The organism is Bacillus cihuensis, assembly GCF_000504145.1.
In the GTDB taxonomy this organism is placed as follows: Bacteria; Bacillota; Bacilli; order Bacillales; family DSM-1321; genus Peribacillus; species Peribacillus huizhouensis.
On sequence record NZ_AYSD01000017.1, the window covers coordinates 1 to 57,671 of the forward strand.

Annotated in this window: 44 protein-coding genes and 1 riboswitch (1 of these 45 running past the window's edge); of the genes, 29 read left to right on the plus strand and 15 right to left on the minus strand. The window is 36.4% G+C overall.

The window, feature by feature from the left end; genetic code table 11:
• The 5 genes from V179_RS0103595 to V179_RS0103615 form a co-directional block, all read right to left on the minus strand.
• The coding region (locus tag V179_RS0103595; RefSeq protein ID WP_028390317.1) for a Na+ dependent nucleoside transporter N-terminal domain-containing protein at window positions 1-647 on the minus strand (647 nt) is incomplete at its 3' end.
• Window positions 648-770: 123 nt separating this feature from the next.
• Window positions 771-1,700: a pseudouridine-5'-phosphate glycosidase gene (locus V179_RS0103600; RefSeq protein WP_028390318.1), complete on the minus strand. Its 930-nt coding sequence runs from the start codon at window positions 1,698-1,700 to the stop codon at window positions 771-773.
• Entirely contained in the window at window positions 1,701-2,657 is a 957-nt protein-coding gene (locus V179_RS26980; RefSeq protein WP_051404822.1) for a carbohydrate kinase family protein, read from the minus strand.
• A gap of 91 nt (window positions 2,658-2,748) precedes the next feature.
• Window positions 2,749-3,663: an EamA family transporter gene (locus V179_RS0103610; protein ID WP_028390319.1), complete on the minus strand. Its 915-nt coding sequence runs from the start codon at window positions 3,661-3,663 to the stop codon at window positions 2,749-2,751.
• Between the two features lie 242 nt (window positions 3,664-3,905).
• Window positions 3,906-5,015 carry a carbohydrate kinase gene (locus V179_RS0103615; RefSeq protein ID WP_028390320.1) on the minus strand — a complete coding sequence of 370 codons (1,110 nt, stop codon included), beginning with the start codon at window positions 5,013-5,015 and terminating at the stop codon, window positions 3,906-3,908.
• Between the two features lie 1,269 nt (window positions 5,016-6,284).
• Window positions 6,285-6,375: riboswitch (cyclic di-GMP riboswitch) on the minus strand.
• A 707-nt stretch (window positions 6,376-7,082) separates the two neighbouring features.
• On the opposite strand from V179_RS0103615, the gene V179_RS0103630 reads away from it, so the two are divergent.
• Window positions 7,083-7,553 carry a hypothetical protein gene (locus V179_RS0103630; RefSeq protein WP_028390322.1) on the plus strand — a complete coding sequence of 157 codons (471 nt, stop codon included), beginning with the start codon at window positions 7,083-7,085 and terminating at the stop codon, window positions 7,551-7,553.
• On the plus strand, window positions 7,537-8,166 hold the full coding sequence (locus V179_RS0103635; protein ID WP_028390323.1) for a hypothetical protein: 630 nt from the start codon (window positions 7,537-7,539) through the stop codon (window positions 8,164-8,166). Before V179_RS0103630 ends, V179_RS0103635 begins: the two co-directional genes overlap by 17 nt.
• 731 nt (window positions 8,167-8,897) lie before the next feature.
• Here the strand turns inward: V179_RS0103635 and V179_RS0103640 are convergent.
• Window positions 8,898-10,553: a helix-turn-helix domain-containing protein gene (locus V179_RS0103640; protein ID WP_028390324.1), complete on the minus strand. Its 1,656-nt coding sequence runs from the start codon at window positions 10,551-10,553 to the stop codon at window positions 8,898-8,900.
• Window positions 10,553-11,038 carry a hypothetical protein gene (locus V179_RS0103645; RefSeq protein ID WP_028390325.1) on the minus strand — a complete coding sequence of 162 codons (486 nt, stop codon included), beginning with the start codon at window positions 11,036-11,038 and terminating at the stop codon, window positions 10,553-10,555. The genes V179_RS0103640 and V179_RS0103645 overlap by 1 nt, the downstream gene beginning before the upstream one ends.
• A gap of 1,028 nt (window positions 11,039-12,066) precedes the next feature.
• On the opposite strand from V179_RS0103645, the gene V179_RS0103655 reads away from it, so the two are divergent.
• Entirely contained in the window at window positions 12,067-13,188 is a 1,122-nt protein-coding gene (locus tag V179_RS0103655; protein ID WP_034300491.1) for a hypothetical protein, read from the plus strand.
• 899 nt (window positions 13,189-14,087) lie between these two features.
• Here the strand turns inward: V179_RS0103655 and V179_RS0103660 are convergent.
• Window positions 14,088-14,990 (minus strand): hypothetical protein, encoded by a 903-nt coding sequence (locus V179_RS0103660; protein ID WP_028390327.1) that lies wholly within the window; start codon window positions 14,988-14,990, stop codon window positions 14,088-14,090.
• A gap of 509 nt (window positions 14,991-15,499) precedes the next feature.
• Between V179_RS0103660 and V179_RS0103665 the strand changes: the two genes are divergently transcribed.
• From V179_RS0103665 to V179_RS0103690, 5 genes are all read left to right on the plus strand, one after another.
• Entirely contained in the window at window positions 15,500-16,750 is a 1,251-nt protein-coding gene (locus V179_RS0103665) for a ParM/StbA family protein (RefSeq protein WP_028390328.1), read from the plus strand.
• A 45-nt stretch (window positions 16,751-16,795) separates the two neighbouring features.
• On the plus strand, window positions 16,796-17,251 hold the full coding sequence (locus V179_RS0103670; protein WP_028390329.1) for a hypothetical protein: 456 nt from the start codon (window positions 16,796-16,798) through the stop codon (window positions 17,249-17,251).
• Window positions 17,252-17,830: 579 nt separating this feature from the next.
• A complete protein-coding gene (locus V179_RS0103680; RefSeq protein WP_028390330.1) occupies window positions 17,831-18,685 on the plus strand; it encodes a carbon-nitrogen hydrolase family protein in 855 nt (284 codons plus the stop codon).
• Between the two features lie 39 nt (window positions 18,686-18,724).
• Window positions 18,725-19,390: a GNAT family N-acetyltransferase gene (locus tag V179_RS0103685; protein WP_028390331.1), complete on the plus strand. Its 666-nt coding sequence runs from the start codon at window positions 18,725-18,727 to the stop codon at window positions 19,388-19,390.
• A 23-nt stretch (window positions 19,391-19,413) separates the two neighbouring features.
• The gene (locus V179_RS0103690; protein WP_028390332.1) at window positions 19,414-20,085 is read left to right on the plus strand and encodes a GNAT family N-acetyltransferase; all 672 of its coding nucleotides are present in this window, start codon (window positions 19,414-19,416) and stop codon (window positions 20,083-20,085) included.
• 346 nt (window positions 20,086-20,431) lie between these two features.
• Here the strand turns inward: V179_RS0103690 and V179_RS0103695 are convergent, their stop codons facing one another.
• Both V179_RS0103695 and gnd read right to left on the minus strand, forming a co-directional pair.
• Window positions 20,432-20,638, minus strand: coding sequence for a hypothetical protein (locus V179_RS0103695; protein ID WP_028390333.1), 207 nt, complete (start codon window positions 20,636-20,638; stop codon window positions 20,432-20,434).
• A gap of 15 nt (window positions 20,639-20,653) precedes the next feature.
• A complete protein-coding gene (gnd, locus tag V179_RS0103700; protein ID WP_028390334.1) occupies window positions 20,654-21,562 on the minus strand; it encodes a phosphogluconate dehydrogenase (NAD(+)-dependent, decarboxylating) in 909 nt (302 codons plus the stop codon).
• Window positions 21,563-22,345: 783 nt separating this feature from the next.
• Here gnd and V179_RS0103705 point away from each other — a divergent pair.
• The 3 genes from V179_RS0103705 (at window position 22,346) to V179_RS0103715 (ending at window position 28,059) form a co-directional block, all read left to right on the plus strand.
• Complete coding sequence (locus V179_RS0103705) at window positions 22,346-25,102, plus strand: hybrid sensor histidine kinase/response regulator (protein WP_028390335.1); 2,757 nt, start codon at window positions 22,346-22,348, stop codon at window positions 25,100-25,102.
• Between the two features lie 37 nt (window positions 25,103-25,139).
• Entirely contained in the window at window positions 25,140-25,982 is an 843-nt protein-coding gene (locus V179_RS0103710) for a CheR family methyltransferase (RefSeq protein ID WP_028390336.1), read from the plus strand.
• An 88-nt stretch (window positions 25,983-26,070) separates the two neighbouring features.
• Entirely contained in the window at window positions 26,071-28,059 is a 1,989-nt protein-coding gene (locus tag V179_RS0103715) for a PAS domain S-box protein (protein ID WP_034300511.1), read from the plus strand.
• A gap of 227 nt (window positions 28,060-28,286) precedes the next feature.
• Here V179_RS0103715 and V179_RS0103725 read toward each other — a convergent pair whose 3' ends face one another.
• On the minus strand, window positions 28,287-28,652 hold the full coding sequence (locus tag V179_RS0103725) for a winged helix-turn-helix transcriptional regulator (protein ID WP_028390338.1): 366 nt from the start codon (window positions 28,650-28,652) through the stop codon (window positions 28,287-28,289).
• Window positions 28,653-28,924: 272 nt separating this feature from the next.
• On the opposite strand from V179_RS0103725, the gene zwf reads away from it, so the two are divergent.
• The 14 genes from zwf (at window position 28,925) to V179_RS26990 (ending at window position 49,099) form a co-directional block, all read left to right on the plus strand.
• A complete protein-coding gene (gene zwf, locus V179_RS0103730) occupies window positions 28,925-30,385 on the plus strand; it encodes a glucose-6-phosphate dehydrogenase (protein ID WP_028390339.1) in 1,461 nt (486 codons plus the stop codon).
• Window positions 30,386-30,620: 235 nt separating this feature from the next.
• Window positions 30,621-31,652: a glyceraldehyde-3-phosphate dehydrogenase gene (locus V179_RS0103735; protein WP_028390340.1), complete on the plus strand. Its 1,032-nt coding sequence runs from the start codon at window positions 30,621-30,623 to the stop codon at window positions 31,650-31,652.
• A gap of 359 nt (window positions 31,653-32,011) precedes the next feature.
• A complete protein-coding gene (locus V179_RS31940; RefSeq protein ID WP_268745170.1) occupies window positions 32,012-32,146 on the plus strand; it encodes a hypothetical protein in 135 nt (44 codons plus the stop codon).
• Between the two features lie 249 nt (window positions 32,147-32,395).
• A complete protein-coding gene (locus V179_RS29585; protein WP_084552192.1) occupies window positions 32,396-32,512 on the plus strand; it encodes a GapA-binding peptide SR1P in 117 nt (38 codons plus the stop codon).
• 433 nt (window positions 32,513-32,945) lie between these two features.
• Complete coding sequence (locus tag V179_RS0103750; protein ID WP_028390341.1) at window positions 32,946-33,524, plus strand: hypothetical protein; 579 nt, start codon at window positions 32,946-32,948, stop codon at window positions 33,522-33,524.
• Window positions 33,525-34,000: 476 nt separating this feature from the next.
• A complete protein-coding gene (gene eat / locus V179_RS26985) occupies window positions 34,001-35,410 on the plus strand; it encodes an ethanolamine permease (RefSeq protein ID WP_051404823.1) in 1,410 nt (469 codons plus the stop codon).
• Between the two features lie 1,034 nt (window positions 35,411-36,444).
• Entirely contained in the window at window positions 36,445-36,624 is a 180-nt protein-coding gene (locus V179_RS0103760; RefSeq protein WP_028390342.1) for an IDEAL domain-containing protein, read from the plus strand.
• Window positions 36,625-37,287: 663 nt separating this feature from the next.
• Window positions 37,288-38,814 (plus strand): glycine betaine uptake BCCT transporter, encoded by a 1,527-nt coding sequence (locus V179_RS0103765; protein WP_028390343.1) that lies wholly within the window; start codon window positions 37,288-37,290, stop codon window positions 38,812-38,814.
• Window positions 38,815-39,090: 276 nt separating this feature from the next.
• Window positions 39,091-39,759, plus strand: a complete 669-nt coding sequence (locus V179_RS0103770; RefSeq protein ID WP_028390344.1) for a TetR/AcrR family transcriptional regulator — start codon at window positions 39,091-39,093, stop codon at window positions 39,757-39,759.
• An 820-nt stretch (window positions 39,760-40,579) separates the two neighbouring features.
• Window positions 40,580-43,009 carry a GcvT family protein gene (locus V179_RS0103775; RefSeq protein ID WP_028390345.1) on the plus strand — a complete coding sequence of 810 codons (2,430 nt, stop codon included), beginning with the start codon at window positions 40,580-40,582 and terminating at the stop codon, window positions 43,007-43,009.
• A gap of 236 nt (window positions 43,010-43,245) precedes the next feature.
• Window positions 43,246-44,397 (plus strand): aromatic ring-hydroxylating oxygenase subunit alpha, encoded by a 1,152-nt coding sequence (locus V179_RS0103780; protein ID WP_028390346.1) that lies wholly within the window; start codon window positions 43,246-43,248, stop codon window positions 44,395-44,397.
• Between the two features lie 276 nt (window positions 44,398-44,673).
• The gene (locus V179_RS0103785; RefSeq protein ID WP_028390347.1) at window positions 44,674-45,693 is read left to right on the plus strand and encodes an NAD(P)/FAD-dependent oxidoreductase; all 1,020 of its coding nucleotides are present in this window, start codon (window positions 44,674-44,676) and stop codon (window positions 45,691-45,693) included.
• Window positions 45,694-45,718: 25 nt separating this feature from the next.
• On the plus strand, window positions 45,719-45,967 hold the full coding sequence (locus tag V179_RS0103790; protein WP_028390348.1) for a ferredoxin: 249 nt from the start codon (window positions 45,719-45,721) through the stop codon (window positions 45,965-45,967).
• A 171-nt stretch (window positions 45,968-46,138) separates the two neighbouring features.
• A complete protein-coding gene (locus tag V179_RS26990) occupies window positions 46,139-49,099 on the plus strand; it encodes a response regulator (protein ID WP_051404824.1) in 2,961 nt (986 codons plus the stop codon).
• Window positions 49,100-49,198: 99 nt separating this feature from the next.
• Here the strand turns inward: V179_RS26990 and hxlB are convergent, their stop codons facing one another.
• The 4 genes from hxlB to rpe form a co-directional block, all read right to left on the minus strand.
• A complete protein-coding gene (gene hxlB, locus V179_RS0103800; protein WP_028390350.1) occupies window positions 49,199-49,756 on the minus strand; it encodes a 6-phospho-3-hexuloisomerase in 558 nt (185 codons plus the stop codon).
• Between the two features lie 2 nt (window positions 49,757-49,758).
• Window positions 49,759-50,400 carry a 3-hexulose-6-phosphate synthase gene (gene hxlA / locus V179_RS0103805; RefSeq protein ID WP_028390351.1) on the minus strand — a complete coding sequence of 214 codons (642 nt, stop codon included), beginning with the start codon at window positions 50,398-50,400 and terminating at the stop codon, window positions 49,759-49,761.
• A gap of 334 nt (window positions 50,401-50,734) precedes the next feature.
• Window positions 50,735-51,082 (minus strand): winged helix-turn-helix transcriptional regulator, encoded by a 348-nt coding sequence (locus V179_RS0103810; protein ID WP_028390352.1) that lies wholly within the window; start codon window positions 51,080-51,082, stop codon window positions 50,735-50,737.
• A 485-nt stretch (window positions 51,083-51,567) separates the two neighbouring features.
• The gene (gene rpe / locus V179_RS0103815) at window positions 51,568-52,233 is read right to left on the minus strand and encodes a ribulose-phosphate 3-epimerase (protein WP_028390353.1); all 666 of its coding nucleotides are present in this window, start codon (window positions 52,231-52,233) and stop codon (window positions 51,568-51,570) included.
• Window positions 52,234-52,767: 534 nt separating this feature from the next.
• On the opposite strand from rpe, the gene glpX reads away from it, so the two are divergent.
• The 4 genes from glpX to pfkA form a co-directional block, all read left to right on the plus strand.
• Window positions 52,768-53,742, plus strand: a complete 975-nt coding sequence (gene glpX / locus V179_RS0103820) for a class II fructose-bisphosphatase (RefSeq protein WP_028390354.1) — start codon at window positions 52,768-52,770, stop codon at window positions 53,740-53,742.
• Between the two features lie 32 nt (window positions 53,743-53,774).
• Window positions 53,775-54,638, plus strand: coding sequence for a class II fructose-1,6-bisphosphate aldolase (fba, locus tag V179_RS0103825; RefSeq protein ID WP_028390355.1), 864 nt, complete (start codon window positions 53,775-53,777; stop codon window positions 54,636-54,638).
• Between the two features lie 33 nt (window positions 54,639-54,671).
• Complete coding sequence (gene tkt / locus V179_RS0103830) at window positions 54,672-56,675, plus strand: transketolase (protein ID WP_028390356.1); 2,004 nt, start codon at window positions 54,672-54,674, stop codon at window positions 56,673-56,675.
• Between the two features lie 486 nt (window positions 56,676-57,161).
• Window positions 57,162-57,671: the 5' portion of a 6-phosphofructokinase gene (gene pfkA, locus V179_RS0103835; protein WP_028390357.1), read on the plus strand. The gene runs 450 nt beyond the window's last position; 510 of the gene's 960 nt are visible here — the first part of the coding sequence; it begins with the start codon at window positions 57,162-57,164; the stop codon falls past the right edge of the window.

Consider the following 57,671-nt stretch of genomic DNA (forward strand, 5'->3'; position numbering starts at 1 on the left):
AAATCATATGGATTAATAATATTCGCCACGATTAGTGCACTAAAAATATTCAATACAACAGCGGTTACCACATATTTTGGCTCTAACATCGTCATATAAGACCCAACCATCGCCATACTGATTGCACTCATTGCTGACGTACAAATCGTATAAAGTCTTTTTGGAGATAGAAGCGGAATTTGTTTAATAATCGTTAAGAACACTTCTGGTTGTCCAAGAGCAGCTGTAGATATAGCAAAATAACTTTCCAGTTTCCCCATTCCCGTTATTTTGCTTAAAATTAGGCCCAAATATTTGATAATAAATGGTAATATTTTGATATAATTTAATATCCCTATTAAAACGGATATGAAAACAAGCGGTAATAACACGGCAAGGAAAAACGAAAATGCACCATCATTCAGCATACCACCAAATACAAATTCAATACCTGATTGAGCAATCTTCATTAATTTTTCAAAAAATACGCCTACTTTAGTAATAGCAATTAACCCTATACTCGTATTCATCATGAAGTAAACGGCCATGATTTGCACTGCAAGCATAATTAGAATACGTTTATATTTTATTTGTTTTCTATTATTGCTGACTAAAAAACCAATACCAAAAACAAGTAAAATTCCTGTGATTAAGAAAATAAAATTCATACGTAGCCTCCCCTTTAAAATGGAAACGTTTTCAATATCGTCCAAAAAACAACTTCTATAAAGACTAGTGTTTATAATAAACTACGTCATTGAACTTTATAGAAGTTGAGTTTAGTTACGAACTTAGTTTAGTACTAAATTCGTTTTGTTGTTGAAGCTAACTGCAATTTGGCTTCCTACTTTAGCATTGTGTTTTACTAATTCAATATTGGCCACAAGGCTTGTACCGTTCGTTAAATCTTTTATTTTTCCAAGCAAGAATGGTGTACTATCTTTACCAATAATGTTGTTTTCTTCTGCTTCTTTGATTGCTTGAGCAATTATTCCATTGATATAGTCTTCATCCATAGCATGTTCTTTAGGAATTGGGTTAGCGATTACTGCTCCACCATTAAGGTTTAATTCCCATTTCGTTTTTAATGTTTCTGCAATTACGTCGATTGAATCCGTAGAGATATTTAATTTATGTTCACTACTTCTTGTGTAGAATGCTGGTAAAACTTCTGTTTCATATCCAATTACAGGAACCCCTTTTGTTTCAAGGTATTCAAGAGTAAGTCCTAAATCTAGGATTGATTTAGCTCCAGCACAAATGACAGCTACATCCGTTTGAGCTAATTCATCAAGGTCAGCAGAGATGTCCATCGTCGTTTCTGCACCTTTATGAACTCCACCAATACCACCAGTTACAAAGATTTTGATGTCTGCTAAATCTGCGCAAATCATTGTTGTTGCAACAGTCGTAGCACCAAGTTGTTTTGTAGCAACAATATGAGCTAAGTCACGTCTTGATACTTTAGCAACACCTGAACTTTTTCCGAATAATTCTAATTCCTCATCTGTTAAACCAATTTTAATTTTTCCATCAATGATGGCAATAGTTGCTGGAACAGCACCGTTATCACGAACAATTTGTTCAACTTCACGAGCCATTTTTACGTTTTGTGGATACGGCATACCGTGAGAAATAATAGTAGACTCTAATGCAACGATTGCTTTTCCTTCTGCTTTTGCTTGTTGTACCTCTTGTGATAATTCAATATAGTTTTTCATTTAAATTGCCTCCATATCTAAGATAAATTGTTTTTTTGATAATTCTTGTCTAACTGTATACTTTGACATAATCGTTTTATGGGCATTAACCAAACCGGAGTTGATAATGTAATCTAATTCTTTCTTTTGTAACCAGGAATAAATGACCCCTGAACAGAAGGAATCTCCTGCACCTGTAACATCCGTAACCATAGGTGTTTCGACCGCTGGGTAGTAATGAAGTTCTCCATTTTCACCCCCTGCCATGACACCTTCTGATCCGTTCGTTACAATCACATTTTTTACCCCTAACTCCAACCAACTCATTACCGAGTTTTCCCAATCTTTCTTATCGTTGATTTTGATATTCATATACGTTTCTGTTTCATCTTTGTTTACAATGAGCCAATTCACTGCACTCAAGGATTTTGGAAGCCTATTCATTTTTGGCGATGAAACAGGGATAATAACTAATGGAATATTGTGTATAGTTGTGAAGTCACAAAGAAATTCAATGGTTTCTCCGGGACAATTCAAATCCACTAAAATACATTTTGCTTCAATCAGAATATCTGTGTTTTGTAAAAGTAGCTCAGGTGTAAGATGATCAAAAATGTCCATATCTGCTAAAGCAATGGATAAATCTCCACGCTTATCTAAAACGGCTGTGTAGGAACCGGTTGACGAATTTGCCAACTTCACGACATGATTTAAATTCATAAAAGGGGAAGATAATGTGTAAATATCTTGCCAATCTGGGTCATCGCCTCTTACTGATAACAAAACCACTTCTTCGCCTAAACGTCCTAAATTCTCAGCAATATTTCTTGCTACCCCACCAACTGTCCTTGAGGATTGTACTGGATTAGACGTTTGGTTAACCTTTTCATTTTTGATATATAATTTCTTATCAACATTCGCTCCCCCTATACAGATGATTGGGGATTTTTGTTTTTCTTCATGAAAAGCATTCGTCAAGCTCAACACCTCCCTCTAAAAACAATTGTTTATTTTATAAACATATGTTTAGTATACGTTTACAAAATGAATTGTCAATATCTTTTTAAAATTAGTTTAAAATAGTTTTCTTTTCACTTTTAGTTTTTTCCAACCGGACATTTTCACTTAAAGTAGGTGCACATATCCCAACAAGAATGATGACTACTCCGACTATTTGCATGAATGTAACCGTCTCATTTAGTAAAAGAACGGATACGATCATAGCGATTGGCAATTCTACAGCGCTTAATATCGATGAAACTCCTAATCCGACTTTAGGAATAGCAATACTAAATAAGAAGACTGGAACAACCATTCCAAATAGACCCAAAGCCAACCCAAACAGCCAAAGCCCTTCACTAAACAACGTCCCATCCCAAATGATTTGTGGAGATTGAAAGACGGATGTTGTGATCAAGGCAAAGAATGAAACTAATACTAAACGATTAGAAGTCGTCATCTTTGCATTGGATTTTCCATTAAAAAATAAGAATAGTGAATAACAAAGGGCTGCTCCTAACCCCCACAACCAACCTTGGATTGGAATCTTAGATAAATCGACATCCACTAATCCAGCTGCTGGTATCGTTCCGACAAATAATAAAATGAGAGAAAAAGCCTCCATCCGACTAGGAAATTTCCGGCTTGCAATACACGAGATGAACATACCTATCCATGTAAATTGAAACAGAAGAACAACTGCCAATGAAGCAGGTAAATAGTTCAAGGACGTACCGTATAAAATATTAGTTAGCCCTGTTAAAATACCCGCGGGAATAATACTTTTCATCCCTTTTAGATTTACTTTTTTCCCTTGACTAATAAATATACAAACAGCGATAGCAAAACCAATCACAAATTGACTCGTAACTGCTTCCGAGGCTGAAAACCCCTCACGCATTGCCAGCTTTATGATGGTTGAAACGATGCCATAACTACAAGCCCCCGTAACTACCAACAAAGGATACAAATAGCTCTTTTTCATTGATTTTCTCCCCTTTCATTTCTTAAGTAAATCTATCTAAGTAATACCTCAATTCTTAGAAAACAAAAGTTTATCATACGGACATTTGTTAGTAAACGCTATCTTTCCATTTTTTTTATGTACAAAAAAGCCGACACTTCCCTTGACATAAGGAAATATCGGCTTATTTTTGATTCTTTCACTTCACTTTTTTCTAATCTTCTACAAAAAATCAAACAATAAAATCACCTTGATATAGTGAATCAAGGGGTTTGATCATTATGAAAGCTATTTTCAACAAGCGAATATAGTTGATCTGCTGTCAAATCCGCATTTGTGTCCCAAGTTTGCAATGTGATAGCTGAAGCTGCCATACCTAAACGGACTGCTTGTTCAAAGGATTCATCATGACTCATGCCAAATAGAACACCGCCTATTAACGATTCCTCTACTCCAGCACGATCCAAAATACTAGTTTGTATTGGTAATAGATGCTCTTGTTTTCCATCATAAGCTGACCAAAATACACCCTGCCTGTCCAACGTGACAAGAACTTGCTTAACGCCCCTTTGTAGTATTTTCTCACTTGCTTTTTTACAGTCTTCAATCGTGACAATCTCCACTTGGGACAATGCAGCTGCTTCTTCACGATTCGCAATCAGTAAATCGATGCCGCGTAAATTAAAGGGCAGTCGCAACGCCTTTGGTGCTGAAACGGGATTCACCCATAAAGTCAGTTGCTCTTTTTCGCATCTTTTAATAAGATAGGTCAACGTTTCTTCTGGAAGATTGGAGTCCGCAAATATGATATGAGAGGATGCCAGATGCGACCACCGCGCTTCAATAAATTCAATGCTGAACTGGTCATAGATCTGCATATCAGCTACAGCAAGAATCTTTTCACCCGTATCAGTAAGAATCGAGGTATAACTCCCTGTTTTCTCCATACTTATTGCCAAACATTGGCTAACATCTACTCCATAACGCTTTGTTTCTTCCAAAAGCCATTTTCCTTCTTGATCATCTCCAATTAAGGTGATCAATGACACTCGGCAGCCTAGCCTGCCTAAGTTCTCTGCCACATTTCGAGAAATCCCCCCACAAGACTGTCTAATCGTTGCAGGGTTGGAGGTACCATACTGAATTGGCTTCAAAGTTTGTGACTTCCGATCTATGTTGGCTCCACCGATACAAGTAATTCGTGACTCTTCCCGTACGATGTAAGCACGTCCAAGTATTTCTCCTTTTTTTGTTAAAGTGGAGATGTATCCAGCCACCGCTGATCTCGAAAGTCCTAGTTTTGCTGAAAGTTCTTGTTGAGAAATAAATGGGTTTTCTTTAATTAAAGACAAAATGTGCTGATCCTTGACCATGTATTCCCCTTCCTTATCTTCCACATCTATTGATACAATTGAGTATAATACGTATCATTCTTCGTTTGCAACAAGATTTAAAAGCGGGAAAATGAGTCTTGACATTATTCTCGGAGTTGATTTTAACAGTTCTTCACATATAACCTTTAAGTGCGCATGGAAAACATGACGAACAAATTAGCTTGTTAAATGAAGAAAATATAAGTATTCAATATTTGTAATTTTTCCACTGAAAACAACTGCAGCTCAATGCTCAATTATTTAAAAACGTATAAATATCGAAGTCTATTCATAACAAACACACCATTCAATTTATATGGACAGTGGGTTTATGTTAGATTCCACTCATAATTTACTATCCACAATGATGCAAATTGACTAAAAGCTGTTGCAAGATAACCCAGCCATTCATTTCTCATTTCAACCAGTGTACCCTTTTCTCCTTTTTTGATAATATCCGTCCATCACTTCTTTATGGACCATATTTCCATCAGTTCCCCAGACAATATGTGAACCATTTTCCATTTTATTCTGAAGCTTATATTTTTCGAGATAATTTTGACCCCCATGACTGCTAAAAAGCTGGATGGTTCCTTGAACTACCTACTACTTACTTTTCTAACGAAAATTTGAAATGGGGGACTCTTAAGAACACCCACCAATCTATTGATCAGTTATCGGTTAGGCGATCTCCTTCACACGATTGAAGAAGGAGTCTTCTTTCGGATAATAATAAATACCCCGTATTGGTTTCTAAAAGTTGGCTTTTCCTATTTCTATTATGTTTGCTGAATCTTCTTAGTGTTCAATAAACTACGTAAAAAAATCGTCAAACATTTTCATAGGGTCCATAGAAAATACAGTTGTGACTGTAGGATAGATATCAGTAAATCTGTAAAATCAAGGGAGGGCGGACTATTGAAGAGATTTATGTCACTATAAATCGAACAAATAAGAGATAATGGCTAACGAAGAGAAGCTCAATCAACTGCGTTAGGAGAACGGATATTGATTGAGCATTGCTTTACATTTCAAACAAGTGATTTCTTCATAATGTTTGAATTTAATTTTCTTGAGATCGTTTTTGGTGAAAGTAGAAAAAACATTATACTTTTCTCCACATTCACAAATATGTTCGTCTTTAACAAGGTGCCGATCATTTGTTTCATTTGAAAAAACAGTAGGAAAAAACATCTTACTCCCTCTTTCAACTAATTTTCAGGCAAATTAGTAAGGGATTGAAAAATAAAATGATTATCAAGAATCTTTCTTGGCAACCCGGCTACCATGACAACCGACTGATTGTTTTAGGCCCGTGGCTTTGCGTCTTCTACTTTCATAAAATTTGCCCAATAGGTATATTATCACTGTATTGCATATTGGTAAATAGTTCTTATTACCCATCATTTATTTAATTATATCAAGTAGAACCAATTGATTCCTCACTAAGATTGGATGAAATGAAAGGCCCTACCCTTTTTAGATCTCAATATAAATGGAAAAGTGGAAAAGGGACCATAGGATAAGTCTAAAAATAGGAAAAGCAGGTGGAAGAAGAGGAAAAATTCTAGTCATCACTGACAAATAAATGACTTCAAAATATTTGAAGATCCACTTTTAGCATGTCTACTTATCTTCATACTAAGATAAAAATTTATAGAAAAATCGTAAACTAATCTAGTCTAATCTAATTTAAACTAGATTAGACTATTTATGTACACTAGCTGATGATCACATGACTATAGGTCTATGTTCAAAACGACTTTCCTTAACATTTTTTTATATTAAATTTTTACCGCACTGCTACTTTAATCAATTTCACACCTGCTTTTTTTGCTTCTTTTACTGCTTTTTTCAACTGTTTGGTAACATCCTCATTCTTCTTTTTCGCCATCTTCTTCCCTTCCTTTCTTCTGCCAATTCGTATTAGCCATCATGCCCTTATTCTAGGAAAATATACAAAAGAGGTCTAAAATCTCCCCTTCTTCTCTATATATCTTATAAAGTATGGAAAAGTGGAAAAGTGACCATGAGCTAGATTCGAAAAGTACGAGAGGGAGGATGGAAGTGGAAAGCATAAATCCAATGTTTCAAGACAAGCCGTTAAAAAAAGGGATTTCAACTAAAGAAGAATCGGAACGTCCACTTAAGAGAAAGCGGCAAACACGTTCAGATAAAGGCCATAACATCAAATTTCCAGTGACAACCGTCATGCAGATGAAACTGCGTACCTACTGTAAGCAAATGAATAGAATTTATCATACTCAAGATGGACAAGCCTTAAGTCAAACTGTTTTTAATACATCACTTTTGCAGTTTGGGTTGCATCACACTGAAATAGTGGATTGGACCCTACACTATCAAGATACTAAAACGTATATGCATACGATGCTGAAGGAACAGGAATACCAGAGAATCGGCGGTCCATATGGTCTAGCCATTCAAAAACAAGTATCTGAACGAAAGGTCGTATTTTTTATTATGGCAAGCGTCTTACTCTGGATTGAAAAGGGTGGTTCTCTTGAAAAAATCTTATAGTAGCCTAAATCTTCTGCAGCAAAAATTAACAGGAACGTCTTCTCCAAAAGGTTTCTTTGAATATATCTTTCACAATCGAAAATACCTAACCCTCGTTATCGGATATTATGATTATTTAAGAGGGAAAGTGTTCATCGAAGACATGCTCGATATGTACGAAGATGTTCCACTAGGTTTCGATTTGTCTGTCTTGATTCACCTACTCTATCGGGACTTCATAACCCAAATCAAGAAAGGAACGGAATTTAAGCAAGTTGCAGGGTTCCTCCTCTCAGGAAAAGCAGAATATTTAGGAAAGAAAAGAACAGAAAAACGAGTCATGAAGGCCTTGACGGAGCATGTGTTTTCTTTTGAATCCATTGAAGAAGAGATCATTGAGGCAAAACCTGAAAAAGAAAAAGAAGCCCATCTCACGATTCGAATCAAAGAATCTGAAATATTAAGAGGTGAAATCTTCTTACATGACCTCTCCCCTCACCTCAAAGAGGAACATATAACGATTGAGAATTTATTGACGATCCTTTATTTAGACTTTATTAAACAAATTAAAAAACATGGAAACTCAGATATAGTTCAAAAAAACATCCTGTTTCATCTAAAATCTCACAAGTGAATGACTACCAAAAAGTTCGCTCCAGATATCGATACGGTATCAATAGACTAGGGGGTAGAATAATAAAAAGAAAGAGAAAAGAATTATGCTGTAGCTGTTACGCCATTTTAATGATAGGTACTCATACAAAGGGGCAGATCCTTTTGGGACATACCGCTCAACAGGTAAGCACTGTAAAAAAAATTTATTTGCGTGCTACTTTTTGATTAAAAAGACTTATAAAAGAGTCGAAAAGCTTATTTCTTGTTGAATGCAAGGTGCGACCGTGAACAAAACTTGTGGAAAAGAGAGAGTAAGCATAGCGAAATATAGACAAATACATAGTCCATTTTGGCTGGTCGGTTTCGTACTGAGGCTCTTGCCAGAGGAATAATACCTTTATCTCGTGACCAACAGCCAAAGCTCACAATATGGAATCTATGAACTGCCAAAACTCATCATCGAATTATAAACGGAGCGAGTAACTAGACTGCCCCCAAAATGCATGGTCTCTGAAGATGATAAATATTTCAGCCCAAACGATATGCATGTATAGAACGGAAAGAAAGCCGCAAATCATTGTGGAGTACAAATGTTTAAGGAACTCTAACCAGGGGCTAATAGCACTTCCTTCCTCGGGTAGCCAAGATAATCCATCCTTGCCCAATGGTGATTCATCCCCTCCCTTCACATTCCTTTAGGAAGGGGTATTATCGCCTAAAAATGATAAAAAAATAAGCACCGTTACATGCTTATTTTTCATGTAGCCATTCCCTCATTTTCTCTAAACTACCTGTATAAGGACGTTTAATCAAGTTTCGTTCGTATCGAGACAAGGTACTATGGGAAATACCTATTTCCTTCGCTGCCTCTAAAATACTTAACCCTCGGTCTAATCTTTCCTTATTGACGGTTTCAGGAGTCACCTGCTTTTTTTCATTCATTTCTATGGTTACTGCAGTCTCTCTTTCTGTCATGCCCTTCAACATTGTCGATAAATTCACGCTGTCATGGTCTTCGCTTTCCATCAACAATAAATCCCTGTCGTCTCCGATTCCTGTAATATCGGTGGGAGGAATGATTTGAACACGAGCTTTCAACCAAGTAGTAGCAAACCAGTTACGTTCTCTCTCTATCTGGTGCTCAAGCCTTTTATCTTTATAATTCCATCCCTTAATAATGCCATCTCGTTGCAAGGTGTCTAGAATTTCTTCAAATTGCTCTTTGATTCTTGAACCATACCGGGGATTTACGTCTAAATCCATAACTTTTAACAAACCTTTATCTCCACCGATATAATAAGCTCTTAAATAGTCTGCACTCTTTTGGCGAATTCTCCATTGCCAGGATAGATAACGTGATAATCGTTTATGATACCTTTGCTTTGTAGGATGGTATTCGAGTGTCTTTAATGCCAGTAACCCACTACTCTTTTGAGAACCGTACAGAAAATTGGCAAGCAATTCACCTGGTCGGATGCTACATTCATAAATGCCTATCGGGCTGTCTCCTCGGTAAGCCACCGTTACGCTATCCACCAAAAACAACGGATTAAACTGCACTTGGCCGATTTCCTCAAAATTCCCTTGATCTTCATTGATGAATCGTAAATTCTCTCTCTCAATCCTAATCCATATCGTACTGAGAGCTGCTAACCTTTTCATAATGTCATCACGCTCTTTTTTTCGATAGGAGGTTTGGTAGCCGTCAGGGTCTTCGCTCCGCCCTTGCAACCTTCTTAAATTCAAAGCATCATCCGTGTGAAAATGAATCATTTGGTCTTTATGAGTGGCCTGCTGCATCCATAGGATCGAGACGATATCAAAAATATCTGCCGTTAAATCATCCATCGAAGTGATGGCTTGAGAAGTTAGATTTTTCCACTGTTCAATCGCGGCATTGGATTTAATTTTCAAAGAGTCATTCTCAGCCCTAACTTGAGCCGTCGCTTCTAGCGCTCTTTCTGAAATCCTAGCAGTAGGAATGGCTGTAGCAATGTCAAATTCATTTTTGCTAATGGTCTCCCTCAACTTATGAAACAATAAAGCAGAACCTGACTCGGCAAAACTTTGATTTAACATGGAATTGATCACTTCTCTATTGCTGGATTTTAGTGAATAAGAAGGATTTTCTTCATCGTTAATTCGTATGTATGGAAGAACAAAGTTTCTAATTTCCTCTAAATAATCATAAGCCCATTGTTCCATGCCTTCGAATTCCAAGTCATGTTCTCTTACTAACCGTTCCATAATGACAAAAAACGCCTTTAAAGATTGAGATGGCTGAGAATTCTCTTCACTTGCCATTAGGTTCTTTATATCACTATTCCACTCAACAAACAGTTGAGGATAATCTGGGAAAATGATGTTCGTCACATTCAAAATTCTCTTTTGCAATATATTAACCATTATTCTTCATCCCACCCTTCTTTAATCGGCTCTATATATTCATATAAGTATTGCTGAATATAGTCATGAAAAACATCTGTTTCTAGCATGCCGTAATCATACAGAAAACTAATAGTTTCAAACGATAGAAACTGAGCAATCGGATTTTTTTCCAAAATGGCCTGTTTCAGTTGTTGGACGTCTTTTTCCTTATACACGATACACTTTCCCTTACGCTCCTGAAAGTCTTCAGGTGAATAGTGAGTTTCTATAAATGTATGATCATGCTTACATTCGTAGATTACTCGGTTATCCATATAATAAATCTTTACACCAGACTCTTTTCCAGTTTTATAAGATTCAATCTGTTTTCTAAGCCATATAGGTCCACTCGATAAACTTACTAGTGGTTTAGGCAATACGCCACGGAAATGATATGTAGAAACCTTTCTTCGATCCCAACCTAAAATTTCTCCCGCTTCTTTAACGCCCACTAAAAACCCCATAACGATTCCCCTTCAAATCTAGCATTAAAATAATTATGAGTGAGGATTGTTGCGTTTGTCAACATGATTAAATATAGCGTTCTATTCCATATACAACTCTTTCGAACTAAACATTGGCAATATTAGCTAGTGCAACTTTTCGTAGATTGACGTTTCCTTTCACAATATGCACATTCAATTTCTGAATATAATCCTCACCATTCGAACTTATTCACACATACAACTATTAACAGTTTGTTAGATGTGCAACTTTTCGTAGATTGACGTTTCCTCTCACAATGTGCACATCATGTTATCGCTGCATTTATGGGAATTATCATATCGATCCTCTTTTGACGCTTCCTATCACATTAAGCACAATAACTGACCCTTGATGATAAAATAAGCTCTCTTCTACATGTGCAACTTTTCTCATTCATGACGTTTCCTTTCACATTGTGCACAACAAGGTGCGTAGAAATAATGTTTGAACTACTATTCATAGCGCCATCTTTCACTTGAAGCTTCACCGATCCTCATATGTGCAACTTTTCTCATACTTGACGTTTCCTCTCACAATGTGCACCAAACGTTAATAGGGAGATCAGCATCCTTTATGAGTATCCTTTCGAGAATCCCCAGTTTTCATTTATAGAAACAAAAAATCGGGCACTAATACTCGCCTTTTGTTTAAAAACGAAAAATAATGACGTTTCCTCTCACAGTAACTTGCACATAATTCCGTGTAAATTTCATCCGTTTGTTTTATTTATACATCCAGATTTTTATAGAAACGTTGATATACCAACGTTTCTATTCATTTATTTAAAATCTCATTCATGACGTTTCCTTTCACATTGTGCACAAACCGCTAAAAAAAATGACGTTTCCTTTCACACAAAAAAATTCCAACTTTTTTCAACCCCTTGTGGCGCAAGGGATTGGCTCCTATTGTGCAACTTTAAAATCCCCTAATAAAGGGCTTCGTTTTCTCATTTTCCAATTTGCTATAATTCAATTTAAGATCATAGTTGAAAGGAGGGCCAAAAATGACAGAGTCCAAAGTAAGAATCGAAGGTTTTAGAATGCACCAAGCAATCTTAGAAGAATTCCGTTTTATTCGTGATCAATCATTTGAACGCCCTCCTGCTTCTGCCTATGTTGTGTATATAACCATGTTAAAGCAGATGCATGTGGAACAAAATCAACGTGGCATGCTGAAAGAATACAACCTTTCTTCCTGGTCTAAGAAACTAGGAATCTCTTACTCCACACTTTGGGGAGGAAAACGCTATTTGGAAGATCATCATTTTGTCAAAGAGGAAATCTGCGAAGGTTTGCCTGTTTTGGTCCTAAAAGATGTTGAAAAATATAATACACCTGAACATAATGGCGGTGTTCTCAATTACCTGATCATCCCTCATGCTCTTTTTGACACAAATATATTAGCCGAATTTGTACGTACGTCCAACCCTGAAGGCATCGAGCTTCTTTTATCCTTGCTGAATCAGTTCCGTACTGGCATGTCCTTTAGCAAAACAACTGAGATTGAAAAAATAAAACAAGAACGGACAATGAAAACGCTCAAACTACAACTAAACAAAAATGCAAAAGGGGTTCGTAAAACATTAAGTGTTTTAGAGGCTCTGTTTTCTATTGAATTTACAGGAATTGAGTTCCGTAAACAACAAATATGGATTAAAAAAGTATCCTTTTCCTTGAAATCAGAATGCGTCGAAGAAAGTACGGATGAATTCAATGTGAACCCACTTATGGCAAAATTATCGAAAGAACTTACATATTTCTTCGATGGGCATCAAATTAAATATAAACCAAGAGACCAAATAGATGTCATGATTTCCTTTAAACAGGAAGTGATCAACAAATTAAATTATCTTAAGGATGAAGATGAGGTGCAATTCACCGTCAGAGATCAATTCATAAAAAATTTCTTTTTAGAAACAATAGATCAGATCGGCGTTCATATTCATTCGGAAAAAGATCGAAAAGGGTCCTTCCATTTTTACTCAATCGGCGCCTTTTTCAGAATGGCCTTTAGAAAATATCTTCCTGGTGCATTAAACAATATTCCATATGGCTTGATATCAAATGCTAAAATCAGGGAGCATACCTTAACCGGCCAAATTCCAGAGCTGAATGGTGTAATTTAATAGAATAGCTTAGCCTTGTGAAAAAATGGATATTCACAGGGCTATTCGAATTAACTAAAAATAAAATATAGAAATATTCCCTTTTATAAAAGTCTTCTCCTCTGTTTTCTCTTACAAAATTTAACATAATTTGTAAGAGGGATCTTTTTTTATGCCCAAATCATTCCGAATATATACTTGTGAATTAGTGGATATAGCAAATATTATCTTGTGGATTTGTAATTTATCTAAATAGAAACTTGTGTATTTGTGAATCTTTTAATAATTTATTTGTGGAAACGTGGAAACTCTCTTATTCTCATTCATCTTAAATGACTTAAACCTTTCTCTAACAAAGGATTGGCACTACATCATTGAAAATGCTTATTAATACTGTATCTTTTACTATAAATGTACTTTTTATTAAATATGACTTTTTTTACTAAAGTTAATTTTTACGATATAAACCATTCTATATAGTGATTCAATATATTAATGTTTTTTAAGTAGAAAATCAGAATTTATAGTTTTAAAAAATGATTTTATTCATTCCTTTCAGTAAATTTTCCTATTCCTCATACAATATTGAAAATCCTAACTTTGATAATATTAACTATCAAACGCTAAAGTTTCTAAATTTTATATACTTTACTATATATCAATCCAAAAAGAGTAAAGTCTTTTGTATACTTTACTCTTCACACTATCTTTATTCACAATGTACAAAAGATACCTATTCCTATTTTTAACAATAGTTCAGCAAAGCACCAGCCCATTTTAAAGAATTAAACATCTATTTCTAAATGGATTCTAAATTAAGTTTCATGGCACAGGTAATTTCCACACAATAACTGCTTAAAGGGTAAAATTTAGTTAGTGATCTCTCCTAACTGCACAAAATTAGGTATAGGAAATGTCAATCAATCCTCAATGGTATGTAGAAGTAATTCCCTTTCATTTGTTAAACGAGCGGTCTCTACTTCTAACCTCTTTTCCAAAGCAATTACAACAGATTGAATTTCGCTAATTTCCTGCTTTAATAAATCAATTTCCTTAGTGAGTTCCACTTCTAAATTATCAGCTTTAATGAGCTTTTCATCTACTAGTATCTCTGTTTCGATTTGTTGTGGATCATAGGCTGATTTTTTTGAAAAAAGCGAGAAAAGACCCGTTTTTTTATTAAGCTCAAAACTTTTTCGTAAAACATTACCTGCTTGTTGATCCATTTTTCGATATAACCGATGATTTTTGATCTTTTCTTCTATGATTTCAATTTGTCTTTCTCGATCGGCTTTTGATGTAATCCCTTTCAATAGCTCCACTTCGATTTGACTAATCGTATTTTGAAGTGCATGGGTTTTCATCATCACTTTCTGTCTTCTTTCAAATTCAGAAAATAATTGATCCAGAATCTCATCATTATATTTATTTCCTTTTGCATTCCCACTATTGTGTTGTGGGATCGATTTTAGCGCTAACTTAACTTGTATATCAGAAATCGTTTCGCCCCTTTCAATGGCCAATAACACCATATGGATTTTAAAAACACTAAGAAATGTTAATCGTTTCTTTCTGCCTTCTACATAGATTTCCAAATAGCCTTCCAGCATTCTGACATAATATCTTAGCGTTGAATTAGCGATGTGAAAAAATTTATCAGAACAATCTGTCGTTGAATACATCGAATTAGGATCCAACGTTAAAATCTCTTCATTGAATAGCTGCGAATTATACTCTTTGTCCAAAAGCAATGAAGTAAATAAAGCATCGGATTGAAGTGCTTCATTAACATAAATTTTATTACTATCGAATCTATCTGACATGAAATCCCTCCTTTTAACGCTAGATTAACCTTATCTTATTTTTATCTATAAAGCATTCTCTATTGGTAAGCGCTAAATTATCGTTAAATACAGTTTACCTATTATAGAAGGGTTAAGCAACTGTAACTGTAATCGTGTGAAACAAAATATCAATGAACTAGATTAGACTAGTTTATTGATATAACGAAAAACTGGACTAGTCTAATCTAGTTTATTTGAATAGAGGCTTTATCTAGCAAGTTAGATAAAGCGAAATCTAGCTAACGTTAAATAAACGCTAGCTAGATTTCGTGAAATGAGCTTAGCGATGAACTAACTTTAAAAATGCGTTGTAAATAAACCGCAGATTAACGCTAACGATAATTTATCGTTAATTTAAATCAGTGTAATGATTGTTAAAATAGCGATAACGTCAATTTATCGCTATAAAATCATTGACTTTACGAACAGGTATAGATATATTGGGTAATAAAGTAGACTAGACTAGATTAGTCCAGAGGAGGAAGACTGTGACAAAACTTGATTTTTTATTTAAGAAGGATTATTTAATAGCAGGAGTAGATAGTGGGAATATTTCTAATAAAATTACGTATATCGATCAAAAAGGAAATGTTGTTTCTCTAAATATAGCGAGCATCATAGGGGAGAATGCGGAAACAACAGCGGAAGATATGCCAGATGAAAGTCGGGATAAATTGTTTCCTGATGATATGATTCTTCATTTACATATCAAAAGTAATGCCTTGCCTAAGAATCGAACAAATGCCTATTACACAGTAGGAGAGTACGCTCAAATCGCTACGAATAATAAAGATAATTTAAGAGAAACAAACAGTGAGGCTAGAGATAAACTTGGAAATGAAATTCACGTTGTGACAACGTTAGCTGGATTAGCTTTAGCTGCATGGAAATCTGGTAAAGGAGATATAGTTGAAGTTCCTTTAAGCTTTGGGCTTCCGATCGAAGAAGCGAAACAAGCGTCTGCAGAAAAAATCAACCTATATAAAGGGACGCATGAAATTACAGCTGTAAAAGGGCCGTATAAAGGGAAGACCATAACGATCAATATATCTGATGTCCAGCTTAACGTTGAAGGGGTAACAAGCTACTTGGCATTGGCTTTCGACCTTGTAGACGGCGAAGTGGTGGAAACTGAATTTTCATCGCAAATTCATCATGAGTTTGCGATAGCGGATTTAGGAGCTGGAACATTGGATTTAGCCTTGTATGATGAAAACGGTCTAAACTCAACCAAATCCACAAATTATTCAATCGGTACTAATAAATATATCGATGCTATCATGAAAGAGGCGGCGGACCTTAAAGAGTTTGACAGCATACGAGCGCGTTTTGAAAGAGTGGGCAAAACACCTAAAATTTCATTTACACGTGAAGAATTCATGAGAAAATTTATAAAGCCTGAAATTGAAAAGATGATTATGAAGCCTAAATATACTCCAGTATATAAAGCAACTTGGCAATCTAAAACGGGCGACATCACGAAAATAGTTGAAAAATATACACAGGAGTATGCAGAAGAAGTAAAAGATAAAATCATCCGTTATTTCGTCGACACAAATGTGGGGCAGATGATCATTGTTGGTGGGGGTCTTCTTTTCGCGAATCAATATCTAGCAGAACTGAAAGATGAAGATTGTCTTTTCCCTCCTAATATTGAGGAAGCTAGTTTCTTTACTAGTAAGGCCTATCTCTTAAAGAACATTATTGCAGAAATTGAAAAGCAGACATTAGAGGTGTGAAATGGATGATACATTCTTTGGTATTCCTACAAGGTGGTGGTAACATTGTCCAAAGGAAAAATGGTTCCAGGCAAAGGTTTTCAATATACCCCTAAAACTACAATTGGTTGGGCTGATGAATTTAATGAATTATTAAACAGGTTTAGCAGTCGAAATGAACTTATGAGTACACTTTTAGAAGAAGGGTTAAGGGTGCGAAATGGATCTTATAAAGAAAAGGGCATATTTATTCCCTTGGAGTCCTTTACGAGTGATCAATTAGCCCTACTGAAAACAGAAGAAGGGAAACGAATTCTATATAATGTTGTTTCTTTAATACTAGGGAATCCTGAAAGCACGACTTTTGCAAATCAAATGGTGCAGCAGTCACCCCATCAAATCAAGTCAACGGACATGAACACGGATGGTGATGTAACTGTAAAGGCAAATGAAGGTGTCGAATCAAATGAAGCACTTTCTAAATTGTTGAAAATGGGCAAAATGACGAATCTAAAGGGTTAAAATAAGGCTCTTTTCGTAAAGTTTGTTGTTTTAAGTAAGTAACAAGTTCGAGGAGATGTTGATTGTAGTGGAAGATGCGAGACTCCTGCTTAGAGAAGCGTGTTTGAGGGGGACCACACCCCGCAAAGTGCGAAGTACTAAGGAGGCTCCTGAGACCGCCCACGGAAAGCGAGTAGCTGTAACGGAAATTAGCCCAGGATTGTAGTGTAGAAATCATTTAAAAGCAACAAAGGATAGAAAAACAGCCTAAAACAATCATTAATTTATTTATAAATCTTTACCATAATGAGGACCAACAATCTGTTGGTCTTTTATTGATGATTCATTGTAAAAAATTGTTCTGCTAAATTCGAAAATAGAAACCTAACGAGATTCAAATAAAAAGATTTGCTGACTAATATAATGTGAAAGGATATTCGTAGTAGGGAATATGATTAAAGTATACTTTTTATCACTATATAACATTAAAGTGTGTACTTGTTTAAAATCATAATGTGTCTAATAATAACAATAGCAACAATCAATGTAGCATCATAGGTAGAGAGAGCCTCTATAGTGATGATAAGTTAGGAGGATACTATGGAACTAAGAGTTTCAGCAGTGCAATATCATTTACATACAATAACTTCATTTGAAGAATTTTCTAAACAAGTGGAACATTATATTAAAACAGCTGAAGAATTTGATACTGACTTTATTTTGTTCCCGGAATTCTTCACTACTCAATTAATGTCTATTGGAAATAAACAAGGACAATCTTTGACGATACAAGATCTTCCAGACTTTACGGAACAGTACCTATCATTATTTAAAAAGTTAGCGATGCAAACAAATATGCATATTATTGGGGGAACCCATGTCATCCGTAAAGGGGACAAATTATACAATGTTGCTCATTTATTCTATCCGGATGGAAGAGTGGCAGAACAGGCAAAGCTACACCTTACACCAACGGAAATTAAAGAATGGAATATGGCTCCTGGCGAAAAATTAGAAGTATTTGAGACGGATAAAGGTACCATAGCCATGTTGACTTGCTATGACATTGAATTTCCAGAAATCGTTCGAATGGCGAAGGCAAAAGGCGCAGACATTATTTTCAGTCCTTCTTGTACCGATGACCGTCACGGATTCCATCGTGTTCGTTACACCAGCCATGCAAGGACAATCGAAAATCAAGTCTATGTCGTAACTACAGGCACTGTAGGGGCGCTTCCTACGGTTGACTTTATGCGAGCGAATTTTGGTCAAGCGGCAGTGCTTACGCCAAATGATATTCCTTTTCCACCACGTGGCATTCTAGTAGAAGGGGAAATCAATCAAGATATGATTGTAACTGCGGATATAAATCTGGAATTATTATATCGCGTTCGTGAAAGTGGCTCGGTTACTACGTGGCGCGATCGCCGAACCGATTTATATCCAGATTGGTAAACTAAAAATCTCACTTCACAAATAGTAGGGGTGAATCGTGTGTATCGTAAAGAATTTTTTGTCTTCAATCAGAATCAGCCGATCCGAGCTGTGATCCGAAATTATCAAGAAAAAGATTTTTCAGATTTAATTGCTGTTCAACAAGCATGTTTTCCACCACCCTTTCCCTCTGACCTATGGTGGAATAGGGAACAATTGCAAAATCATGTGACATTATTCCCTGAAGGTGCCTTATGTATTGAGATTGAGGGCAAGGTCGTTGGGTCTATGACAGGTTTATTGGTTGACTTCGACCCTAATCATCCAGAACATACTTGGGAAATGATCACTGATAATGGGTATATTCGGAACCATAAGGACGAAGGAAATACACTCTATGTCGTAGATATTAGTGTCAGCCCCTCCTATCGAAAACTAGGACTAGGAAAATGGTTGATGTTGTCGATGTATGAAGTCGTCGTTTATAAAGGACTAGAGCGATTACTTGGAGGAGGAAGAATGCCTGGCTATCATCAAAAAGTAACTGAAATGACGCCAGAGGAATACTTAGAAGCTGTTGTAAAAGGGGAGCTAAAAGATCCGGTTATCACTTTCCTACTCCAGTGCGGTCGAACCCCTGTACAAGTCGTCGCAAATTATTTAGAAGATGAAGAATCGTGTAATTTTGCGGCATTAATGGAATGGAAAAACCCATTCTTTAACTAATGTATGAAAAGGAGAACGCGAAAATGGAATATTGCAGAATTACCAATATACAAGATCCTTTCTTTAAACAATTACACCAATTAATGCAGAATGTGTTCCCTTCAGATGAAGTATTAGAATTCGATTTATGGAAAGAACCATTGGAAGATCCAGATATTCGTGTGTTTGTTGCTGTTGATGACAATAAAGTTGTAGGAGCAACGGAGTACAGGTATTATAAAGATTTTAATGTTGCGATGACAGATTTTACGATTATCGGTCAGGATGGTCGAGGAATCGGTCCATTTTTAGCGAATAGGAGATTAGAGGATCTGCATGCTTTAGCAACTGCTAATGGCAAGAAGCTATTTGGGATGTTTGCTGAAATCTATGACCCTTATCAAGTGGAGCATTATGAGTTTGGAATGATGAAGTCTATGAACCCTTATGTACGTCGTGAGGTTTTAGCTCATCTTGGATATAAGCGCCTTGATTTCTCTTATGTTCATCCATCTTGGAGCAATGATGGGGAAGCTGTAACAGGACTCGATCTTTGTTTTCTGCCCATGGATGAAAGCACGAATGAACTTCAAACAGATCTTATCGTGACGTTTTTGAGACAATATTATTCTATTTTATCAAATAAACCACAATCATGGCATGCAATGGTTGATAACCTAGAAACGAAGCAAATGGTGCAATTATTACCAATTTAGGAAATAATAATCATCGGTTTTGATCTAGCAATATATGATGAGGGTGTCCCAAATGGGTCTGACCTCGCACTCTATCTACAGAATATAGTAGTAAAATCCTACCTATAATCTGTAGATAGTCGATGCGGGGTCAGACCCTTTTTGTTATGGGACAGCTTCATCAGCATAACGATAAAACCGCAGTACAAGTACTGCGGTATAGTGATACTTAATCCATGAATCCAAAACCTTTCCAGATTGAGCTATTCAAAGAAGGAAGGCGATTAATAGTAGGGATTTTTAAAATAAGAGAAAAGTTTAACCCAAAACTTAGTATCTTAATGAATTGAAGGAGTGACCTTCGATGTTATTTGATTATTTCTACAAAAAATACTTTTCCTTTTATTTGTTCGACTAACTCCTCAAGCTCAGAATCATCCAAATCAAACACTTTTTCACTTAATTCTGGCAAGACATGAAGCACATCATTTTCATAACTTGTGCGTTCTACTTCGTTTAGAAAATATTGTTGGAACAGTATTGCCGTGTTTGCCACCTTTCTTTGAGGGAACATTCCAGATACATCCTTTTATACAGAAGTTTGCTTCTCTTTTTCTACAGCGTGCCCGCCGAATTCGTTTCGCAGTGCGGCAACTACTTTTCCTGTAAATGTATCATGATCTAATGAGCGATATCTCATCAATAAGGACATAGCAATAACAGGCGTAGCGGTTTGTAAATCGAGAGCCGTTTCAACCGTCCATTTCCCTTCGCCAGAAGAATGCATCGTCCCTTTGATTTCTTCAAGTCTTGAATCTTTAGAAAATGCATGTTCGGTTAATTCCATAAGCCATGAACGAATTACGGAACCGTTATTCCATACTTTTGCTACTTTTTCAAAATCATAATCGAATTCGCTTTTTTCTAGTACCTCGAAACCTTCTCCAATGGCAGCCATCATTCCGTATTCAATCCCATTATGGATCATTTTTAAAAAGTGGCCACTACCTGCTTCTCCTGCATATAAATAGCCGTTATCTACAGCTGTATCCCGAAAGATAGGTTCAACTATATGCCAGGCATCTGGATCTCCACCGACCATGTAACACGCTCCATTCCGAGCGCCTTCCATCCCACCAGAGGTTCCGACATCTAAAAATCTTACCCCGAATTTCTTTAAGTTATTGTACCGACGAATGGAATCTTTATAGTGGGAATTCCCTGCTTCGATGACAATATCACCATCATATAAAAATGGTGTTATTTCACTAAGTACGGAATCAACAACCGAATGGGGAACCATTATCCAAAGAACTCTTGGTGGTTCTAATGATTTAACGAGCTCGATAATGCTAGATACTCCTGTAGAACCGTATTTCTCCATTTCTCTAACTGAGTTTTCATTTAAATCGAAAGCCACTACTTCGTGATTGTGGTCCAAAAGATTTTGACCGATATTTAATCCCATTTTCCCTAAACCAATTAAGCCTACTTTCATGTTAATTCCCTCCGAAACCCTATTATATTTGCGGAAATAATTCCTTACTATTGCTAAGCTATCACATGATATTAAAGTGCACTCAACCCTTCTTCACATCCAAAAGCATTTTAAGAAAAAGCTAAGAGGTTCTTTTCAGTTATGTAGTTCTAATTTTTTTAACAATCTAGACAATATTTTGTCAATAATCCCATTTGCTACTCAAATATCGTAAAGGCAATAGGAAGTAAACTTACTGCGATTCAAAAAAACAAGGCAGCTAAATTTAGCTCCAACCGTTATAAGTCTAAAAACTCCCTTCGTTAAAATTCATTCCTCATAGAACGGTCACACGACTCATGGTAACTAGTTAGGTGATATAGGTGTATGGACCTATATCGTTAGAAATCCCTTATATTATTTCGAATTGTCTCACTATTAGTATAATAGTGGTAAATTTAAATTGTAAGTACGCACTTTTTTATTATATAGTATAGAAAAATATACCTGAGTTCAGATTATTCAGACTGATGAAAGAATAATACAAATTATATAATACTGTTTTGTGATGTCGGGAGACTTTTTGAGTTGACAATTTATATTGCAAAATAGAATTGAATACGTTTTCTAATCATGACTGAAATGCCTAAGAGATGGATGATTATTTGCTGTATCCAAAATAATAGTTTGAATATTATTATAATTCGCATTATTATATTGATTACTAGGCGAGGATAAAACAGTCTTCTATTTGTAAATGGTATTGTAGAGAAATATAAAAAAAATGATAGGAACGAGGGTACTATGAAATTCAAAACACAGGTCATTACATGTTTTGGTATTATTTATGGTATATATGCGATATTTAGTGTTTACCACTGGACAGGTATAAATAACTATGAACAGGCTATTAAAAATTATATCAAAAGTTATACGCTACTTAATTTAAGTTATTCTATACAGGAGGGCTTGAATGAGTACAGTAAAGAATCAAGAGAATTATTTGAAAATCCATCTAGTGAATTGAAAGAGCAATTTACCAAAAAACGGGATCTTGCCCTCCAAAATGTAAATAAAGCAATTGATGCCCATTTAGAGTTGGATGGAAGCAAAAAATCAAAAGATCTTGTAAATGCATTAAAAAACAACATTGAAACTTATTCTGATATAGAGAAAAAAAAGGATGAGCTATTAAAAGAAGGAAAAACAGAGGAAGTAAATCAACTATACTGGAATCAGGGGCGAGAAGTTAGCGATACGATGATTGAACTGTCTAGTCAACTATATGCTATACAAGATGAAATGACGAAAAATAAGTTAATCCAATCTTCTGGAGATTATACAAAAGCTTCTAATGTATCGAAAATATATATTATTTCAGATTATTTTATGGGTAGCACATTATTAAGTTGGATATTATGGAATGTCACTAGAAGATTAAACAAAGTCAGTTCTGTTATGGAGCAAGTGAATTTTAATAATTTAGAAAAATTGCCGCGTATCAATATGAAAACCAAAGATGAAATTGGAAAAATTGCAGTGTCATTTAATGAAATGGCTGAAGCTCTTGAAGTGCATACACGTCATGAAAAAGAGTTGAAAACTACTGCTGAAGAGCAGAGCTGGTTAAAAACAAAAGTGGCTGAATTTGCGACTATGTACTCTGGAATAGACGACTTAGAAACTTTAGGACATCTATTTATTACAAAACTCACGCCGACTATAGGAGCAAATTACGGTCTTTTCTATATCAAACAGAGAGTAGGAGATGATGAGATTTTACAAAAAATTGCTACTTATGCTTACAATCATCAGAAACTAGGGGCAGATCACTTTCGTTTAGGAGAGGGACTGGTTGGGCAGTGTGCATTAGAAAACCGAATGATCGTGCTCAACCAAGTTCCTAATAATTATATTAAGATTACTTCTGGTACAGGGATGGCATCACCATCAGATGTACTCATTATCCCCGTGGAATATCAAGGAGAGGTATTATCCGTTATTGAATTAGCATCTTTTAAATCTTTCAGTCATTTAGAACAACTATTGCTAAAAGAGGTCATAAGAAACCTCGGTATCAATATTCAGAGTATTTTACGGCATATGCAGGTAGAAAGTCTTCTAAAAGAATCACAGGCATTAACAGAAGAATTACAGAGTCAATCTGAAGAGCTTCAATCACAGCAGGAGGAGTTAAGAATTGTTAATGAACAAATCGAAACTCAGTATGAAAATGCTGAAAAGAAAACAAGAGAATTAGAGAATGTGCAGAGTATTCTAGAAGAGAAAGCGAAGCAGCTCACGCTTAGCTCACAATATAAATCAGAATTTCTTGCCAATATGTCCCATGAGTTACGAACGCCACTCAATAGTTTGCTTATCCTTGCACAAATGCTGGCTGAAAATGCGAATGGGAATCTTACACCCAAACAGGTGAATTATGCAGATACGATCTTTTCGTCAGGAAATGATTTACTACATTTAATTAATGATATTTTAGATCTTTCAAAAGTGGAAGCAGGAAAAATGGAAATAACGATGAATGAAGTAAAACTTTCGGACGTGAAAAAATTTGTTGAATCACAATTTACACCTGTCGCTCGTAAGAAAAATATTCAATTCAACATTCAGCTTGATCCTACTTTGCCAACATTTATTCATACGGATACACATCGTTTACAGCAAATTTTAAAGAATTTATTATCAAATGCATTCAAATTTACCAATCAGGGAACTGTTTCATTAGCCATTCGAAAAGTTGAAAAAGGCATGTTTTCAAAACAAAGTTCTTTCACGCATTCAGATATAGAACTTGCATTTTCTGTCAAGGATACTGGAATTGGGATTCCGTCAGAAAATCATGATATTATTTTTGATGCTTTTAAACAAGCAGACGGAACAATCAACCGCAAATATGGAGGGACTGGGCTAGGGCTTTCCATTAGCCAAGAAATTTCACGTTTATTAGGTGGTTTCATTGAAGTTGAAAGTATAGAAGGCGATGGCAGCACATTTACGTTATATTTGCCGAATAATCAAAACTTGAAAAGATCGGGAATATCTCTTTCAGAAGCAGAAATAGCCACAGGTCTTTTGGAGGATTCAAGTGTTGTACGTACCACTTCAGTTGTGTCTCCTTTACATGGTGAAGGAGCACGTAAACAGGTACATGACGGTAAAGCACTGTTAGAAGGGAAGAAAGTATTAGTCGTCGATGATGATATGCGTAATATATTTGCCTTAACAACAGCCTTGGAAAGTTATCATGTGGAAGTGGTGTTTGCAGAAAACGGAAGAGAGGGGATTGCAACTTTACAAAATAATTCAGACATTGATTTGATTCTTATGTATATTATGATGCCTGAGATGGATGGATTTGAAGCCATTCAATTTATTCGTCAAATCCCTGAATTTCAAAGTATTCCTATTATTGCCTTAACAGCTAAGGCTATGAAATATGATCGAAATCAATGCATTGAGGCTGGGGCTTCTGATTATATTAGTAAACCGGTAAATTTAGAACAACTTATTTCAATCATGCGAGTATGGCTATACAGATAGGTGGGGCTTAATATGACGTACGGAGTAATGACAAAAAATGAATAACAATAAATATAAGGTTTATGATGAATTGGAAGAAATAGAGATTGAGTTATTGCTGGAAGGGATTTATCGATACTATGGATTTGATTTTAGAAACTATACATTTCCTTTTTTAAATCGTAGAATTTGGAATCGGATTCGTGAAGAGAAAGTCGCCAGCATTTCAGGTTTACAGGAGAGAATTTTTCACGATCCATTCGTAATGAATCGATTACTTGAAGACTTTTCTATTAATGTCACAGAGATGTTTCGAGACCCAAGCTTTTTTTTAACTTTTCGAAAAAAAATAGTCCCTTTTCTAAGGGACTATCCTTATATTCGTATTTGGCACGCAGGTTGTTCGACAGGAGAAGAAGTTTATTCGATGGCCATTCTGTTACACGAGGAAGGATTATATGAAAAAACGAGGATTTATGCTACGGATATGAGTGAAAGCGTTTTAAGGATAGGGAAGGAAGGGAAATTTCCGTTAAATAAAATGCAATTATATACGAAAAATTATCTTGCGTCAGGAGGGACGAAAGCTTTTTCAGAATATTATAAAGTCCAACAGGAAAATGCCACATTTCATTCGTTCCTAACGAAAAACGTTGTCTTTGCCCAACATAATTTGGTGACCGATCGATCATTTAATGAATTTCATGTGATTATTTGTAGGAATGTCATGATTTATTTTGACAAAATACTCCAAAATCGTGTATACAATCTCCTTCATGAGAGTCTAGGACTATCGGGAATTCTCGGTTTAGGCAGTAAAGAAGGGATTAAATTTACAAGCATTGCAAACTTTTATGAGGAGGTTGATACGTTTGAAAAACTTTACCGAAGGATCCAATAGATTGTTCTCAAATCAAGTCCAGACACTAGATCTTCCCGAACACGAAACGACAAGAAATGAGACAACGAGTCAAAAGGTAAATATTTTAATGGTTGATGACTATCCAAAAAATTTATTAGCCTTGGAAGCTGTGCTTAACTCCTCTGAATATAATTTAGTCAGTGCAAGATCGGGTGAGGAAGCATTAAAATGTGTGCTTAAACAAGACTTCGCTGTTATTTTATTAGATGTCCAGATGCCTGGATTAGATGGATTTGAAACCGCGAAGCTGATTAAAGAAAGGGAAAAATCAAAGTATATTTCGATTATTTTTATAACGGCAATTAGTCAAACAACGGAGCATGTCCTGCGCGGTTATAGCCTTGGTGCGGTTGATTATATATTTAAACCATTTCATCCTGAAACGTTAAAAATGAAAGTGCAAGAGTTTGTAAAGATTTATCAAAATCATGACAAAATGAAACTTCAAAGTGATTTACGTCGTCAGTCTGAACTTCAGGTCGTGAATGAACAGCTAGAACGCACAACTTTCGATTTGCGAAAAAATGAAGCACTAGCTAGAGTGATTGGTGAAACATTACTAGATACGATTATTACGTTTGATGTACATGGCTATATTCTATCAGTCAATCCTGCTGTAAAGGGGATGTTTGGTTATTCTATGGAGGAATTACTAGGGGAACATGTCATCAAGCTTCTACCTGAAGTGAAGTATCATGAAGAATTTACCCCCGTGCAAATGGAAGCTCTTAGGAAGAGTAAGGGGCAACTCGTTGAAGCAATGGGGTTACATAAAGAAGAAGGGGAGTTTCCTGTTGATATTCAAATTGGTGAAGCGACAATAGATGACGAACATATTTATGTTCTTTCCGTTCGTGATATCACGGCAAGGAAAAAAGCGGATAGTGAAAAAAAACACCAATATACGATTCTTGAAAAACTGGTAGAAAAACGAACGAAGAAACTAATGATTGCTAATGAACAACTCCGAAAAGAAATTGAAGAGCGAAAAAAAATTGAAGAAGACCTCCGGCTCTCAAAAGATCATTTTTATAAAATTTTTGAATCAAGTCCTTGCTTGATTGAGATTCGATCATTAAAAGATGGAAGATACATAAATGTAAATCCAATTTGGCTAAACACAACCGGCTATAGTTATCAAGAAGTAATGCATCAAAACAGCCCGATCTTACATCTTACAGCAAACTCCATTAATGAAGAGATTCATAGTTTGGAAACTCAAAAGAGTATTAAAAACGCTAAGATTCAATATCAAACAAAGTCCGGTGAAGTTCGTGAAGGATTGTTATCTACGGAGATTATTGAAATTCAGGGAGAAACTTGTGTTCTTAGAGTAATTACAGATATTACGGAGCGTGTCCGGCTTGAAAATGAGATGTCTCGCTTAGATCGTTTGAATTTAATTGGCGTGATGGCTGCCGGTATTGCTCATGAAATTAGAAATCCTATGACTACAGTCCGAGGATTTTTAGAATTATCTAAAAGTGATCCTGAACATTTAAGCATAAAATATATTGATCTAATGCTGGGAGAATTGAATCGAGCCAACTCGATTATTACTGAATACCTTAATTTAGCTAAAAATAAGGTCAGTTATAAAACGCCGCAACTTCTTAACCCGATTATTGAAGCGCTATATCCCTTGATACAGGCTGAGGCATTGCGAACGGGTAAAACAATCCAGCTCCAGTTAAGCGAATGTCCTGAATTATTTTTAGATGAAAAGGAAATAAGCCAGTTGATTTTAAATTTATCTTTAAATGGTCTAGATGCGATGGATTCAGGAGGAAGATTAATCATTAAAACATATACGGAAGATCAAACGATTGTCTTGGAAGTGCACGATGAAGGATGTGGCATAAAGACAGAATTACTTCAAGAAATTGGTACGCCTTTTTTTACAACGAAGGATACAGGCACAGGATTGGGCTTAGCCATCTGTTATAGTGTTGCTAATCGGCATAATGCGGTCATTGATTTACAAACAAGTGAGCAAGGAACTGTCTTTTTTATCCGATTTAACTTACCGGAAGAACATGGACCAACATTGTGTTGATGGCGATTCTTTCGGAAAATAATAAAGTGAAACTTCAATCAGTGGTGGACTGCCCGTTAATGCGGGATAAAATTTTAATGAAAATGGGCAGGCCAATAGATGGGCTGCCCATTTTATTTGGTTATTGTGGTCTAATTGTAAAAGAGAGTGTATTTATTGAACAGAACATATGACATATCCGGCTTCCGTCACAGTAGTATTGAAAGCACTTACAATAATTGCCGTTTCTAAATGGAATTCGTTTTTTCCGGTTGGTTTGCTAAAATGGTCTCTTTATAGTCTTTTCCCCATTCATACATAGAATCAAGGATGGGCAAGAGACTTTTTCCTCTTTCTGTTAGTGAATATTCTACTTTCGGTGGGACAACGGGAAATACTTCACGGTACACGATGAGATCATTTTCAAGATCCCGTAGTTGACTTACGAGCATTCGTTGTGTAATGCCTGGCATCATCGATTTTAATTCACCAAATCGCTTTGTTCCCTCTTTCCCTAGATGCCACATAATTAGCATTTTCCATTTACCACTTATGATGGAAAGTGTTAGTTCCTTCTCGCAGCTAAACGTCTTCTTGTCAATAAGTTGTTTCAATTGTTTTCCCTCCACTCAATTAGAATGAATAGTCTGAACAATGGTGTGTTTTTCTATACTATATAATAAAAAAGTGCGTACTTACAAATAAAATATTCGAATATTATAATAATTTTAGGAGGGTTCATAATCTTTATAGGTGGAGAACTCAATAATATGTGGAAATATAACTGTTTTACTAAAAATCAGGAGGGGATAGCATGAATGGTGTAGCCGTTCCGCGTGATATCCATGTAGATGAAACTGCTTTAAAAATATCAAATCCATTGGAATTGGATTCGTTAACATTTGTTTTATTTGGAGCAACAGGGGATTTAGCGAAAAGGAAAATTTTCCCTTCGTTATTTCACTTATTTTTAGATGGAAAAATGCCCAAATCCTTTACGATTATAGGATTAGGTAGAAGAGAATGGTCTGATCAAACATTTCAAACGCATGTAGAAAAATCATTACAGACATTTTCAAAGCGGTTGAAAAATGGATACGCTTCCAAAGTAAAAGAGTTTCTAAGTGTTTTTCGTTACAGTTCTTTAGATGTCACGGATCAGGACGGGTATAATCAAGTTCTAGGGATGATTCAGAAACGAGAAGCAGAATTGGGGATACCTGAAAATCGTCTGTTTTATTTATCTGTCGCTCCAGAGTTTTTTGATGTGATTTCTACGAACATCAAAGAAAGTGGATTAGGGTCGATTAATGGATGGAAACGTCTTGTCATTGAGAAACCATTTGGACACGATTTAAAATCAGCCCAAGAACTAATTGCTAAATTAAGCCAAGCATTTGAAGTAGATGAAATTTATCTAATTGATCATTATCTTGGAAAGCCAATGGTTCAAAATATGGAGTCGATAAAATTTGCAAATCCGATCTTTCAATCGTTATGGAACAATAAGCATATTGCGAATATACAAATCACGGCAAGTGAAACTGTTGGCGTAGAAGAGCGAGCTGGTTACTATGACCAAGTAGGAGCCATTCGAGATATGGTCCAAAATCATATGTTGCAACTCGTCATGATGACGGCCATGCATCAACCAACACGGATCAGTGCAAACGACATTCGTAATAAGAAGAGAAAAGTGATGGAATACTTAAGGCCATTACAGAAGGACAAAGTAGGGAAAGATGTGGTCCGAGGCCAATACCTGAAAGGGAATATTGACGGAGAACCGGTTCCATCATACACAGATGAACCTGGAATTGAAGGATCCTCCATGAATGATACATTTGTTGCTGCTCGTTTGTGGATTGACGATCCTTTTTGGAGTGGAGTTCCATTTTATATACGTACAGGAAAAAGGATGAAGGAGAAGTCTACAAGGATTGTGATTGAATTTAAAAATCCACTCCATGATTTATATCAGGAAAAAAATGAAGAAACAGCGCCTAATCTATTAATTATTGAAATCGGTCCGAATGAAGGAATCTCGATTCAATTCAATAGTAAAAATCCATTAAATCATGGGAAAAACGAACCTGTTATGGGGAGTTTTTTGGCTAACAAAAAAACGATGCCAGAAGCTTACGAACTCCTATTATCCGACGCTTTGCAAGGGGATTCTACTTTTTTTGTTCAATGGAAAGAGGTTGAGTTATCTTGGCAATGGGCGGAACCTATTTTAGAGGCTTTCGAGCAAAATGATCTTCCCCTTCATTTGTACCCAGCAGGTTCCATGGGTCCAGAGGCATCAGAACAACTATTACAAGAGGACGGATTCAAATGGTGGTAGGAAACGAATACCTTTAAAAATGCAAGGAGAAAATCTCCCGGTAGAAGAATCAAGTTCGATACAGAGGGGATACCGTTTTTTTACAGAAGATGCAAAACATCTTAGATGAATGAGGTTCATGAATGTTCATTCTTCTAAAATGATTCAAGTGGATATTCGTATCGCGTCCTATATGTCAACGATGAAAAGATGTGGTATATACTCAAAATATAGTGATGTCGGGAGGGATCGAGACATGAAGGCAAGAATAGCCATCAATGGCTTTGGGAGAATCGGGAGACTCGTTTTCCGTAAAGCCATATTGGAGAAAACTCTTGATGTAGTGGCAATCAATGCAAATTATCCTGCCGAAACCTTAGCGCACTTAATCAAATATGATACTAGCCATGGAAAATTCGAGGGAGATGTAGTTCCGGCCGATCAAGCCTTAATTGTGAATGGGCACCGCATCCAGTTATTAAGTAGTATGGATCCTAGAGACCTTCCATGGGAACAGCTTAATATAGATATCGTAGTTGAAGCTACAGGGAAATTTAATGCTAGGGAAAAAGCAGCTTTTCATCTAGATGCAGGGGCTAAGAAAGTTATTTTAACGGCTCCTGGAGGAAATGCAGATGTGACCATCGTGATGGGTGTGAACGAACATGATTTAGAAATAGATAAACATTTTATCATCTCTAATGCTTCATGTACCACAAATTGCCTTGCACCTGTAGTAAAGGTACTGGATGACCAGTTTGGCATTGAAAATGGGTTAATGACGACCGTTCATTCGTATACAAATGATCAAAAAAATCTTGATAACCCTCATAAAGATTTACGACGTGCCCGTGCCTGTGGTCAGAGCATTATTCCAACTACTACCGGTGCTGCAAAAGCACTTTCTCTTGTGTTGCCACAATTAAAAGGTAAAATGCATGGTATCGCCCTTCGAGTCCCTACTCCTAATGTCTCACTTGTGGATATCGTAGTTGACTTGAAACGAGATGTAACCATTAATGAGATCAATGAGTCCTTTCGTACAGCTGCGATTGGCTCTTTACATGGGATTTTGGAGTTCACGACAGAACCGTTAGTCTCTATTGATTTTAATTCAAATCCCCACTCAGCTATTATTGATGGGCTATCTACCATGGTTATAGGTGAAAGAAAAGTGAAGGTATTAGCATGGTATGATAATGAATGGGGGTATTCAAACAGAGTCGTAGAGCTTGTCAAATTTGTTGCAAAGGAATCAGGAACTTTATCAAAAACCGAGGCTGGATAGGTTGAAAGAAGATATTGATCGTATAGTCAGTTCTTACAGTAGTAAGGACTGACTCATAATTTTCTTATGTTTGTAAAATTCGAGGAATAGAAATAAGAAGAATAACCCATTGTTGACTGGGCCTAATCATTTATTTCATCTTATGAACCAGTGACTCATCAACATTCCCTCGAACACTATATTTTTAGATACTAATTGATTATAAAGTGCGTACTTACTTATATAAATGATAGGTGTTATAATATAACGCATACAACCATCTGGAATATTCAAAATATTAAGAAAATAATGGTGTATTTAGTGATAAATGCTTTCCTTCGTGTTTTTATAATTAAAATTTAGAACAGGAGAATGCTATCATGGAGAAGAAATATTGTATTCACTGCAAAACACTTTATACAAAAGTAACGATTTGTTATGTGTGTGGAAAAAGTGATTTCCAGGAAATAAAAATTGATGTTCAACGTCAATCGCAATCAGAAATAAAAGGATAACTCCATTCATAGTAATCTCGCAGGGATTGGGTGAAGTTTGCAAGATTATCAAAGTTTTTTTAAAATAGAAATGATGGAGTGATTGTGGGAATATGTAGTTTACCCGAATGATCATTTATATGAAACAAAGGATTCATTGACTGGCTGTCAAGAATTCGGAAAGCTATAAAAAGTAATGGAGTAGAGCTGTTTAGAAAATAAAAAAGAAAGCGTTTTCTTTTGAGCTTATTATGGAAAGGAGATCGGTATATGGGAACAATTATTTGTAGAAACTGCAATGAAATCATTGAAAACTATGAGGATGAAAAGGTGAGTGTTCTTTATTCACAATGTGGGAAATGTCTAGAAGATTCCACTGAAGAGTAGAAGATTGGATACTAGCAAACACAGGAACATTTTATAGACCGTTGTAATTGGTTAATAGTCATTTATATGTTGTTTTTCTTTAAAGTATATTTATTATACTATGTGATAAAAAAGTGCATACTTTATTTTCAGAAAATTAAAAACTATAATAAAATATAGATCAAACGAACCACAAAAAATAATAAGGGGTGAAACATCACAGATCTTCAATTAGCAAAGACATTGTCTACTGTGTTGATATGAATGAGCTAAACTGAAAGGCTGGAAAAGAGGTGAAAAAACTAGTAGAGCGGAACCTTGGATCTCAAGAAGAAGTCCGGAAATAAGAGTCTTTTCATGAAATGTATGCGTTATCAAATACTGAAATACAGACATCTTCATCTAGTTTTTTTACGAAAAGTTAGCAGTTTTGTTCATTTTAGGAGGGATGCATATGTTACTAGTGATAAGCACATTACTAGTAATCATCTATACAATTATCTGTATTATAAATATTTATAAGTATAAAGACCAGTTAAAAAATATGACAGGTATGACGGTTGTCATGGTATTAGTGATGGCTAGTGGTTTAGTAATCGGCTTAATTGCGGGAATCGCATTACAAGGGGATTTAACACTTTCTACAATTATAGCGATGAGTTTAAGTATTGTAGTGGGAATTATAGCAGGAAGAGCCATTAACCTTCTTACCCTTGTGGAAGGAACCGCGGCTGGACTAATGGGTGGAATGATGGGAGCGATGCTAGGAGAAATGTTGCCTTCCGATCGTTATACTCTCATGCTGGCATTCACAGATGTTCTTTTTATGATCGGTGTTCTATTCATAATTCTCTTAATCAATTCTGAATTAAAACGTGTTAAACAATCCATTTCTTTTTATCCCCGTACTGTTTCATGGATCGTAACATTAGTCATTTCTACCGTCATTATACTTACTTTTGCGCAATTCGAAACAAAGCCTGTACTTAGCGATTCTGATGTGAATGAAGGGCATCTTCACCATCATAAATAGATAAAGTTCATAGATATGGTACCTATAGAGGGAAATAGAATGTATGAACGATGATTTAGTACAAATGTAAATTAAACGATCATGATGAGGCGGAAATTATCAATATTTAATAGTTTCCTATTAAGGCCTCATTGAAAGTATTGAATTCAGAATAATCTAATAATTCGGTAAAAATGAGCTCATTTCTTTTCTAGAATCGGTGATAATGGCATCTCATTCCAAGTAACATTGTTCAACCCATTTCAATTATGTGTAATTTTTAGGGATTCTTTACTTATTCCAATTCTACAAAACTTTATAAAAATCTTCAGATAATTGTGAGATGTAGAGGCTGATGATGTGATCAAATTTTTTGGTAGGCTGTTTTCAGATACTTACTATAAGTAGCCAGTTGAATGAAACATATTTAAGGCTTAAGTGAAAAAATCATTCTTGGAATTGCTTATTTTGGACAATAATTTATTGGGGGTTTTTTTATGAGTGATAATTTGGAGTTGAAAAAAGTTTTGGGGCCGATACAAATATGGGGATTAGGAGTAGGGATCGTTATTTCAGGTTCGTATTTTGGCTGGAATTATGGCTTAGCTGAATCTGGCTATATCGGCATGTTAATTGCTACAGCCATAATCGGTGTGATGTATGTGACGTTGTGCTTGTCGCTTTCTGAGTTATCTACAACGATGCCGCACGCTGGAGGAGCCTATGCTTTTACTCGGAGAGCGATGGGCCCATTAGCCGGGTTTATAACAGGTGTAGGTGTTACTTTGGAGTTTGCAGTAGGTACAGCCGTGTTTACCTCGGGTGCTGGTTATTACGTGAATTTTCTAATTCCTGAAATCCATCCTATTCTTGCAGCAGCTGTATTATATGTATTTTTCTTTATTGTACATATATTGGGTGTAAATGAATATGCCACCATTGAGATGATCCTTGTTACGATATCCGTTGGTGTTGTCCTCCTTTTCTCTTTTTATGGGATGCCGCATATAAGTGCTGAGAGGCTATTTGGGGGAGACCTTATTCCGGGAGGCATTTCTGGTATTTGGGCAGCTCTTCCTTATGCAATGTGGTTGTACATCTGTATGGAGATGTTACCGATGCTATCAGAAGAATGTCGTGATCCCGTTAAAGATATGCCGAAAGGGATTATGAGAGCTATTTTTACACTAGTTATCCTTGCCATCCTTGTAGTCACAGTTACTGTAGGTCTCGGAGGAGCTACGGGCACGTCTGTTGAAGAAAATCCTCTTTCTTACGCGATTGCAACCGGTGTTAATGAAAATTCGTGGTTAATTAGTGTTCTTTCAGTTGTTGGTCTTTTCGGGATGTTGTCAAGCTTAGCAGGCGCAATCTTGGCTTATTCAAGACAAACATTCGCTTTGGCAAGAGCTGGTTACTTCCCTAAATTTTTATCTAAATTAAGCGAAAAACGCCGTACTCCTTATATGGCGATTCTTGTTCCAGGGGTAATAGGTTTTGTTTTTGTACTTATGTTTAATCCAGATCGATTAATTTTAATTGCCACGTTTGGGGCATTAGTTTCATACGTCATGATGAATTTATCACTCATGATTCTACGTAAAAAAGAACCGAATCTTGCACGCCCATATAAAGCTCCATTTTATCCAGTCGTACCGATCGTATCTATTATCATCAGTATCATAGCTTTGTTTTCAAGTATTTTTAAAGATCCTACCTTCTTCTTTATTAACGTATCCATTTTTGCTGCAGCCGTAATTTATTACTTTGTTTGGGCAAAGCATCGTATTAACAAGGATGCTCCTGAAGAACGATTCGCTATGGAAGAAATAAAAGCAAAAGAAGAAGTTGCGGTAGATGTAGAAGTAGAGGCAAAGGAAAAAGCGAAAGAAGAAGTTACAGTATAAATTAGAGTAAGATAACGTAATTTGAGCTTATAGGCCAACCACCTCTCTGAAATAATTGTGGCAGTGATTTTTCTACTAGTATCAAGGAACAATCGGATAGTCAGACCTATTCTATCCATTTTACTAAAGCATCTATCCTAAGTATGGATAGATGCTATTTTGTATGCAAAAAGCATATAACTACCTGATAAGACTATGATTACTTTGAACAAATTAAATTTAAACATGTTAAAAATAGAAAATCGTATATTGATAAATTTTAGGTATAAAAGAATGATAACTTGGAGAATATGAGGATAGAAGAAAATATCAATAAGAGGGGAAATAAACATGATTATAACAAAACTTGTATTTTATGGATGTGAATGGAGGGAACCTTGATTTAACCTCTCCCAAATTATATATTCTAACTTTTTTAATCATACTTATTTTAGATCAGTTTGAATATATGATTACACAGTAGAACTGTGGCTATTTAAAGTAATCATAAAGGCAAGTGAATTTATGTCAGCCAACCTTAAACAATTAAAAAATTAATATTCTGTGAGTTACTCAATTATAATGGAAACAAGGGGAAGGAGTTGGTTGTATATCGAGATGCAATGGGCTGTGATACCACTTAAGCTTGACGCGATGTCCGGAGAAGACCATAGATAGGGCAATCGCCAGCGTTGATGACGATTCAGCTTCTAACAGAAATAGAAACGAATAGGCGTTCGATATAAAGTACATGTGATTAGGTAGCTTATTAGTTGTAAAATTCAATTGTAAGCGTTATCATAATAATAATAGGAGTTATATTACAGGTGAACTAGTAGGGGAAATGTCCAGTGTAACAGGTTGAAGTTTTAAGATTTGTGCATCACAGTTTGTCATCAAACCTTAAGTTTGAACTATTCTTCACTTAATTGTCTATGGGAAATTTGAAGTGAGGGTCCTACGAACACCACTAGTTTCGATAAAAAACTAATAATCTATGCTATGCCTTGCTAAAATGTAGAATAGAATAGAAAAAGGTGAAGGAGCTGTTGCATATGGAAAAGCAATTGCCTAGAACTTTGTTAGAACCCGAAGTGACTGCTGAGATGATTTTAGAAAGAGCCATTCTTGATTTCCGAAAAAAGACAATAGAAAAGGCAATCGATCACTCATTGAAAACCCGAAATAAGGAAGAGTTTATACGTTTAACGGAAGAATTAAAAAATATTAATTAATACGGTTGGTACAACTCAGATTCTAACTGTACCTTATAAAATGAACAGTCTAAAACAACAAATCCATTCCTATGTAGAAACCGATTAGTCGCGTATGCAATAGTAAATAATGCTTTTATAAAACTTTATTTCAATTTAACAGTTGAATCCATTCTAGAGGTAAGATATATGGAAAATGCAGTGAGGGAGCCAATTCTCACTGCATTTTTTTAGTTAATTTTTGCTGTTCTTAGCATCAGGTTGTGACACGCTAAAATAATCACTACCAACGTCGCTTCGGTTTGCTATGCAATAATTTCACAAATTGATAAACAATATTATAAAAATTCAGAATTTTCATTATAATTAGTAATTTTGTATTTACATTCTTCAAAAATGCTAATATAATTAATCACAATAATTAAATAATCATGATTATAAAAATGGAGAGTACAGTGAGTTGGAAGGAAATGTGAAGAGACAGGTTTAAAAGGAACTTTTATTGTAATTAGACATTCCAAAGTTTCATTCAAAATGCCCCTTAATCAAAAGGATGCATCTTGATTACTAGCAATAAAAATTTTGGAAACGCTTTCGCGGGAGGGGGTAAGTCCATTTTCAAACCGGGACAGCGTACAACCATTACTCAGCAACGACTTTAATCAATGAAAAGGAGGAGTTAAAGTGAGTAAAAAGGGAGCAAGCGTAAATAGTGTATTTTATGTTTCAGTCCTACTAACGGGTGCTTTTATTATTTGGGGTATTTTTTTTACAGAGAATCTCTCAGCTGTTACCAATACTATTTTCAATGGGACTATTGAGTACTTAGGGTGGATATATCTTGCTGCGGCTCTGTTTTTTGTACTATTTTCTGTATATTTATTGCTCTCTAAATATGGTCATATTAGGCTGGGAAAGGAAACGGACAAGCCTGAATTCAAGACAATATCTTGGTTAGCGATGTTATTTGCTGCGGGAACGGGAGTAGGTATTCTCTTTTGGAGTGTTGCAGAGCCTGTATTTCATTATACGAATCCTCCTTCTGGAGAAGGTTATACAGAAGCAGCAGCTAATTTAGGGTTGAAGTATTCATTTTTTCATTGGGGGATCCACCCCTGGGCGATCTACACTGTTATTGGTTTGTCTCTTGCTTTTTTTCAATTCAACAAAAAATTACCTGCATTAGTTAGTTCTGCTTTTTACCCTCTTTTAAAAGAAAAAATTCATGGTCCGATTGGAAAAACCATTGATATCCTTGCTGTTTTTGCCACTGTTTTTGGCATAGCAACTTCACTTGGTTTAGGAGCGATGCAAGTTTCAGGTGGGCTTCATTCCTTATTTGGAATTCCAAATACAATTATCGTTCAAATCACCGTTATTGCCGTTGCAACGATATTGTACTTAATTTCTGTAACCACTGGAATAGAAAGAGGGCTTCAATACTTATCGAATACTGCCGCGGTCCTATCGTTCTTGATTGTGTTATTAGTTTTAGTCATGGGCCCCACTTTTACCATTTTTAAAGTATTTTTTAATACGATGGGTGAATATGTGGATGATTTCATCAAAATGAGTTTAAACTCCAAACCTTTTGGAGATAGCAAATGGAATGGGAGTTGGACCTTATTCTATTGGGCATGGTGGATTGCATGGGCCCCTTTTGTAGGCCTATTTATTGCTAGAATATCGAAGGGAAGAACGATCAGGGAGTTTGTTATAGGGGTTTTATTCGTCCCTGCACTTGGAACATTTGCTTGGCTCTCAATTTTTGGAGGGGCAGCTCTCCATATTATCCATAACTTAGGTCAAAAGGAATTAGCACAACAAGTTATTTCAAATGTGGAATTATCAATGTTTAGTTTCTTTGATTACCTTCCAGCAAGTTCTGTTTTATACATCGTAGGCTTTGCAGTGGTGATTATTTATTATATAACGGTAGCTGATTCATCCACTTTTGTGTTGGGGATGCTTAGTGAAAGTGGCAATTTAAATCCCTCTACCAGAATTAAAATAACATGGGGATTTATCCAGTCAATGGTTGCAGCTGTTTTACTTTTAGCAGGGGGCTTGGAGGTACTTCAAACGGCCTCCATTGCAGCAGCATTCCCTTTTGCGATTATTATGGTTTTCATGAGTTGGTCTTTATATAAAGCATTAAAGGATGAGATAAAAGAAGAAAAAATCCCAGAATCTAAGGAAAAAATTTCTTAAGAAGCAACTTCTTTGAAGATTCAATATGTGCGAAATGGAAGTACCACGTCACTTTATGTTCTTTGGTGTTCCATCCATTTAAATATAAACCGTTTCAAGGAAGCTGTCCGTTAGAACAAAAAAACTCCTTATAATAAAGTCTAGTAGCCTTGTTTACCTCTCCAATAATAAGGAGCTAGCCTATGACTAGAAGAAAATCTCGTTTTGTGAAAATTGGCGCAGGGCGGCTTTGTTTAAAAAACTAAAAATTCGGTTTTTTAGAAGGTGGGTGAAAATTTGAAAGTCCAAACAGAAAAAAACAAAGAAACGCAAATGGTCCGCATGATGTCTTATTTTATTAACGCAACTGCTGAGATTATCGATAAAGAAGGGTTTGATCAAATTACGATAAGGAAGATCGCTGATTTAGCTGGATATAATAGTGCAACGATTTATAACTATTTTGAAGACTTATCTCACCTCATTTTCTTTGCTTCTATGAGCTATGTAAAAAAATATACCGATGCTTTATCACAATATATGGAGAAAGCGAGAACGCCTTTAGAAAGATATTTTTTGATTTGGGAATGTTTTTGTAAATATTCTTTTGAATCACCAAAAATCTACTATGCGGTTTTCTCGGCTAATTTAGGTACCCATCCGATCAACATGACCAAGTATTATCAATATTCGCCAACCGATTTGGTAGCATTTCCAGAGGATATAAAGCCCATGCTTTTAGAAGCTAATTTATCGAAGAGAACACTAATTGCCTTTAACCAGTGTATCAAAGAAGGGTACATTCAAGAAACCGATGCTGAACAAATCGCAGAACGTCATTATTTAATCTGGCAAGGTATGCTTACGCTGTTCATCAATAACAGATCTACCTATTCAATCGATGAAGCAACAGAAATCACTGTCAATCATATTCGTCATACCACGCATTTAAAAGCTAATCTATAGCTCTATGACTTCTTGTTTCAATGAATGTGAAAAGAATGTTCTCTTCCCTTTGTATTTTCAAAAAATGAAGAGAGTAAGCGAAGGTTCTAGACAGATGCAATGAAAGCACGTAATACAAACTGTTTGATTGTTTCTCCTTTTGAGATCTTGGCAATGAAGTTTACTATACACAATGATCAATCAAATACTGTCCAGTTGAAAAATCGTGTTGTTATTGCTTATAAAAACTTCGTTGAAATTCAGCGAGGTTTCCTCTTTTATTAATCTTTTCTGTAATGTGTTATGTGATAAATCATAGCTCAGCTCTCTGCATCTGAAAAAGTCATTTTTCAGCACTCTTTTGATTGATCTCTATTTGTTAGTCCGACATTTTTGGGGTGAAAGCCTTGGTTATAAGGAATGCGGAAAGTAATAAAACCAATCTAATTTCTTCTCGAAAAAGGTTTATAAATCTTTGAAAAGGATTTACCAATAGTTAATTAAAGCTTAAATATACTAAATATTATTAATTTTTTAAAAATTGTAAAAATTAGTATTTACATTATTAATGGAGATTGATATCATAATTATAAATTAATCATGATTACGAAATGAGGTTGATGAAGAAAATTTTTTTAGAAATGGTGCATTAATAATAATTGAATATGGTGTGAATTAAGATCTTTAATTTTGATTATTGTAAACGATTTCAAAGTGTAAGGGTGGGAGTCCGTCAAGCTACTTTTCACGGGAGTATTGGTAGATAGGGAAATTGATCACCTAAAAAATGATAAGGACAGCGACAATATTGATGATAAGTGAACTAGAGGGAGTGGAATGCATGGAGAAAAAGAAAATTGTCATCATAGGTGCAGGAATTGTTGGTTGTAGCACTGCCTATTTTTTAAACAAAATGGGACAACGAAATATTACAGTCATTGAACAAGGTCCATTATTTGAAACAGGGGGATCAACTTCACATGCTCCAGGACTTGTATTTCAGCTAAGTACTTCAAAATTGCTTACAACATTGGCTAACCAAACAGTGGAAACTTTTAAAGAGCTAAGCGATGAAAAACTACCTTCATTCTATTCAGTAGGTGGTCTTGAAGTGGCTACTACACTGGAACGATTAGAGGAATTGAAACGAAAAGCAGGGTTTGCAAAATCCTGGGGGATGGAAGCGTTTGTTATTTCTCCAGAGGAATGTGTTCAAAAATCCCCGCTGCTAAACAAAGAAAAGATTTACGGTGGTCTGTTTATACCGACAGATGGAATTGCCAAACCACTTCGTGCAATTGATAAGATGACTAGCTTTTCTAGATCTTGCGGTACTGAGTTTTACGGCAATACAGAAGTAACAGATATTGAGGTTGTGGCTGGTGAAGTAAAAGCAGTTGAAACAAGTGCTGGAAGATTTGAAGCTGACTTGATCATCTGCTGTGCCGGATTCTGGGGACCTAAGATAGGGGAAATGGTCGGAGTCACGATCCCTCTTCAACCAATCGCTCATCAATATATCTATTCGAATGATTTAGAAGAACTAGCTGGCGCAACAGAAGAAGTTGCTACGCCGATTCTCCGCGACCAAGATAGTGCGATGTATTTTCGTCAATTGTTCAATGGAATCGGAATTGGCTCTTATCAACATGAAGCATTGCCTGTTGAGGTAAGTGAAATCGCAAAATATGGTGAAACGAAAGAAATGCCATCCGTTAAACCGTTTACACCAGAACATTTTGAAAAGCCATGGCAGGATGCTAAAGAACTCCTTCCTGGTTTAAAACAAGCTGGCTGGAATAGAGGAATAAACGGAATCTTCTCATTTACACCTGACGGGATGCCGTTACTTGGTGAATCACAAAAAGTCCGCGGTTTTTGGGTGGCGGAAGCAATTTGGGTAACTCATTCTGCAGGTGTTGGTAAACAAATGGCTGAATGGATTGTCAATGGTGCGCCAACCCTTGATTTGGAGCTGGGTGATATTAATCGCTTTGACAAATACGCACAAAGTCCGGCTTATTATAAACCGCGTTCGATAGAAAATTATGAAAAAGTATACGATATACATCATCCATTTATGCCGCCGGAATCATCGCGCAATATGCGAGTGAGTCCATATTATATGCGACAGCAAACTTTAGGGGCTTATTTTAACGAAAAATCTGGCTGGGAGCAACCGCAATGGTATGAAGCGAATGATTCGCTTGTTGCAGATTATGAAACAAACATTTTGCAGCGAGAAGGATGGGCAGCTAAATATTGGTCGCCAATTATTGAAGCTGAACAACTTCATACACGTCAATATGCTGGACTTTATGATGGAACAGCAGCGAAGAAACGGTTGGAAATAAGTGGTGAAGGATCGCTTGAGTTTTTACAACAATTGACAACAAGTAACATCGATATTGCAATTGGGCATGTAACGAGTACATTGATGTTGCATGAACTAGCAGGTATAAAAGATGAAATAAAAGTGATTCGTACAAGCCCCTCAACGTTCTTTGTTATTTGTACAGGAGCAGTTGAAGCAAGCTGGATTAAAAAACATGTACCCGTATCCAGCAAGGTTGTAGTCCAAGATCTAACAGCCGGAATGTGTGCACTAGGTATCATAGGTGTTAAAGCGAGTGAAATTATGCAAACCCTTAACCCACAGATTTTCTCAAGCAGTAATTGGGAGGTTGGGCAATCAAAAGAAGTATATATTAGAAATGCCCCCGTCCTCGCTGTGTACGATTCCTTTGCCGGTACGGAAAGCTGGGAGTTTTTCACGACATTTGATCAAGGATTACAGCTATGGGATGCATTATTTGAAGCAGGACGCGAACATCATCTAATTCCTGTAGGTGACCGGGCCCTTGAAAATATGCGAATTGAATCACTTACATTAAGAAGCGGCAAAGACTTTTGGAGTGAACATGACCCATATGAAGTGGGACTCGATCAGATGGTCGAACTTAATAAACCAACATTCATTGGGAAAGATGCATTGCTTGACCGTAAAGAAAAGGGTCCTAACCTATTATTAACGACTTTATTGCTGGAAGATCCGTCGATGGTTGTAATGGGGTATGAACCCGTAATTACTAAAGGAAAAGTAGCTGGTTTTGTAACAAGTGCTGGATATGAATACAGCATAGGCAAGGGAATTGTGTATGCGCTGTTATCCCCGGAAGCGGTAAATGGGGAGAGTGAATTAAGTATTGAATATTTTGGAAAACGCTACACAGCCCAGATTATGACCAAATCGACAGCGATTACTAGCTAATAAAGGTAATAGAGCTAGAAGAACTGACATCTCGAAAATGGTGTCATTGTCATAGATTTAGAAGATAAGGTATGTAGAGGCTAGTAGAGACTTAAGCTTGCTAGTGTTGTAGGAGAAATTTTAACAGTCTAAGTGAAAACACCATCCTCTGATTTCTTAAGCTAGAAGCGTTGTGCATAACAAGACAGCTTATACATGTTTTATAAATTTTTAAAAATATGAAGGAGGAATTATAGATGGTAATGGATCAAAGTGTTGTAACAGAAAAAGGTGGAATCAAATCTACATTAAAGGGAGAATTATATACATCTCCTGAGATTTTTGAACTAGAGAAAAAGAATATTTTTGGAGAATCATGGCTTTTTGTCGGCCACTATGAATATGAGGTAGCAGAGCCAGGACATTATATCACAACTAGACTTAATGGTGAAAACATTCTAATTACTAGAGGTAAAGACCGTATATTGCGTGCATTCATCAATGCATGCCGCCACCGCGGGGCAACGCTCTGCCAGGAGCATTCCGGGAAGGCAGGGGTATTCCGCTGTCCTTACCACTCTTGGAGCTATGGGCTTGATGGTTCTTTAGCCGGAGTTCCTAAATCAAGTGGATGCCGTGAAGAGTTAGTAAATAATGATAATTACGGCTTAGAAAAAGTACATCTTGCAACATGGCATGGTATGATTTGGCTGAATTTTTCAGAAAATCCAAAGGCTGTTGAGGAACAATTAGATACACAGATTATGGAGCGTTTTGGTGAGCTTGAGACATTGGCTAGATACGAAATTCAAGACTTAAAAGTCGCTCATCGTAAAGAGTATGTTGTGAAGGCAAACTGGAAGCTCATTGTAGAAAACTTCCAGGAATGTTACCATTGTTCGGCGATTCATCCTGAATTAACAGCGGCTTTTCCTGAATTCAAATCAGGTGTCGGTACGCAAAATCAAGTGGGTCTAGGGGCAAATTTAAATGAAAGTCTAGATTCTTTCTCCATAAGTGGGAAAGGCGTTCGTCCGATGTTAAAAGGATTGCTTCCAGAAGATGACCGTATCTATTACGGCATGACGATTACTCCTCATGTATTCATTAACTTAACACCGGATCATATCATTATTCACCATATCATTCCGATTGGTACAGACAGATCCATTGTCATTTGTGATTGGCTGTTTGATCCAGAAGAAATGGCAAAACCAGATTTTGAACCAATGGATGCGGTTGAACTATTCCATCGCGTAAATGAACAGGACTTCGAAGCATGTCAATGGTGTCAAGATAACATGGGATCAAAAGCATATAGAAACGGTGGAATCTTAGTTCCAATTGAAAATCATGTTTCTAAATTTTATAACTATGTTTTAGAAGCTGTTGGTATGAAAACCATATAACTGATTTCGGCACCTGCTAGATGGAAGAATCACTTCAGATGAGGGGACAACTAATTCATACTCATCATTAAAAAAATACAAATAACGTACTTGATTGATATAGCCAAGCCCCTTGGGATATAAGGCTTGGCTAATTTGCTTATGCCTAAAAAGCTGCATACTATGCGGGTTTGCGATCCGCAGTATTTTTCCTTTGGTAAATACAATTGTTTTGATGTAGACTCGTAGTTTCATATTAAAAATAAGGATTAGAGTACCTTACGGGGAGTGAATGGAATGTCCCAAAATGATCAAATATTTGACCTTACCATCATTGGCGGGGGACCGATTGGATTATTTACCGCCTTTTATGGAGGGATGCGTCAATGTAAAGTAAAAATAATTGAGAGCCTTCCACAATTAGGCGGGCAACTTTCAGCTTTATACCCAGAAAAGTACATTTATGATGTGGCTGGATTTCCTAAAATTCTTGCACAAGATTTAGTTAATAATTTAAAAGAACAAATGGGGAAATTTGAGCAAACTATTGCGCATGAACAATCTGTCGAAGAAGTTGAAAAGCAGGAAGACGGGACGTTTAAATTAACAACAAATAGCGAAGTTCACTATACAAAAGCCATTATTATTACGGCGGGAAACGGCGCATTCCAACCTCGTAGGCTTGAACTTGATGAAGCTATTAAATATGAAAAAGCGAATCTTCATTATTTTATAGATGATTTAAATAAATTTGCTGGCAAACGAGTTGCGATCACAGGTGGCGGAGATTCAGCAGTCGATTGGGCATTAATGTTAGAACCTATTGCTGAAAAAGTAACACTTATCCATCGCCGCGATAAATTCCGTGCACATGAACATAGTGTTGAGCTACTAAGGAATTCAAGGGTAGAGGTTCTGACCCCTTTTGTCCCTGTTGAACTTATTGGCGATGAAAAAATTAATCAAATAGTTTTAGAAGAAGTAAAAGGTGAGCGGATGGAAATAATTGATATTGATGATTTAATTGTCAATTTTGGCTTCGTTTCTTCTCTTGGTCCAATAAAAAATTGGGGCCTTGAAATTGAGAAAAACTCTATTGTTGTTAATTCGAAAATGGAAACGAATATTGAAGGGATATATGCTGCTGGTGATATATGCACATATAGTGGAAAAGTAAAACTCATTGCGAGCGGATTTGGTGAAGCACCAACTGCAGTCAATAATGCGAAAGCCTATATTGATCCTAAAGCTAAATTACAACCAGGCCACAGTACCTCAATGAATTTGGAGAAAACGGATGTAGTGGTAACTAGTTAATTTTCTTTGCAGGAGGGGTATATGAATGGCCAAATACACAATGGTTGATCAGGAAACATGCATCGCCTGTGGAACCTGTGGAGCATGTGCTCCTGACATCTATGATTATGATGAAGAAGGGATTGCTTATGTAACATTGGATGATAATGGAGGGGTGGTTGAAATTCCTGATGATCTTCATGAAGATATACAAGATGCATTGGAAAGCTGCCCATCAGGATCTATCAAAGTTGCTGAAGAACCGTTTAACGGTGACGCGAATAAATTTGAATAAACTATTGAACATAGGAATCCCCCACTTAGCTAATCTTTGCTGTGGGGGATTCCTATGTAAGTTTGCCATTGCTTATATGTTAAAAGAGTAGATGCAGCCACTCTTATTTAGCAAATTTAGCAAATTACTGCTAATGGTTCATGATTAAGCTAGTATAGAAGGGTGTTGGCTATGATTCGATTACGAAAACATTCAATTCTAATCACTGTCATTTATGTGTTCATTTACTACATATGGATGTTGCTGTGGCCGGAGATGAAATTAATTGGCGGAATTATAGCAATTACAGGTCCTTTGCTTGCCATTTTATTTATAGGAAGCTCTTTACGAAGAATACAAGAAAAAGAGGAGAAAAACTTCTGGGTTATTATATGCATCGGGTGTATTAATTATTTTATTGCGGAGTTAATATGGCGCTACCGTGTATCTTATTTAGAAATGGCTGATCCATTTCCCGGATGGGCAAATTTATTTTATAACTTATTTGTTTTTATATATAGTATCGCTGTTTTTTATAAAGTATTTGCCAAAAGGAAAAAATACCGAACGATTCAAGTGTTTTTTGACTCATTTATCATTATGACTGTCTTAACAACAATAAGTTGGGTTTATTTTTTAAGTCCGCTATTACCTGATACAACTACCTCAACTTTTGAACTAGTCATTGCATTAAGTTATCCAGTCGCTGTTTTAGGCGTATTATTCGGTATTGTTTTGCTTTTTCTTACTTCTATGCCATTGTTTCCACCGGTTTTTTTAACTTTAAATACTATAGGAATTACTGTTTATACAATTGTAGAATCCTATTATGTATATCAAGCGATCTATCATACGTATAATGGATACTTTACATTCTTAACCCCCATATGGAACATTTGTATTTTGTTAATAGGTCTTTCCAGTTTTTTTAGTAAAGAAGTCAACGATGTTCCTCGAAAAGAAACTAATCTATCAAAATTATTTTATATAAGTCGAACGATACTGCCATTCTTGAGTTTAATTGTCTTGCTTTTTCTTACAATCATTAAAAAGGAAGCAATCTTAAGTTATTTTATCGGTGGAGCAGTTCTTCTACTATTAATTGTTATTCGGCAGATCATTACCATTTTCGAAAATGAAACATTGGTTCGTAAACTCAAAGAACGAACAGCAGAACTGGAGATTACACAGCATGAATTACTTGAATTAAAAGAAGTCGCAGAGGAACAGAGCTGGCTAAAAACGAAAATTGCTGATATCGCTACTATGTATCCTGGAATAGGTGATTTAGAGACTTTAGCACATCTTTTTATTACAAAGGTCACTCCTATGGTAGGGGCAAATTATGGTGTCTTCTATATTAAGCAAGGCAATGGGGATGAAGAGAGGTTTCAGAAGCTTGCTTCTTATGCCTATAATCAAGCAGGAATTGGTGCTGAGAGCTTTCGTTTAGGGGAAGGGTTGGTTGGACAGTGTGCAGTAGAGAATCGCATGATATCGCTCAATCAAGTTCCTGAAAATTATATAAAAATTACTTCTGGTCTTGGTTCGACACCACCATCAAATGTGCTCATCATTCCAGCGGAATTTCAAGGAGAAGTATTGGCTGTTATTGAGTTGGCATCATTTGAATTGTTTACTGACCCAGAACGAATGTTGTTAAAAGAGGTAATGAGTAATCTCGGCATCAACATAGAAAGTATAATAAGAAATATGGAGGTAGAAAAGCTTCTTCAAGAATCACAGGCTTTAACAGAAGAACTGCAGACCCAATCTGAAGAACTTCAATCACAACAAGAGGAGTTACGAACAGTTAATGAACAACTCCAAGTGCAAAATGAAAACTCTGAACAGAAGACAAGGGAATTAGAGAAAGTAAAAGGAATACTTGAAGAAAAAGCACAGCAATTAATTATAAGTTCACAATATAAATCAGAGTTTTTAGCCAATATGTCCCATGAGCTCAGAACCCCTCTTAATAGCTTATTAATTCTAGCTCAACTGCTGGCTGATAATGATGATGGTAATTTTACGTCAAAACAGGTGGAATATGCGAGAACCATTTTCTCATCAGGCAATGATTTACTATATTTAATCAATGATATATTAGACATTGCAAAAGTTGAAGCAGGAAAAACGGAAGTTATTTTTAAAGATGTAAAACTTAGTGATGTGAAGGAATTTGTAAATGCACAGTTTATCCCTGTTGCCCGCAAGAAGAAAATTAAATTCAACGTTCAAGTTGATGCTGATGTACCGGAGATGATTAAAACTGATAGCAAGCGCTTACAGCAAATTTTGAAGAATTTATTATCCAATGCATTTAAATTTACTGAGTATGGTGCTATATCTCTAGCAATTCAAAAAGTTGAAAAAGGAAGTATTTATACAAATGCAAATATAGAATTTGCATTTTCCGTTAAGGATACAGGAATTGGTATTGCAGCGGAAAATCAGAATATTATCTTTGATGCATTTAAACAAGCGGATGGAATAATCAGCCGAAAATATGGCGGAACAGGATTAGGGCTTTCAATTAGCCGGGAACTCGCTCAATTATTAGGCGGTTTCATTGAAATTGATAGCGTCGAAGGAAAAGGTAGCACGTTTACCTTATATTTGCCAAATTATAAAAACTTGGAAAGTGCGGAGTTATCCATCTCAGAAGCAGAAGTTGCATCAGGGATTTTTGAAGAATCAGTTCTTGAATCTGCTGCAACTGTTGAGTTTCCATTACAAACTGATGATCCGAAACAGATGCTTGGTAAGAAGGAATTGCTAGAAGGGAAGAAATTATTAGTAGTAGACGACGATATGCGAAATATATTTGTGTTAACGACAGCACTGGAGAGTTTTCAAGTGGAGGTGTTGTTTGCAGAAAACGGAAATGAAGGGATTGCAGTTTTACAAGAAAACGCCGATATTGATCTCGTTCTGATGGATATTATGATGCCTGAGATGGATGGGTTTGAAGCGATACAATATATCCGCCAAATCCCTAAGTTTCAAAACATCCCCATTATTGCCCTTACAGCAAAGGCAATGAAATATGATCGACAACAGTGTATAGAGGCAGGCGCTTCAGATTATATTAGTAAACCAGTAAACTTAGAACAGCTATTCTCAATTATGAGGGTGTGGCTATATAGATAAGCAAATGTTGATTATAGCTTTATAATATCAATTTAAACGGAAAAACGGATGCAAAATTATCTTTTGCATCCGTTTCGCCGTTTGGAAAATGAATAGATTCTACTCTAAATTCGCATGGCGTCCGTACATTTTGTCAGAATCCATACCCTTTTTCTCCATAAAGCGAAGAATGATAGAATCATAGAATAATAGTAAGCTTTGTTCGAACAGAGAGCCCATTGGCTGAATCGATTTATTACCTGTATCGACACCAGATTTCGCTTGAGCCGGGATTTCAATCACGATATCCGCTAAATCCCCAATCGAAGAATTAGGGAAGATCGTCACTGCTGCGACAGTCGCTCCAATGCTCTTCGCTTTTTCTGCCATGGCAACCAGGCTTTTCGTTTCACCAGATCCGGAGCCGATGATAAAGATATCGCCTTCTTCCAGATTAGGTGTCACCGTTTCGCCGACAATATAGGGATCTAGCCCCATATGCATCATACGCATGACAAAACATCTAGCCATGAAGCCTGATCGGCCGGCTCCCGCTACAAATACTTTCTTCGCATTTAGAATACCATTTACGAGCTGTTCAGCTTCTTCATCACGAATCAATGCAGCTGTTCGTTGAAGCTCTTGCAACACGATTTCAGTGTATTCAGTTGTTTGCATAATTAAACAGTCACCGCTTCTTTGATTAAACGTTTCATTTCAGCAGCTACAGCCTTTTTATCTTCTTGGTTAGCGATACCGCCACCTACGATAACAAGGTCAGGGTTTGATTTAAGAACTTCAGGAAGTGTTTCTAATTTAATGCCACCTGCGATTGCAGTTTTTGCATTTTTTACAACGCTTTTAATTGTTTCAAGGTCTTTAAATGAGTTTTGGCCTTTTGCTTGTAGGTCGTAACCTGTATGTACACAAATATAGTCTACGCCCATTGCGTCAACTTCTTGCGCACGTTTAGCAAGATCTTTTACAGCGATTAAATCAATAAGAATCTTTTTACCTTGTTTTTTTGCTTCTGCAACTGCGCCTTTGATAGACTCATCTTCAGCTACAGCTAGAATAGTTACGATATCAGCGCCATTTTCAGCTGCTTTTAAAACTTCATAACCTGCTGCATCCATTGTTTTCATGTCAGCTAAAACTTGTAATTGAGGGAATGCTTCTTTCACAGCTTTTACAGCTTGAAGACCTTCAATTTTAACAACCGGTGTACCAATTTCTACGATATCAATGTAATCTTTAACTTCTTCCACCAATTTAATTGCTTCTTCAGTATTTACAAGGTCTAACGCCAATTGAAGTTCCATGAATAACCCACTCCTTAATATAGTTTGTAAATAATTGCTACTAAAGATAGTATATATTCTAACTTTCAAAAAACAAAGTACGCACTTTTTTATCATATAGTGTTAAAAAATATACTATTAAAGAAAAATGGGTAGGAGATAGGAGTTTTTAGTGATATTATGCGGTCATATGATTACCCTTTAAGAAAAGGAGCAAAAAAAAACCGTGTGTATAAGTTGCCGTTAGGATCGCACACGGTTATGAGATATCTTTCATTTGGTTGAAAGCGTTTAAGTGTTAGAGCATTTAGGTAATTTAAATCTCGTTGAAAGTACTTGAGTATGTGTTAGTTCTCTATTGTGTTTTTACAGTATTGGTCGTTTCCATATACTCTTTCCCCCAGCTATACATAGCTTCCAAAATAGGCATTAAGCTTTCTCCTTGTTCTGTAAGTGAGTATTCTACTTTGGGCGGGACTACAGCAAAAACTTCACGATGCACGATGAAATTATCTTCCAGTTCTCGCAATTGACTGACGAGCATTCTTGGAGAGATACCTGGCATGAGAGACCTTAGTTCATTAAAGCGTTTTTTTTCTTCTTTACCTAAGTGCCATAAAATCAACATCTTCCATTTTCCCCCGATAACAGAAAGGGTTAATTCTTTTTCACAGTTATACGACTTACCACAAAGCTCTATCATGTTTGTCACCTCCAATTTGGACAAAATATAAACCCGTCAATTCAGTTTAATCATGGACTTACCAGTTCAATACTTCTGGATGGGGATCATACATTCTATACAGGTGGGAAAATGATAGAAGAAGGTGAACGGTTCATTAAGAATGCCAGTGTGACGGTGTCACAATTCATATACAACCTGTTGTTTTAGGAGATAGAGAAAGTTGTCTTTGGGCGATAAATTAATAAAATTAAAATTAGAAAACTAGTAAAATGTCATTTTTTTGAACCCTGTAAAACTCCTACTGTTACCGCGTTTTTCCTTCTACCATTTTTTTTAAGAAAAGCCAAGGCTTTTTGAAAAAGGCACTTGGCAAATTCTGTAGCATGACTACTATTTGTTTCTAGCAAACAACAAAAAAAGTGTATACAATTTAGCATAGGTACGTACGTGTATGTACCACATAGGTTTGCTCCGACGGTACACTGCTAATCAACTTGTAAGAATTAAATGGCAGCTGAATTTACTCCATGCCGAATGGATTGAATGGCCTGACTACGATCTTGTTGATTATAAATAGCGGACCCAGCAACAAGAACATTGGCACCTGCTTCAACGCAAAGTCTGGCTGTTTCAGGATTTACGCCACCATCTACCTCGATTTCCACATCCAAGTTTTTCTCCGCTACAAGGTCAGCAACTTCTCTAATTTTAGGTAGAACGGAGTGAATGAATGACTGTCCCCCAAAGCCTGGATTTACTGTCATCAGCAATACAAGATCAACATCCTCGATCACATGATGAATCATAGAAACAGGTGTATGTGGATTTAATACAATGCCAGCTTTCACACCTAATGATTTAATCAGTTGAATGGTTCGGTGTAGGTGTGGACAAGCTTCTACATGTACAGATATAATGTCCGCCCCTGCTTTTGCGAACGTTTCGATATATTGATCCGGATTTTCTATCATTAAATGTACATCTAACGGTAACTGAGTGACGGGTCTAATGGCATCAACGATCAGGGGTCCAATAGTTATATTTGGGACAAAATGACCATCCATCACATCGACATGGATGTAGTCAGCTCCACCTAGTTCAACATCTTTTATGTCTTCTCCAAGCTTGGCAAAGTTAGCTGAAAGAATAGAAGGTGCAATTTTAATCATAATGAAATCCTCCGATTTTTTTTGTCGTAAAAAACATTCACTTTTGTATGAGTGATATCTGTTTTCTTTCAAGCGAATTTGGAAATAGTAATTATTTCGATATTCGTTTTTTGCATAAAATTGATATAGTCTGTTTAACAGTGTTGCTGTCCTCGCTCCTATACTAATAAATATCGGTTGAACCTATGCTTACATAAATCATTACATAAAGAAACAGTATTTTCCCGAATAATGGGATTTTTATATAAAACTTATTTTAATAAAAGTAGAGTTAAAGGAAGATGGAATTTTTCAAAAAAGTAATAAAGTCAAGTTGATCTTAGCTTTAAATTGAGAAAAACAGAGATAAATTAGGAAAAATTAAGAGTTTAATTATCAGAAAATTTAGTTAAAAGTATACTCGTTAATACTATATGTTAATAAAGTGCGTACTTACAGATGCAGAATATACGAGATATACTATGGCTGTACAGGTGGGAGCTAAATTTAGAAACAGTTTATTTCGTTCGTATTACATAACCAGGAGGTGACCTGATGAATCAGTTGAAAAATAATGTCATGTATGAAAAAGATATTCAGACACTAGCTATGGACTTTCTCACTGTCGCACAAAAAGCGGCGATCGCTTCTTATCCATGGGTAGGAAAAGGAAACAAGATAGAAGCAGATGGTGCAGGGACTGAAGCTATGCGCAATCAAATGAATCTGATCGATATGAGTGGTTTGATTGTGATTGGTGAAGGTGAAATGGATGAAGCACCGATGCTCTATATTGGTGAGGAACTTGGAACGAAGAAAGGTCCCGAAGTAGACATTGCCGTTGATCCAGTTGAAGGAACCACGATGATGTCCAAGGGGCAAGATAATGCCTTAACCGTTATTGCTGTTTCCAAGAAGGGTAGTTTACTACATGCTCCGGATATGTACATGCACAAGATCGCAGTAGGGCCAAAGGCGAAGGGTGCCATCAACATAGATGCAACGTTGACAGAAAATATGAAATCAGTTGCTAAAGCTTTACGTAAAGACGTGAGTGAATTAACGGTTATGATCCAAGATAGACCACGCCATGATCATTTGATTAAACAAGTACTTGATGCAGGGGCCCGTGTTAAGTTGTTTGGTGATGGAGATGTTACGGGAGCAATCGCTACTGCCATCGATGAGATCGATGTTGATATTTTGGTAGGCATGGGAGGAGCACCAGAAGGAGTCATTGCTGCTGTTGCATTGAAATGTATGGGCGGAGACTTTCAAGGAAAACTAGCACCTCAAGAGCCAGCAGAATTTGAACGTTGCATTAAAATGGGAATATCGAATCCAGAAAAAGCTTTAACAATTGACGAAATTGTGAAATCTGAAGATTGCTTCTTTGTTGCAACTGGTATTACGGATGGGTTGCTGATGAACGGGATTCGAAAACGGTCTAACGGTTTTATGCTATCCCACTCTTTTGTCGCAGTTGGTGGAAGTTCGAAAAATTATCAATTTGTTGAAGCATTTCATTAATAGATTACTAAATAAAAAGGAGAGATTTTTTTATGGCATTAGTATCAATGAAAGATATGTTAATTCAAGCAAAAGAAAAAGGGTACGCAGTAGGTCAGTTTAATATTAATAACTTAGAGTTTACTCAAGCGATTTTACTTGCTGCAAAAGCAGAAAACTCTCCAGTTATTCTTGGTGTATCTGAAGGGGCTGCTCGCTATATGGGCGGATTCAAATTAATCGTTTCTATGGTTAAAGAATTAATCGAAGCATATGATGTAACGGTTCCTGTTGCGATCCATTTAGACCATGGTTCTAGCTTAGAAACATGTGTGCAAGCGATTCATGCTGGATTTACATCGGTTATGATTGATGGTTCACATCATCCGCTTGAAGAAAATATTGAGCTTACTAAACGTGTTGTTCAAATTGCTCATGCAGTAGGTGTCTCTGTTGAAGCAGAACTTGGACGTATTGGTGGCCAAGAAGATGATCTTAGTGTCGATGCAGCAGATGCTTTCTATGCAATTCCTTCAGAGTGTGACCAATTAGTTCGCGAAACAGGTGTTGATTGCTTTGCTCCAGCACTAGGTTCTGTTCATGGACCATATAAAGGTGAACCTAATCTTGGATTTGATCGTATGAAGGAAGTTATGGAGCTCACAGGTGTTCCTCTCGTTCTTCATGGTGGAACAGGTATTCCTACAAAAGACATCAAAAAAGCCATCTCACTTGGTTCAGCGAAAATCAATGTGAACACAGAGAGTCAAATCTCTTCAACGAGTGCAGTTCGTGAAGTGTTAAATAATGATGCAAAATTATATGATCCTCGTAAGTTCTTAGGACCTGCTCGCGATGCGATTCAAGAAACGGTTCAAGGAAAAATGCGTGAATTTGGTTCTTCTGGTCAAGCTTAATTCGTAAATCTATGATAAGAAAGGGGAAAAAACATGATTGAACAAAAAGTAAATGTGGATCAATTGGCGATTAATACAATAAGAACCCTCTCCATCGATGCAATTGAAAAAGCTAATTCTGGCCACCCTGGTATGCCAATGGGGGCTGCTCCAATGGCTTATACACTTTGGACACAGTTTATGAACTATAATCCAAGTAATCCGAACTGGTTTAATCGCGATCGTTTTACATTATCAGCTGGCCACGGTTCGATGCTGTTATATAGTTTGTTACATTTAACGGGTTATGATTTATCCATGGAAGAGTTAAAACAATTCCGTCAATGGGGCAGTAAAACACCGGGACATCCTGAATTTGGACATACGGCGGGGGTAGATGCTACGACTGGTCCGCTTGGTCAAGGTATTTCGATGGCTGTTGGGATGGCGATGGCGGAAAGACATTTAGCCACTACGTACAATGTGGATGATTTGAATGTCATTGATCACTATACATATAGCATTTGTGGTGATGGTGATCTCATGGAAGGAGTATCTGCAGAAGCTGCTTCATTAGCTGGTCATCTTCAGCTCGGCCGATTGATTGTCCTGTATGATTCAAATGACATTTCACTTGATGGTGATTTAAATAAATCGTTTAGTGAAAGTGCTGCGGATCGTTTCAAAGCATATGGTTGGCAAGTACTTCGTGTTGAGGATGGAAATGATATTAAAGCAATTGCTGACGCTTTAAGTAAAGCAAAAGCTAATGAGAGCCAACCAACTTTAATTGAAGTGAAAACGGTAATCGGCTATGGCTCACCAAATAAAGGTGGCAAATCTGATTCGCATGGTGCGCCGCTAGGTAAAGAAGAAATGAAACTTGTAAAAGAACAATATGGCTGGAATTATGAAGAAGACTTTTATATTCCTGAAGAGGTACAATCTTATTTTGCTGAACTTAAAGAAGCATCTGAGAAAAAAGAACAAGAGTGGAATGAATTATTCGCTCGATATGAAAAACTTTATCCGGATGCTGCCAAAGAGTTAACGCTTGCCATAAATGGCGAGCTACCTGCAAATTGGGATGTAAATGTTCCACTTTACCGAGTAGGAGAAGATAAGCTTGCTACACGTTCTTCTAGCGGTGAAGTGTTAAATGGTCTTGCTAAAAATGTTCCTCAGTTATTTGGAGGATCTGCTGATTTATCCTCTTCCAATAAAACTTTACTAAAAGGGGAAACGGATTTTAGCGCTAGTAATTATGGCGGACGAAATATCTGGTTTGGTGTTCGTGAATTTGGAATGGGTGCTGCTCTCAATGGAATGGCACTGCACGGAGGAGTAAAAGTATTTGGAGCTACTTTCTTTGTATTCTCCGATTACCTACGTCCAGCCATTCGTCTTTCAGCCCTTATGCAGGTTCCGGTTACGTATGTATTTACACATGATAGTATTGCTGTAGGAGAAGATGGTCCAACCCACGAACCAATTGAACATTTAGCTTCATTACGAGCAATGCCTGGTCTTTCAACGATTCGTCCAGCTGACGGAAATGAAACGGCTGCAGCTTGGAAGCTAGCTGTTGAAAGTAAAGATCAACCAACAGCTCTTATTCTTACACGTCAAGACTTACCAACCTTAGCCGATCCTGAAAAAGCGTATGCAGGCGTCAGCAATGGGGGCTATGTCATTTCAGAAGCAAAAGGGGATGTTGCAGGCTTGTTATTGGCTTCTGGTTCTGAAGTATCCTTGGCAGTTGAAGCACAAGAAGTGTTGGCAGAAGAAGGAATTTATGTGTCTGTTATTAGTATGCCATGTTGGGACCGTTTTGAAAAACAAACGACTGCATATAAAGAAACAGTGATTCCGAAACATGTAAAGGCACGTTTGGGCATTGAAATGGGTGCATCAATTGGCTGGAGCAAATATGTTGGCGATAGTGGAGATGTATTAGCGATTGATCAATTCGGCGCTTCTGCACCTTATGACAAGATCATTGAGGCATATGGTTTTACCGTTGAAAATGTCGTTACTCGTTTTAAAAGATTACTATAAAAATTAGTGGATCTGTGAATACCCTGAGAAATAGATAATTAGCAAAATCAGATAATAGATTATGATCTGAATGAATGAAAAAGAGCCAAACTATATGAAAGTAACGGCTCAGAATTCAAATTCAAATAGCTTGTTTTATTAAGAAGCTGGTATGGATTTTGGGCAGATTTCACCAATAGGTGAACCTGCCCTTTTTTAACCATACTATTCATTTAATTTAAAAAAATGTAGAGCGATAATAATGATTACTTATTTTTTGAAAGATTTAGATCTATTAAGATAAGTGCAAGAGATTTATAGTCGCTTCTCAGAATAAATATAGATAATAACAGGAAATCCAATAGTCTGTCTTCTTTCTATTTATACAAGTAGGAGGAGCATGAGACTATAATATGTACTTCAAGATGAAATAAATCTTATTCACCACTATACGAGGCGTCTATATGTTGGCACATCATGATGCCGTAAAGATGGAGGAAATGAGCGATGAATAAAATTGCCATATTAACGAGTGGCGGAGATGCGCCAGGTATGAATACTGCTATTCGTGCAGTCGTTAGAAGAGGGATTTTTAATGGTTTGGAAGTTTATGGGGTGCAAAACGGCTACAAAGGGTTAATCGCTGGGAATTTTACGCCGATGGACTTTAAAAGTGTTGGTGATATCCTCCATCGTGGAGGCACGATTTTACAGAGTACACGTTGTGACGAATTCAAGACAGAAGAAGGTCAGAAAACAGCGATTGCACAAATGGAAAATGCAGGGATTTCTGGTTTGATTGTCATCGGCGGAGATGGCTCATTTCAAGGGGCAAGTAAACTAAATGCCCAAGGCTTTGCTACGATTGGTATTCCAGGCACGATCGATAATGACATTGCAGGAACGGACTATACAATTGGATTCGATACGGCTGTCAATACAGCTGTGGATGCGATTGATAAAATTCGTGACACGGCTTCTTCTCATGAACGTACGTATGTAATTGAGGTCATGGGT

Excerpts from the sequence above, each read along its gene's own strand:
- V179_RS0103810 (WP_028390352.1), bottom strand. The coding sequence starts at position 51,082 with ATGATAGAGCTTTGTGGTAAGTCGTATAACTGTGAAAAAGAATTAACC.
- V179_RS0103735 (WP_028390340.1), top strand. The coding sequence starts at position 30,621 with ATGAAGGCAAGAATAGCCATCAATGGCTTTGGGAGAATCGGGAGACTC.
- V179_RS0103775 (WP_028390345.1), top strand. The coding sequence starts at position 40,580 with ATGGAGAAAAAGAAAATTGTCATCATAGGTGCAGGAATTGTTGGTTGT.
- V179_RS0103610 (WP_028390319.1), bottom strand. The coding sequence starts at position 3,663 with ATGAAAAAGAGCTATTTGTATCCTTTGTTGGTAGTTACGGGGGCTTGT.
- fba (WP_028390355.1), top strand. The coding sequence starts at position 53,775 with ATGGCATTAGTATCAATGAAAGATATGTTAATTCAAGCAAAAGAAAAA.
- V179_RS0103760 (WP_028390342.1), top strand. The coding sequence starts at position 36,445 with ATGGAAAAGCAATTGCCTAGAACTTTGTTAGAACCCGAAGTGACTGCT.
- V179_RS0103680 (WP_028390330.1), top strand. The coding sequence starts at position 17,831 with ATGGAACTAAGAGTTTCAGCAGTGCAATATCATTTACATACAATAACT.
- V179_RS0103710 (WP_028390336.1), top strand. The coding sequence starts at position 25,140 with ATGAATAACAATAAATATAAGGTTTATGATGAATTGGAAGAAATAGAG.
- V179_RS0103690 (WP_028390332.1), top strand. The coding sequence starts at position 19,414 with ATGGAATATTGCAGAATTACCAATATACAAGATCCTTTCTTTAAACAA.
- rpe (WP_028390353.1), bottom strand. The coding sequence starts at position 52,233 with ATGATTAAAATTGCACCTTCTATTCTTTCAGCTAACTTTGCCAAGCTT.
- V179_RS0103780 (WP_028390346.1), top strand. The coding sequence starts at position 43,246 with ATGGTAATGGATCAAAGTGTTGTAACAGAAAAAGGTGGAATCAAATCT.
- V179_RS0103705 (WP_028390335.1), top strand. The coding sequence starts at position 22,346 with ATGAAATTCAAAACACAGGTCATTACATGTTTTGGTATTATTTATGGT.
- V179_RS0103790 (WP_028390348.1), top strand. The coding sequence starts at position 45,719 with ATGGCCAAATACACAATGGTTGATCAGGAAACATGCATCGCCTGTGGA.
- V179_RS0103615 (WP_028390320.1), bottom strand. The coding sequence starts at position 5,015 with ATGGTCAAGGATCAGCACATTTTGTCTTTAATTAAAGAAAACCCATTT.
- V179_RS0103600 (WP_028390318.1), bottom strand. The coding sequence starts at position 1,700 with ATGAAAAACTATATTGAATTATCACAAGAGGTACAACAAGCAAAAGCA.
- V179_RS0103640 (WP_028390324.1), bottom strand. The coding sequence starts at position 10,553 with ATGGTTAATATATTGCAAAAGAGAATTTTGAATGTGACGAACATCATT.
- V179_RS0103660 (WP_028390327.1), bottom strand. The coding sequence starts at position 14,990 with ATGTCAGATAGATTCGATAGTAATAAAATTTATGTTAATGAAGCACTT.
- V179_RS0103655 (WP_034300491.1), top strand. The coding sequence starts at position 12,067 with ATGACAGAGTCCAAAGTAAGAATCGAAGGTTTTAGAATGCACCAAGCA.
- glpX (WP_028390354.1), top strand. The coding sequence starts at position 52,768 with ATGAATCAGTTGAAAAATAATGTCATGTATGAAAAAGATATTCAGACA.
- V179_RS29585 (WP_084552192.1), top strand. The coding sequence starts at position 32,396 with ATGGGAACAATTATTTGTAGAAACTGCAATGAAATCATTGAAAACTAT.
- V179_RS0103695 (WP_028390333.1), bottom strand. The coding sequence starts at position 20,638 with ATGTTCCCTCAAAGAAAGGTGGCAAACACGGCAATACTGTTCCAACAA.
- gnd (WP_028390334.1), bottom strand. The coding sequence starts at position 21,562 with ATGAAAGTAGGCTTAATTGGTTTAGGGAAAATGGGATTAAATATCGGT.
- tkt (WP_028390356.1), top strand. The coding sequence starts at position 54,672 with ATGATTGAACAAAAAGTAAATGTGGATCAATTGGCGATTAATACAATA.
- V179_RS0103785 (WP_028390347.1), top strand. The coding sequence starts at position 44,674 with ATGTCCCAAAATGATCAAATATTTGACCTTACCATCATTGGCGGGGGA.
- hxlA (WP_028390351.1), bottom strand. The coding sequence starts at position 50,400 with ATGGAACTTCAATTGGCGTTAGACCTTGTAAATACTGAAGAAGCAATT.
- V179_RS26990 (WP_051404824.1), top strand. The coding sequence starts at position 46,139 with ATGATTCGATTACGAAAACATTCAATTCTAATCACTGTCATTTATGTG.
- hxlB (WP_028390350.1), bottom strand. The coding sequence starts at position 49,756 with ATGCAAACAACTGAATACACTGAAATCGTGTTGCAAGAGCTTCAACGA.
- V179_RS0103715 (WP_034300511.1), top strand. The coding sequence starts at position 26,071 with ATGGTTGATGACTATCCAAAAAATTTATTAGCCTTGGAAGCTGTGCTT.
- V179_RS31940 (WP_268745170.1), top strand. The coding sequence starts at position 32,012 with ATGGAGAAGAAATATTGTATTCACTGCAAAACACTTTATACAAAAGTA.
- V179_RS0103750 (WP_028390341.1), top strand. The coding sequence starts at position 32,946 with ATGTTACTAGTGATAAGCACATTACTAGTAATCATCTATACAATTATC.
- V179_RS0103645 (WP_028390325.1), bottom strand. The coding sequence starts at position 11,038 with ATGGGGTTTTTAGTGGGCGTTAAAGAAGCGGGAGAAATTTTAGGTTGG.
- eat (WP_051404823.1), top strand. The coding sequence starts at position 34,001 with ATGAGTGATAATTTGGAGTTGAAAAAAGTTTTGGGGCCGATACAAATA.